We start from the raw sequence: 48,487 nt of genomic DNA, 5'->3' as shown, positions 1-48,487 counted from the left end.
TTCATATTCTTATGGCAACCGCGGCAGGTTTTATGCGCAGCATCCTTACTGCTCAGCTTCTTGCCATCCTTTTCCGCCTTGTGACAGGCACTGCATTTCTCGATCGCGCCACCAACTTTAGAGGTATGGTGACAGGTCACGCAGTCGGGCACGGCCGCCGCATGTTTTACGTGACTGAAACTAACCGGGGGCTTGCTGCCGCCCTCAGCCTTGACAATTTCGATATCGCCGGTCGGAGCCGCCGGCATTCCAAAAGCCACCATCGCCACGGCCAGAAAAGCCACCACCGCCATTAACGCAACCAATCTCTTCATAACATTTCCTCCATTGACTTGTTGACTAACTTAACTGAAAATCACTGCCACCCAAAGCATACATAATACAAAAAATGTTTCGTCTACCGGTGGCGGTATACAAAATATTAAACGCCTTGTCAAGTTCTTAACCGGACCGAAAACCAAAAAAGCAACTCGGTTAAAGGAATCGTCAAGCTCCTGTTAAGCGGCCATGGCCACCACCTGCGCCACCAGTTTATCTATACCCAGGGCAATCTCGCGCAGACCCGGACCCAGCATATAAGCCGGGGTCGTCACCAGGCGATTAACCTCGTCAACAACAATGCCATCGACCGGACAGTTCTGATGCCGAGCTCCGAAAGACTCCAGGATTTCGGCGGTCGCCAAATCATTACCGATAGTCAGCAACGGTTTAAAATCCCCCAGAGCCCGGGCCAAGACTGCCGGGGCGATGCAGATGGCACCCAACGGCTTACCCGATCGGTGAAGCTCGCGCAGCAGACGCCGCACCTCGGACTCGACCACGGTCGCGGCTCCGGCCACCGCGAAATCGCTCAGATTTTTAGCCGCGCCGAAACCGCCCGGCAGAATCAGGGCGTCAAGGTCGGCGGCCTTCACCCCAGCCAGATCCGAGATTTCCCCCCGGGCGATCCGCGCGGCTTCAACCAGAACATTGCGTTTTTCCCCCACGACCTTGCCTTGGAGATGATCAACCACATCCCGCTGCAAGATATTGGGCGCCAGGCAAAGACGCTGCGCCCCGAGCCGATCCAGGGCTAGCATAGTCAGCACCGCCTCATGAATCTCAGAACCGTCATTGACTCCGCAACCGGAAAGCAAAACCCCTATTCTAGGCATGATCCTTCCTCCCTTAAGTCTCTATCGAATTAAAATAACGACTTTCCACCCTGCTTACCCTTAAGACAAAGCCGGTTTATCGGCAAGGTACAGGGTAGCGATACCAAAAGTCAGCGCATGCAAGCGACAGGACTCGAAACCGGCAGCCCGCAGGCTGCCGGAAAATTCCTGCGGCGCAGGAAAACGAGCCACCGATTCAGGCAAGTAACGATAGGCGCTGCGCTGGGCGAACAGACCCCCAATTAAAGGCAGAATCTGAAAAAAATAAATGTTATACAGGTCCCCCAACCAGGGCACCCGGGGCTGGGAAAATTCAAGCACCGCCAGCCGCCCTTTCGGTTTAAGAACCCGAAAAAACTCCGCCAGGGCTTTCTCCCGGTCAACAACATTGCGAATGCCGAAAGCGATGCTCACCAGATCAAATTCATGCTCGGCAAAAGGCAGGTTTTCAGCCGAGGCGCAAGCCAGTTCCAGCCCGGCCCCGGCCCGTTCACTTTTAATTCGCGCCAGATCAAGCATGGCCTGGCTGAAATCAAGACCCACGATCCGGGCCCGCGGCGCCTTCTCGCGCAAGGCGAGAGAAACATCTCCGGTACCGCAGGCCACATCCAATATGGACGTCCGCTCGCCGGCTCGCACCATCCGCACCAGGGTTTCACGCCATCCCTGATCAATGCCCAGGCTCAACAGCCGATTAAGAAAATCATAGCGCGGCGCAATCTGCGAAAACATTTCCTGAATCGCCCGCCGGCGTTTTTCCGAATCGTCCGGATCGGTTATCTTTTCAACCATACCCTCAAGCTCCAGCGTCGAATTTAGTTAATGTTCAAAACTCTGCTACACAAAATCTGCGCCCGGATCATCTTCAAATCCTCCGGCGTCAGAATCATCATCCAGGGCTTGATTCGTGGCCTCCAGGTCGTCCGCAAGTTGGCTGCCCTGATCCGGAAATAAATCATCCCGGTCCGAGGATTCACCACGATCCATTTTTTCCTGAAAACTGCGCTCAATCTCCATGCCTTCCGGAAGCAGAGCCACGGAAACCAGACGCTCCTTCTCCTGATCTATGCGGAAAACCCGAACCCCCTGGGTGTTACGACCCACTACCGAAATATCGGCAACCCGATTGCGGGTAATCTTCCCGGCATCGGTGATCATCATGATCTGATCGGCATCAGTAGCCTGCAAAACCGCGACCACGTTGCCGTTTCTGTCATTGACCTTGATCGTGATGACCCCCTTACCCCCGCGGGAACGCATGGGATAATCCGCCACCGGACTGCGCTTGCCGTACCCGTTTTCCGTCACGGTCAGAACCGTCGCGGTCTGGTCGGTAAAGATTTCCAGGCCGACTACCCGATCATCGGCCGCCATCCGGCACCCGATAACACCCTGTGAAAGCCTGCCGGTGGAACGAATTTCGGAAGCCGGAAAATGAATCGCCTGCCCTTTGCTGGTTCCCAGAAAGATTGAATCCTGCTCGCGGGCGATCTTGGCGGCGATCATCTCGTCATCGGGACGTAAGGTGATACAACGAATTCCGCTGCGCCGGATACTCTCTAGGGATCCGAGCTCCAGTTTCTTGACCAGCCCGGAACGGGTCGCCATAATCACAAAGCTGTCTTCGGTGAACTCGCGCAGGGCCATCACCGCCGAAACCTGCTCCCCTTCGTCCAACTGGAGAAGATTGACCAGGGCTTTCCCCCGCGAGGTGGCCCCGCCTTCGGGCGCCTGATAAACCTTGAGACGATAGGCCCGCCCCTGATTGGTAAAAAAGGTCAGGTAATCATGGGTGGAAGCGACAAACATCTGTTGCACGAAATCACCTTCCCGGGTTTCCATGCCGAGACGGCCGCCGGCACCGCGATTATAACTGCGATAGGTGTGCAAAGGGGTCCGTTTGATATAACCATGCTGCGAAACGGTAACCACCATTTCCTCTTCTTCAATCAGATCCTCGATCTGCAGATCACTGCCGTCGTCGACGATCTCGCAGCGCCGCGGGTCGCCATAGACTTCGCGAATTTCTTCCAGCTCCTGCACGATAATTTCCAGAATCAGCGCCTCGCTGGCCAGGATTTCCCGTAACCGGGCGATCAGGGCGGTCACCTCGGCATGCTCCTGGAGAATCTTGTCCCGTTCCATCCCGGTCAGACGCTGCAGGCGCAGATCCAGAATGGCCTGAGCCTGGCGTTCACTGAAAGCAAAACGGGCCACCAGACCCTCCCTGGCCGCCTGCGGGGAAAGCGCCGCCCGGATCAGTTCGATAACCTCATCCAGGTTATCGAGAGCGTGTTTGAAACCATCCAGCAAATGAATACGCTCCAAGGCCCGGGCCAGATCATAGGCCGTCCGCCGGCGCACCACGTCCTTGCGATGTTCAAGAAAATAGATCAGCATTTCCTTGAGATTAAGAACCACCGGCCGGCGCTCAACAATCGCCAGCAGGGTAATCCCGAAGGAGGTCTGCAGACTGGTCTGTTTAAAAAGCTGATTCAGAACAATCTCACCCTGAGCATCGCGTTTAATCTCAATGACAACCCGCATCCCCTGACGGTCGGATTCGTCACGCAGATCAGAGATTCCGGTCAGCTTCTTATGACGCACCAGTTCCGCCATTTTCTCCAGCATGCGAGCTTTGTTGACCTGATAGGGAATCTCGGTGACAATAATGCGTTCCCGCCCGTTTTTAGGATCAACCTCGACCTCGGCCCGGGCCCGCAAACGAATAATTCCACGCCCGGTCATATAGGCCGAAGCAATGCCTTCGCGGCCATAGATAAAACCACCCGTCGGGAAATCCGGGCCCGGCAGTTGGGCCATCAGCTCCGGCACCGTGATCTCGGGGTTCTTAATACAGGCAATCAGGGCGCTGACCACCTCGGAAAGATTATGAGGCGGAATATTAGTCGCCATCCCCACCGCAATCCCGGTTGAGCCATTGACCAGAAGATTGGGAAAACGGGCCGGCAGAACCACGGGTTCCTGCAGCGATTCATCATAGTTATTGACAAAATCCACCGTGTCTTTGTTGATATCGGCCAGCATCTCACCGGCAAGACGCTCCATGCGGATTTCCGTGTAACGCATCGCCGCCGGAGCATCACCGTCAACCGATCCGAAGTTTCCCTGGCCGTCAACCAGCCGGTAGCGCAGGGAAAAATCCTGGGCCATACGAACGATCGTATCATAAACCGCGCTGTCGCCATGAGGATGATATTTACCGATAACATCACCGACAACCCGAGCCGATTTTTTGTAAGCTTTATTCCAGACATTGCCGAGATCATGCATGGCGTACAACACACGACGATGCACCGGCTTCAAACCGTCACGCACATCGGGAAGGGCCCGACCGATAATAACACTCATGGCATACGCGAGGTATGAGGTCTTCATCTCATCCTCGATATTAACCGGCATTGAATCCGGCAGCAGAACCTCAGTTGGTTCCATAAACATTTCCCCTTTTCATAATTACTTTAATCCCAGAACGTCCTGCATGTCGTAAAGACCGGGAACCCGACCACCAAGCCAAAGCGCCGCCCGCACCGCTCCGGCGGCGAAATTATCCCGAGAATGGGCGCGATGAATAATTTCCAGCCGTTCTCCCATGCCACCGAACATAACCGTATGTTCACCGACAATATCACCGGCCCGCAGAGTCTGCATGCCGATCTCCCGCTGAGTCCGTTCCCCGGTAAAACCTTGCCGGGCAAACACCGCGTCCCGCTGATAGTCCCGTCCCAGGGCCGCGGCCGCAATTTCTCCCAAACGAACGGCGGTGCCGCTGGGCGCGTCTTTTTTCAGGCGATGGTGGGCTTCCAGGATTTCGACATCGAAATCATCCCCCAAAATCGCCGCGACATCGGCCACTACCTTAAAAAGCACATTCACCCCGACACTCATATTGGGGGCAAAAACAATCGGCACCCGGGCCGCCGCACGGGCTACCCGCTCCCGTTCCCCAACACTCATACCGGTGGTTCCGATTACCATCGCGACTTGCCGCTCAATCGCCCATTCAAGATTCGCCAAGGTCGCCGCGGGCGCGGTAAAATCAATCATCACCTCAGCCCCACTGCCGTCGAGAGCGGCAGGACTGCCGACCAGCGGCACGTTCAGACAACCGATTCCGGCCACCTCACCCACATCCTTACCCAGCAAGGGATGCTCCGCATGTTCGAGCCCCCCGACCACACAGACTTCGGCCTGAGCTTCAAGCAAGGCCACAAGCCGCTTTCCCATTCGTCCGGCAGCCCCGGCGACAACAACTGAGCGCATCATGATTCTCCCTTACAAAACAAACATTTACAATGTTGCACAAAAAGCCTGTAACTATAGAAAAAGAGTCTAAAAATGTCAACCATTAGTTGCCCGGCGCGGCTTCAACCGCGCTTCGGCAAGGCCCTCGACCCGATCAATCAGTCGCCGCCGGAAACGCCGCCATAATAGAAACGAAAGAGAACATGCGGCGGCACACCCAGCCAATAACCAAGCAAAATCATTTGATTGACCAGGGTTACTCGCCAGAACCCGTTTCGCCGCCAGCGCCGCGCCGAGGTCAGAATTTTCTCTGGCAACAAAACCAACCGTCCCGTCGGTTTGATGCGGCGCAGAAAATCGACATCCTCAAGCAACCCTTCCGACCAAAAACCACCGACCCCGGCAAAGGTTTCAGCTCGAACAAAAAAACCCTGATCGCCATAGGGCAAACCCCAAAAGCGACTGCGCCAGTGCACCAGTTTCTCGAGCAGGCGAAAACGAACTCCGGGCTCGTCCAGAGCCAGGCTGAAAGCGCCGAGCGCGACTCCCGGCCGGGCCAGGCTCCGACAGATTTTGATAAAAGCGTTGTCTGGAATCCGGGTGTCGGCATGAAGAAACAGCAAATAGCGCCCGCGGGCGGCCGCCGCCCCCAGATTCATCTGCCTTCCCCGACCGGAAGGTCGGCAAACCAGCACCCGGCAACCTGCGGCGGCCGCCAAAGCGGCGGAGTCATCATGGCTGCCACCGTCCACGACGATGACTTCAACCGTTCCCCCAAAACGCTCCAGCCCCAAGGCTGCCAGGGTCGCGGGCAAACTGGCCGATTCATTCAGAACCGGAATCACCACACTGAGCAGAGGTTTTGCCAAACCCCGCCAGAGCTCGAGATCTTCAGGCCGATCGATATCCGGCAGGGGGGTCAGTTCCCTAACCCGCCAGCCCAACCGGGCGGCGACCTCCAGGGTCTGCCTGAGCACGGTCGCGCCGCCCCAGTCAATGCCCTGAAAAAGCGCAGCCTCGCCCCGGCGCAGACCGAGCAGACAATAACCGCCATCCCAAGCCGGTCCGACTACCAGATCAAAACCACGGGCCAGAGCCGCCGCGGCTTCCTCCAGGTAGACGGCGGACAAAGCGGGACAATCGCTGCCGATCACGATCACCGCCGGATTGGGTCCCGGCCGGGGGGCGCCGATCGCCCGCCACAAACGCAAGCCCAGATCGCCTTCCGTCTGCGGCCGAAAGCACCAGGAAAAACCCAGCCAGAGCCCCATTTCCCGAATTCCGGCTCCGGTAAAAAAGATCTCCAGGCGACGACCCGGCCCTGAATCGACAAAACGCCGGGCCTCGGCCAGAACCTGCTCGGTCATGGCCTGCTGGGCCAAAGCCGCCCCATCCGCCCCCAGCTTTGGCACCAGCCGGGTTTTGGTCCGCCCCGGAACCGGATAACGGGTAAAAAGCAGCACCGCAAGTTCAGTCATGGTCCGACTTACCGCCGGTCTGACGACAACCGGTTTCCTGCGTGAAAAAGATCAGGACCGCGCTGAGCACCAGCCAGCCCAGCATCGGCGAAAAAGCGCTCCGATAAGCGGCGAAATCATAGACTTCAACGCCATTGCGCAAAACCCCTCTCCAGTTGTAATCAAGCACCATCCCCACCACCGGCTGCAGCAGCATCGGCCCGGACATCACTCCCATATTAACCACCCCGGAGGCCGTTCCCCCCAAATGAGCCGGCACCGATTCCTTGACAAAGGCGAAACTGATAATCATGCCGCCTGAGGCCAACCCAATCAACAGCAACAGAAAAATCAAAAAAACCACGGGCAGCTCCGGCACCAGGAGCACCAGGGACCAGCTCCCGACCAGAATCAGATTGCCAGCGATATAAAAGGGTTTGCGGCGGCCAATCCGGTCCGAAAGCGCCCCGAGCAGGGGACCACCCAGAGCCCAGGCCACCAGCATGACGGAATTAAGAGTAGCCGCCCGGGCCGGGCTGAAACCATAGTGAGTAACCAGAAAGGGAACCCCCCAGAGCCCGGAAAAGGTCAGGATACAACCAACCACGCCGCCCGGAATCAGACAAAGCAACCAGGTATTACGGGATTGAAAAATCTCCTTTAAAGTCGGCAGGACAGCAACCGTTTCCTCACCCCGGGAAAGCGCCGGAGCATAACTGAGATAGCCTTTTCCGCCGGATCATCGCGCACCATAAACCAGATCACCAGGGCAACCGCCAACGTCAGCAGCGCCACGGCCAGCATGACCGGTCGCCAGCCCGCCAGATCAACCACCAAACGCAAAGGCAGACCCGCGAAAACCGCTCCGATCATGCCGAAAAAAAGCGCCATGCCGCTGGCCAGGGCAAACTGCCGGGGCGCAAACCAGTGACCGGCAAGTTTCAGCATGCCGGCAAAAGCCACCGCTACCGAGCCCCCGATCAGCAGTCGCCCGGCGGAAGCCCAGAACAGATTCGGCGCCAGGCCGAAAAGCAGGCCTCCGCAACCGGCCACCAGAGCCCCGGCGGTCAATAAGCGCCGCGGCCCGAGTCGGTCCGCCAGAATTCCGGTCGACACCTGCATCGCGACATAACTGTAAAAATAGAAAGCCGCCAGGTTGCCCAGCCCGGCGGCACCGACCGCGAAATCCCGCATCAACTCGCCGGTCATGACCGCGGGCCCCACCCGCTGATAGAATCCGATCAGATAAAAAATTGCGCCCAGCCCCCACATCGACCAGGAGAGTAACGCCGAAGGATAGCCACGCCGCAGCGTTTCCATAGAAAAACTCCAACCTCGCATTCATTAATAAAGGGCTCTGGGCTCAATTCATTCTCCGCTTGACCTGAAGAGAGGTTTGCGGCTATGGAGAGAACTTCAATCCTTTGTGACGGCTCAGCCATTTTTCAGTGTTGAGGGGGACTCGGGTGGATTTCCGTAAGGCCTCGCGAAATTTCGTCGTTTTTCCCAGCGCATGAAACCCATTAAAATTACTGGGGTTTGAGCGCGCGAGCGTGAGCTAAACCATGGTAGGGGCGCAACGAGCCCTGGAAAACAGAAATTTCAGCGTTGACAGGAGAGGGAAATCACCGTCAGCACCCGAAGCTTCATAGACACATTTTTTTCATATTAACACAGCCCCACAAACATTACCAGACAGGAGACAAAAATCCTCCTCCCATGGACTACGAGATGAATTCAACCTTCGATCGGAACTTATATCTGCGCGAGACGGCCTTCCTTGATTTCAGCGATTCCAGACTGCGAGCGCAAGCCCGCAAACTGACGGCCAATCTCGAAAAACCCGCAGACCAGGCCCGGGCCCTCTTTTTTTTCGTACGCGACCAAATCACCTATAACCCTTATACCTCGTTCAAACGGCCGGAAGATTACCGGGCCAGCGTTATTATGGCGCGCGGCGCCGGCTTCTGCATTCCCAAGGCCTCACTTTTCGCCGCCCTGCTGCGCAGCTGTGACATCCCGGCAAAATTTTATTTTGCCGATATCATAAACCATAAAGCTCCACCCAAAATTGCCGAAATCATGGGAAATTTTTTCGCTTACCACTGCTATTGCGGCGTTTTTCTGGAAAATCGCTGGGTTAAGGCGGCCCCCACTTTTAATCGCGAGCTGTTTCTCCGAATAGAAGTCGAGCCCAACGATTTCGACGGCCGGCACGACGCCCTGCTCCCGGGCACCGACCGCTTCGGACACCCTTTTGTAGAATATGTCAAGGACCGGGGCGAGGACCATGATATTCCTTTCGCTCAAATCATGACCACTTTCAGCCGCATCTACGGCCCGGAAACCATGGAAAAATGGCAAGCGAGCTCCTCACCGGCCTGCCGCTGATCGAAGCGCCGGTTTCCCGGCAGCTGATTCTGGAATCAATGCCGGGCCGGGAATCACTAGCCCGGCGCCAGTATTATGCGCATCCGCGCAACGCCTTCTGGTCGATTATGAATCAACTGCTGGAACTCCCGGAAACCGCCCCCTATAGCGCGCGTCTGGCCGCCCTGCGAAACTTTAAGGTTCCCTGTGGGATGTCCTCGCCCTCTGCCGCCGCCCGGGCAGCCTTGACCACCACATCAGGGCTCAGGACGCCAGCCCCAACCGGCTGAATGATTTCCGCCATCGCCACCCCGAACTTGCAGCTGTGGCTTTCAACGGTCGCAAGGCGCGCCAGCTTTTTACGCGCTATTGCACGCGCAGCGTCGGAAACCTCTGGGAAAATATCACCATGATAGATCTGCCGTCCACCAGTCCGGCGCATGCCGCCCTGCGGCCGCCTGCAAAAAACAAGCTCTGGGAACAACAACTGCAACCATGGCTGCTGTCCTCGGCGGCGCTGCAAAGCAACAGCGAGGGTGGTTTGCAGCCGAATTACCCTGAGAAAAACAGAACGCGGACTCACAAATGCATTCCGGACTGACGACTCACGCACCGCAAACCGGGCCGATCGGAAAAACGCGCTTTTATCAGGGGAATAACGCACTTTTTCGAAAAGGCTGGGTCGCCGTTTTGATAATCCTGCCGCTTTCCCTTCTCGGCGGCTGCGATTTTCCTCAGGAATTCAAACTTTCCGGCGAATTGACCGGCAAACCGGGAAGACTCACGGTCCTGACCCGCAATATTCCGACCGCCTATTATCTCGGACCGGATGGTGAAACCGGCTTCGAGTATGACCTGGTCAAAGCTTTCGCGGAAGACCTGGGGCTCAAACTGGAAATCAAGGTGGCCGGCTCGGCCAGCGAGCTGCTCTCCGGCATGGCCGGCGAGCAGGCGGATCTGGCGGCCGGAGGACTGACCCGAACCCCGGAAAGAGAAAAACGCTTCGTCTTCGGTCCCGACTATTTTATGGTAAGCCAGCTGGTCGTTTATCGCAGGCATGAACGCCACCCCCAAAACCTGGCCGAACTACAGAATTATGCCCTGTCGATTCCAGCCCGCAGCAGCGCCGCCGAACAACTGCGTGAGTTAAGTCAACAATGGCCTGGCTTGAACTGGCAAACGACCTATGATTACAATACCGATCAGCTGCTTGAAAAAATCTGGCGGAAAGAACTCGATTGCACCATTGCCGACTCCAATCTGCTCGCGATCAATCGGCGTTATTATCCGGAACTGGAAGCCGCCTTTACTATCGGAGAGAAACAACCTCTGGCCTGGATTATCAACCCGAAACGCCGAGCCCTGGCAAAAAAGCTGAATCACTGGATGCAGGATTTCGTCCAAAGCAACCGTTTTAAAGATCTCAAGGAACGCCACTTCGGTCATATTGAAATCTTCGATTACGTCGATATAAAAATTTTCAACCGCCGCATCAAGACCAGGCTGCCGCGATATCGTGCGCTTTTTGAAAGGTACGGCCATGAGTACCGGATTCCCTGGACTCTGCTGGCCGCCAAGGCCTATCAGGAATCACACTGGGATCCTTTGGCTCAGAGTCCGACCGGAGTCCGCGGCATCATGATGCTGACCTTGACCACGGCCGACCAGATGGGAGTTACAAACCGACTCGCGGCGGAGGAAAGTATTCGCGGCGGCGCAGCCTACCTGCGAAGCCTGCTTGACCAGATTCCGGCCGAGTTTCGGGAGGATGAGCGTGCCAACGTGGCCATGGCGGCCTACAACATCGGCATGGGCCATATTCATGATGTCCGCAGGCTCGCCCGAGCGGCCGGCGAAAACCCCAACCAGTGGTCCACCCTGGAAAAATTCCTCCCGCTTCTGCGCCAGGAGAAATATTATAAAGCCCTGAAACATGGCTATGCCCGCGGCGACGAACCCATTATGTATGTTAAAAGGATAAATAACTACCGTCATATTCTGGAAAAAAAACTGGGGCTTTATACGCCACCGGATACCGCGACCACCGGGCCGCCGCTGGCGCGGAAATAACCTGCCCCTGTCCTACCGGCTGCCGTTATCCGAATAAACAACCTGACTTTTGCCGTCAATGGCCACGGCAAAAAAATGACCGCTCGGCAAGCAAACCCGCTTTTAGTTGCACTCGCAGGCAAAAGTATTATAATATGTCATCCATCAGTCCTGTTCACATCCGGTAGCGACCCAGCGCCTTCGGAAATCCGCCTGCTCCAAAGCCCGGCGAGGCTCCGCCGCCCGATTATCAATCTCTGTCACCGCGCTTTTTCACCGCCGTTAAGACCTTTAACCTTTAAGCATCAAACACAATGGCAACCGCGGCCAAAAAACCACATTACCCTCTGGCCCTGGCCGGGATTATTCTGCTTGCGGCCGGAATCCTGATGACCGGCTGGGCGGTACGGGAAAGAGCCCGTCAATTACGCCAGGATTTTCTGCGTCAGGCGGATCAGATCTCCCAGGCCATTCCGAGCAATCTGGTAAACGCCCTGAGCGGCAGCAAGGCCGATCTTGTAAAACCTGAATATCTACGTCTGAAAAAACACTTCGCCGCCCTTAAACATCTCTACCGGAATTGCCGCTTCATCTATCTGCTGCGCAGTCGGGCCGATGGCGAAATCATTTTCCTGATCGATGACCAAGCTATCACGGCCCCGAATGTGATTCCGGCCGGCAGCCTTTACGACGACGCCCCGCCCGAATTTCGCTACGGCCTGCTCAGCGAAACCGAGTTGGTCACCGGTCCCCTCAGCGATCGCCGGGGTTCCTTTATCGCCGCCATGACCCCCTTGGCCAACACGAACAAACCGGCCACATCCCTGGTTATCGGCCTTGACGCCGACGCCTGGCGCAAATCGCTGCAGCATGCCGCCTGGATTCCGATCCTGTAAAACCTGTTGCTTGTCCTGATAATGTTCTCCGGCGCGCGGTTACTCGCCAAGCGCCGGCGCCTGGCGGCAAAAGCCTCGCCCTGGATGTTCCATCTGGAGCCGGCCATGGCGGTCGCCATCGGCCTGGTTTTAACCTTCACCGCCACCTGGCTGCTGTTTTGGCATGAAACTCGGGACCACCATCTGACCTTCACCCAACTGGCGGCCGATAAAACCGAACCTCTCAACCAGGCTCTGCGACAAGTCTGGGGGCCGGAGCTCGAATCACTGGCCCGATTCTGCCAAAAAAGCGACCAGCTCACCCCCACGGCCTTCAACGATTTCACCCTCCATCTTACTCACAACCCGAAAATTTACACCTGGCAATGGATTCCGGTGCTGGCGGCGTCCGAAAAAACTCCCTTTGAAGTTCGACAGCAAACCCTGGGTCTAACCGAGTTCAGACTCTGGCAAGCCGCCGCAACCGGATTACCGATCGCCATCACCGCTCCCGCTCTGAGGCAGGAAGATACCCGGCACATGGAACTGCTGCTGTTACAGTCAATTCCGGAAAAAGCTGCCGACGCCGGCGAAAACGGCTTTGCCGTGGCCGTTCTGAAACTGCAGACCTTTCTCGAGAGAACCATTCCGAACCCGGCCTTTCCCCTGGAGATCTCCCTGATCAACCCGGACGGCAGCTTCGAAAAACTGGCCGACACCTGGAAAGGAAAGCCGAAACCGGACGCAGGATTCACCTGGACCAGGCCTTTGCTGGTGGGCGATCAAACCCTGGCTCTGACCGTTAACGAACCCTCTGCTTTCAGAGAAGCTTCGGCCTGGAATTCTTCCACCATCGTTTTCCTGACCGGCTGCAGCCTGACCCTGATTCTGACGATCGCCATCGCCCTGATGCTGCGCCACCGACGCGAGCAGGAAAGACGGAAAGAATTTTTCACCGAACACCGTCTGGCAACCGAACGGGAGCGTCTGATCAATGTTATCAAAGGTACCAACGCCGGCACCTGGGAATGGGATATCATCAGCGGAGCCGCGGTATTCAATGAACGCTGGGCCGAGATCATCGGCTATACGCTGACGGAAATCAGCCCGGTCAGTATTAAAACCTGGGAGAATCTTATCCACCCCGACGATCTGGAACCGACCAGGATGCAGCTCGCCCGTCATTTTGCCGGGGAACTGGCTTTCTATGAATGCCGTTTTCGCATGCTCCATAAAACTGGTCACTGGGTCTGGATTCTTGACCACGGCCGCGTCACAAAATGGCATGCCGATGGCAGACCTCTGAAAATGTTCGGCATCCACCTGGACATCAACGAAATGAAAGAAGCCGAAGCCGCCTTCACCGCCATGTTCCGGGGAGAAGAGCAGAGCTGCCAGTTGCCGATGGCGACCAAGGAGGGAAAACCAATTCCGGTTGAAACCCGCGTCTGGTTCGGAAAGTGGAACCAGGCCGACTGCATTTTCAGCGTGAGCAAGGATCTCAGCGCCGAGCAGGAAGCCCAGCAACGCTTTGAACGGTTATTTCGCAACAACCCGGCCCTGATGTCCCTGTCGCGGCGGCCGGAAAGAATTTTCACGGATGTCAATGAGACCTTTATCAGAATTTTGGGTTATTCCCGCGAGGAGATTATCGGTAAAACCGCAAGCGAACTGGGGTTGTTCAGCGATGCGAAGGAGCAGGCCGATTTCAACGACTCCCTGTTAAACGGAAAACGCTTCGTTAACCACGAACTGCGCCTGCGCACGAAAAACAACCTGGTCATAAACGGTCTTTTCTCGGGTGAGGTGATCCATAATCAGGGACAGAAATATCTGCTCGGCGTCATGCTTGACATCACCCGGCGTAAAAAAGCCGAAATCGAGCTACAAAAAACCGTCGTTGAACTCGAACAAACCACGGCCCGGGCCAACCGGTTGGCTTGTGAAGCAGGTCTGGCCAACCTCGCCAAAAGCGAATTCCTGGCCAACATGAGCCATGAAATCAGAACCCCAATGAACGGGGTCATCGGCATGACCGGCCTCTTGTTGGCAACCGAACTGAATGAAACCCAGCGCCGCTATGCGGAAACCGTCCAGGCCAGCGGCACGGCGCTGCTCCGCCTGATCAACGATATTCTGGACTTTTCCAAAATCGAGGCTCATAAACTCGAGCTTGAAAATCTCGATTTTGAGCTGGACAAAGAGATTGAGGATCTGGCCTCCATCCTCGCCCTGCAGGCTCGGGGCAAAAGCCTCGAACTTCTCTGCGTTCTGGCCCCACAACTTCCGGTCAGGCTTTGCGGCGACCCGGGACGTCTCCGCCAGATTCTGACCAATCTGGTTGATAACGCCATCAAATTCACGGAAAAAGGCAAGATCGTCATTCGCGTCGGCCTGGAAAACGAAAACCGTGAACAGGCGACCTTACATTTTACCGTAAGCGACCACGGCATCGGCATTCCTGAAGATAAAATTGATCGGCTTTTCCAGTCTTTTTCCCAGGTCGCCCCCTCGACCACCAGGCGTTACGGGGGCACCGGCCTGGGGCTGGCGATTTCAAAACAGCTGGTCGAGCTGATGGGAGGTCGCATCGGCGTCAAAAGCGTTGCCGGGCAGGGTTCTGAGTTCTGGTTTACCGCCGTGTTCACCAAACAGATGAACGCCGCCGACCCACTTGCTGAGCCACCGAAGACCGAGCCCAAGACTTCAGCACCAATCGAAGACCAGCAAAAAACAAACGTCTCCGGCATGCGAACCGGCATGCGCTTACTGGTCGCCGAAGACAACCCCGTCAATCAGATGGTGGCCCTCGGGATTCTCAGGAACCTGGGTTTTCAGGCCGATGCCGTCGCTGATGGCCGCGCAGCGCTGACCGCTCTGCAAAAGACATCTTACGATCTGGTTCTGATGGATGTCCAGATGCCGGAAATGGACGGCCTGGAAGCTACCCGGCAGATCCGCTCCGGCGCCGGGGTTCTCAATCCCGCCATTCCGATAATCGCCATGACCGCCCGCGCCCAGGCTGAAGACCGCCAACAGTGCCTGCAGGCAGGGATGAACGATTATGTTTCCAAACCAGTTTCGCCGGCGGCATTGAACAGCACCCTTTCCAAATGGTTGCCCGAAAACAAAGAATCAACCTCACCGCCTTCGAAAAAAAACCAAACCGCCGCTCAGGTTGAAGCCGCAGCCCGGACTCAGACCTGGGACCACTCGGGTTTAATGGAACGGCTGCGGGATGACGAAAAACTGGCGGAGACGATCATGGCAGTTTTTTTCGCCGACCTTCCCCGGCAACTGGAAAAGCTTTCCGCCAGCCTGCAAAAGCGGGATCTCCCCGCCTGTGCCCGTCGGGCCCATACCATCGCCGGGGCGGCCGCCAATGTCGGCGGCGACGCTTGAACTGGAATTTGTCAGACTGCGCCACGAAGTCCGGGCTGTCCAGGATAAGCAGGCCAGGAAACTACCAGAGCAAGAAACCTGAAGGTACCGTGTCGCCAACCCCGCCCAGGAAAGGCAAAGGTCCCGACGACCGATAGATTTTTTTGGTTCTTGGAATTTCGTGGCGCTTCAGCTCCGGCCGCTGATCGAGTCAGGGCCGAATGAATTTACTCAATTTGGAATTGATCACATGAACGATCTGGACGGAAAATATAAAATTTTAATCGCCGACGATGATCCGACCTCACTCGCCATCCTGGCCGCCATGTTGGAAAAGGCCGGATATGACATCCTCATCGCGGTTGACGGCGGGCAAGCCTTTTGACCATGCTGCAACAACCAGAGGCTCCGCAGCTGGTCATTCTTGACTAGGTCATGCCGGTCATGGACGGCATAGAAGTGATCCGCCGCATCCGCGCCCAAGCCACACCTCTGCCTTTCTATATCATCATCCTGACCGGCAAAGGTGAAAAGGGCGATATCATCACCGGTTTGGAAGCCGGCGCCGATGATTATCTTTCCAAACCTTTTGATGCCGGCGAGCTCAAGGCCCGGCTCCGGGTCGGCCGGCGCATGCTCGATATTCAGAAAAAACCCGCGGCCCGCATTACTGAATTGAGTCAGGCCCTGCAGCATATCAAAGTCCTGCAGGGTATCCTGCCGATTTGTTCGTACTGTAAAAAAATCAGGGATGACAAAGGCTACTGGAGTCAGGTTGAAATCTATATCAGCCAGCATTCACAAGCGGATTTCAGCCATGGCATCTGCCCCGACTGCAAAAAGAAGTATTTTCCCGAATTGTGCAAATAAAGCAATTAGCGTAATTGTTATAGCGCTCTGTAAGTATCATGTGTCCTCCCTGTCGCGGGCGGGGCTTATTCCTGCTTTTGCCCGCAGATGAAGCTGTCGGTAAGTGCGGTTGCAAGACCGGTCTGCGGCGACGGTGAAAACGCTAACCTCAGATAAAAACTCTACAGGAGCCCTGAACATGCATTGTGATCGCTGCGGCGCAACTATAAGCGACGGTGAAGAAACCCTCTGCAACAGCCAGAATCTCTGCGAGGACTGTTATATGGACACCCTTTCGCCCACCCGTATCTGCGACCCCTGGGCCGTCCATCACGCCAAGTCCTGCGGCGCCGGTCAGACCGAACTGACCGCGACCCAGAAAAAAATACTCGCCATCCTGAGTCGGACCGGCGGTGCCCCCATGTCCCTGCTTGAGAATGAATTACAACTGTCGGCCCGGGAAATCGAACGGGACATAGCCGCCTTACGTCACATGGAAAAGCTTAAAGGACGTCCTGAAAACGGCGGCAAGGTCTACTGTCTGTGGGAAAGTTAAAAACCAGTCGCCAACAGCTCAGCTTTTCTCTTCCGGCTGCGGATTGAACAGGTGGACATCCTGCTGCGGAAAGGGGATGCTGATGCCTTCCTCGTCGAATTTGAGCTTAATCGCCTCAAGCATGTCGAAATACAGATTCCAATAGTCTTCGGTTCTGGTCCAAAGGCGCATGACCAGATCAACACTGCTGTCCGCCAAGGCCGCAACCGCGACAAAAGGCAGCGGTTGCGGCAAGACCCGACGGTCCGCGGCCGCGAGCTCGGCCAGCACCTTTTTCACCTTTTTCAGATTATCGCCATAACTGACTCCGATCGTCAGATCAACCCGGCGGGTAGGAAAAGCCGAGTAATTGACGATATTGCCGCCCATCATGGTCGCATTAGGCACAATCACCTTTTTATTGTCCGGGGTTTTCAGAATGGTCGTAAACACATTGATTTCATCCACCAAACCGGAAACCCCACCGCCATCAATATAGTCCCCGCCCTTAAAGGGGCGAAAGACAATCATCAGGACGCCCGCCGCAAAATTGGCGAGCGAACCCTGCAGCGCCAGACCGACGGCCAGACCGGCCGCACCGAGAACCGCGATAAAGGAGGTTGTCTGCAGACCAAGTTTGGAAAGCGCGGCGATCACGACAAAAGTCAGAATCGAAAAATAAGCCAGATTACCGACAAACGAGATAATGGTCTGATCGATTTTCTGTTTTTTGAGAACCTTTTCCATTAAACCGCAGACCATCTGAGCAGCCCAGCGACCGAGGACCACAATAACCAGGGCGGCAACCACTTTCATGCCGTAAAGCATAGCCAGATCCAGCGCCTTTTCCAGATATCTTTCCATTTTCGCCTCCTTTTCCAAGAAACCACCAAATTTTAATTAACGGTATTTCAGGTTCATTGCTCCACCCGAGCAAACGGCTCGATAAAGATTTGCGTAGCTGGAGTTTCAGCATACCTTTCGGCTCGTTCCCGAACCCGCGCGTGAATCGGGCGCAGATCTGCCACGAGCGCTTTTTCCGGACACAGACGGACACAGTTAAAACAGAGAATGCAGTTTTCTCCGAAAACCGGAAAAGGTTGCAGCGACAGCGCCGCCACCGGGCAACTGTTGACGCAGACTCCGCAACCGCTGCAGCGTTGTTCGTCGACCACGCGGGACGGCAGGATTTTGCGGGCGATCTGAAGATTAAGTTTACGCATATCCTCCCGTGCCGCCGCCGACTGATAGCGCAGAAGTTCCTGAGAGAGCACCGGCGGTCGGTCCCGCCGAAGGTTCTCCGTGACCACCCGCACCAGCTCAAGCATCATCCGCTCGGCTGCGACATCGGGCTGTCCGGCACCCACCGGATCCGCCGCCTCCCACATCAGGGAATGAAGCGCCAGAATCTTGGCCGCGCCCGCCAGCTTGTAACCGCGCGCCGCCAGAGCCTCCGCCATTTCCTCCAAAGCCAGACCACTGGTCGCGCCCCCCCAGGTAGCAAAGGGCACGGCCCAGGCATCCGGTTTGACCGGCAGGCGCGCAATAAATTCCATCACCGGGGGCAGGGCATGAGAAGAATATACCGGCGAACCGACAAAAAGCAGTCTCCGGCCCGCGGCATCTTTGATCTCCCGAAGGAAATCAGCTTCGGCGGACGGATTACAACCCAGTTCGCAAACCCCGACCGGGCCTTGCTCACGCAGGAAATTCTCCAGCACTCGACCAACTAGCCGGGTCGTTCCGGCCGGAGAACAATAAACCATGAAGATCCTAAGTGCCATTGCGATGCCTCCAAAAATCTGTTTTTATTCACGTTATTTATGGCCCTAAAGGCCGGATTGGGATTGCGGGGCTTTGCGTCCCCATCAGAATAACTTCTGCCAACCCAAAGTTCCCGAACCAAAAACCAAATCTTTTGCCGATTTTCGTTGCCGCCGGGAAAATAATATTGACAAACAAAATCTTTTATGTTCTGTTAATCCAATCCAATTTCTTACAACGCTGAAACCAACGCGTATGCTTATGCCGACTTATCGTTTAGCAGATTTCGAAGAGACTTTCCAGCGTTACGGTTTACGCCTGACCCAGCAGCGTCTGGAAATCTTTAAAACCCTGGTGAACAGCAAAGATCATCCCACGGCGGAAACCCTTTACCTCGAACTGCGAAAAAACATGCCGACGATCTCCCTGGACACAATCTATCGCAATCTCCACACCATGGAAGAACACGGCCTGATCAGCCGTGTGGTTACAGGCCAAAGCCAGGCCCGTTTTGAAGGTAACATCGAGCCCCACCACCACATGATCTGCACCGCGTGTCATAAAATCACGGATATTTCCTGGGCAACCTTTGATCAGCTGGAAATTCCGGAGCAATACCGGACCTGGGGACGGATGCTCTATAAACAAGCGACCATCACCGGAATTTGTCGGGATTGTCTTAAGACTTCCTGAAATTTTTTTACTCAGCTTTCAGTAAATTTTATTATTTAGTAATTTCTTAAGAAGTTTTGTAAAGTAAAAAACAACCCCTCGCCCCCACAAGCCTCACCCGGAAAGTCCGGCCGTGAAACGAGGCTGTCAGAATCTTTCAATCAATCAGAGAAAAGAGTGCAGGACCAAGACCGGCGCCGACCTACTGGAAAAAGCTAAATAGGATTTATTATTTTTAAATAATTTTTATTTACTTTGGCGCCATGGACAATTATAGATCGGATAAATTTAAATGGTCCGCTTTAAGGGGCCTTCTTTAACCGCAGAAAGTAACTGCAAGCCGGAGCTGTAACCGTATCATTTCTGTGACCTCCAAGTAACGACTTGCACCCTTAAAAGCCAATCACTGTCAACCATGCCACCAAGGGAAGATAAAGATCATGAAAAAAACGCGCTTCTGATTTTCAGTCTTTTTTTACCGTTTTCTGCCTGGGCAGCGCCCAGGCCGGTGACACGCTCATGGAAAACGCCCGCGACCACTTCAAACCGATTCCCGACACGCCTCCGCAGCTGGCCGGCAACCCGGCCAACCCGCCCAAGCTTGAACTGGGGGCGATGCTCTATTTTGAACCCCGACTTTCAAGCAGCGCCCTGATCAGTTGCAACACCTGTCACAATGTCGGCCTGGGCGGGGCTGATTATCAGGAAACCTCTACCGGCCATGGCTGGAAGCGGGGGCCGCGCAACGCGCCGACGGTTTTAAACTCGGTCTTCAATGTGGCTCAGTTCTGGGATGGACGGGCCAAGGACCTGGCGGAACAGGCCAAAGGTCCGGTGCAGGCCGGAGTGGAAATGAACAATACGCCGGAAAGTGTCATTAAAACCCTGAAAAGCATGCCTGAATACGTCGAGCTGTTCCAAAAAGCCTTTCCCGGCCAAACAGACCCGGTTACTTTCGATAACATGGCCAAGGCGATAGAAGTCTTCGAAGCCACCCTGCTGACTCCGGATTCGCTCTTTGACCTTTTTCTCAAAGGCAAGACCAAGGCTCTTAACGATACCGAGCGCAAAGGGCTGCAGGCTTTTCTCGACAGGGGCTGCGTCGATTGTCACAGCGGCGTCAACATGGGCGGCGACGACTGTTATGGTTTCGGCGTGATCAAAACCCCGGCCGAAAAAATCCTCGCCGGCGATAAGGGCCGTTACAGCGTAACCGCACTAGACGATGACCGGTTCGTTTTCAAATCCCCATCCCTGCGTAACATCGAGCTGACCACCCCTTATTTTCACTCCGGGGTGATCTGGTCCCTGCGGGAAGCGGTTGAAATCATGAGCACAGCTCAGCTGGATTCGGTTTTAAGCCAGGAAGAGGTCGCCCAGGTTACGGCTTTTCTGAAAACCACCACCGGCAAGCAGCCGGAAGTCAAACATCCGCTTCTGCCCGCTCCCAGGGATAACACCCCCAAACCGTACCTGGGTCAGATGGGCGAGAAAAGCGCCCATTAAGACAAATACACCGCGATCCACCCAGATTTCATAATGATCAAAAACCATCGCCCCATCCATGGAGAACGACATGACTGAGCCGAAAAAACTGACCACCAGCGCCGGCGCTCCGGTTGCCGACAACCAGAACGTTATGACCGCCGGCCGGCGGGGACCGCAACTTCTGCAGGATGTCTGGTTTCTTGAAAAACTGGCGCATTTTGACCGTGAGGTGATTCCGGAACGGCGCATGCACGCCAAAGGCTCCGGCGCCTACGGCCGTTTCACCGTCACCCACGACATCACCCGCTACGCGAAAGCCCGCATCTTTTCTGAAATCGGCAAACAAACCGAGCTCTTCGCCCGCTTCTCGACGGTTGCCGGCGAGCGCGGAGCCGCCGATGCGGAACGCGACATTCGGGGTTTTGCCCTTAAATTTTACACGGAACAGGGCAACTGGGATCTGGTCGGCAACAACACGCCGGTCTTTTTTCTGCGGGACCCGCTGAAATTTCCCGACCTCAACCACGCCGTCAAGCGCGACCCTCGCACCAATCTTCGCAGCGCCTGCAATAACTGGGATTTCTGGACCTCGCTGCCTGAAGCCCTGCATCAGGTCACAATCGTTATGAGCGACCGGGGCATTCCGGCCAGTTATCGCCACATGCACGGTTTCGGCAGTCATACCTTCAGCCTGATCAACGCCGCCAACGAACGCTACTGGGTCAAGTTTCATTTTAAAACCCAGCAGGGCATCAAGAACCTGACCGATATCGAAGCCGAGATGGTGGTCGGCAAATGCCGGGAAAGCCATCAGCGCGACCTTTATGAAAATATTGAAAATGGCGATTTTCCGCGTTGGACCATGTTCATTCAGGTGATGCCGGAAAAAGAGGCCGCGACCTGCCCCTACAACCCTTTCGACCTGACCAAGGTCTGGTTTCACGAAGACTACCCGATGATTGAGGTCGGCTATTTTGAGCTGAACCGCAATCCGGAAAATTATTTCGCCGAGGTCGAACAAGCGGCCTTCAATCCCGCCAGCATCGTACCAGGTATCGGCTTTTCACCCGACAAGATGCTTCAGGGGCGCCTGTTTTCCTATGGCGACGCCCAGCGTTATCGGCTGGGCGTCAACCATCACCTGATCCCGGTCAACGCCCCACGCTGTCCGGTCCACAGCTATCATCGCGACGGCCAGATGCGGGTTGACGGCAACCACGGCAGTACCCTGGCCTACGAACCCAACAGCTATGGCGAATGGCGGGAGCAACCGGATTACGCCGAACTTCCGTTAAGCCTGGAAGGGGCCGCCGACCACTGGAACCAGCGCGAAGACGATGATTATTATTCACAGCCGGGCAAACTCTTTCGCCTGATGAGCACGGAACAAAAGCTGGCCCTATTTGCAAATACGGCGCGCTCAATTCAGGATGCGCCGAAAATGATTCAATTGCGTCATCTCGGCAACTGCCTGAAAGCCGACCCGGCTTACGGCGCGGGCATCGCCCGCGCCCTGAACATAGAGCTCAGGGAAGTCAGATAGAAGATTTGACGAAATCCGGTGCCCGGATTGACTTTTTTTCAGCGCTTACCTATTCGAAAAATCGATATTAAAAGCCGTCACTATTTGAAATAATAATTTTATCTTGTATAATAACGGTTACAAGCCATCCGCCCCCAGGAAACAACCCGAAACCATCAAGGAGAAGTCATGTTCAGAAAAACCTGGAATCCCTACCTGGCCGGGGCTCTGGCCGGAATTCTGCTGATCTTATCGGCATTGTTCACCGGCAAATTTTTCGGCACCTCGACCACCTTTCCCCGCCTGAGCGCAGCCATCATGGAAAGCCTCGGCATCGAGACCTCGAACTATGAATACTTCACCACCAGTAACGGCAAGTATGGCGCCGGCGCCCTGCCCGACTGGCAACTGATGTTCGTCATCGGAATTTTTCTTGGAGCTCTTATCGCGGCCAGACTTTCAGGGGCGTTCAAGCTTCAGGCGGTTCCCGACATGTGGCGACATCGATTCGGCCCCGGAGCCGGCCAGCGCGGGCTGGTCGCCTTTGTCGGCGGGCTCATCGGCATGGTCGGCGCCCGTCTGGCCGGAGGCTGACCCAGCGGCCACGGGTTGAGCGGTCTGGCTCAACTTTCAATCAGCGGATTTATCGCTCTCGGCGGTTTTTTTCTGATCGGCGCTTTGGTTGCCAACCTGATTTATGGTTTTTCTGAAGGAGGGCGCTCATGACGCTGCTATCCGGCCTGATCACCGGCATTATTTTCGGCTTTCTTCTGCAGAAAGCCCAGGTTCTGAGTTACGACAAACAGGTTGGAGCCCTGCGTTTTCGCGACATGACGATTTTCAAATTCATGCTCACTTCGATCATCGTCGCCGCGATCGGCATTCATCTGCTTTACGACCTGGGCCAGATCAAGATGAGTCTCAAGGGAACCTCCATCGGAGCCCAGGTCATCGGTGGTTCATTATTTGGAATCGGCTGGGCGCTGCTCGGCTATTGTCCGGGAACCGCGGTCGGAGCAGTGGGCGAAGGACGTCTTGACGGCATCTGGGGGATTTTCGGCATGCTGGCCGGAGGCTTTGCCTACGCCCTGGTTTATCCCTTCATGAAAACCCACATCATCCCCTTGGGTAATTTCGGCAAGGTCACCCTGCCGCAGCTGCTCGGCGTCAGTCACTGGCTGGTAATCATCGTCCTCGCCGTCTTTACCCTGGCCATGTTCGTCTTTTTTGAAAAGAAAAAACTATGATGACCACGATTCAGCTTGCTTAAATTGCGCGCCATTCAGTTACAGCTTAAAGAATAACCATGGAGCACTTTGGCTCTCATTCGCATAGCGAATCCCGAAAGCAAGCTGCTCCGCCATAAGAATCAAGGAGGAAATCATGCCCGAAGAAATGGCCGTCGGCTGCGCCCGGCCCACCGGAGGACCGGTGGGCGAGGCCGAGGAAACCGTCAGACCAACAAATGAACCCAAGAGCCCCAACCCGGCAAAGGAGATCAAACCCATGCTCCAAGTAGGTCGCAAAGCCCCAGATTTCGTCGCCCCCGCATATTTAAAAGGGAAATTTGTCAACGTCAAACTCTCCGATTATCTGGGGAAATGGGTGCTGCTCTGTTTCTATCCCGGTGATTTCACTTTTGTCTGAGCCACCGAGCTTTCGGCAGTTGCCGAAAAATATGCCGCCCTGCAAAAAATGGGGGTCGAGGTTTTAACCATGAGCATCGACAGCATGTTCGTTCACAAGATGTGGGACGAAAAGGAACTCGCCTTAATGGTCGAGGGCGGCATTCCTTTTCCCATGCTTTCCGATGCCGGCGGACAGGTCGGCCGCGTTTACGGCGTTTTTGACGAGGCGGCCGGAGTCGAAAACCGGGGCCGTTTCATTATCGATCCCGACGGCATCATTCAGGGCTATGAAGTTCTGACGCCTCCGATCGGCCGCAACATTCTTGAAACCTTTCGCCAGCTTGAGGCTTTTCAGCTGATTCGGGCCAGCCGGGGCAGCGAAGCCACTCCGGCCTGCTGGAAACCCGGGAAAATAACTCTGCAACCAGGCCCCGATCTGGTCGGCAACGTCTGGAAGGTCTGGAAAACCAGTATGGCTTTTGAAGATTAAACTCATCCGACCGGGTCGAGTGCAACTCTCGACCCGGCTTTTTTTCGCACTCTGGGCCCAGCAAACATGAACGATGCAGACAACGCCATGATCACCCTGGAAAAGATTTCCAAAATCTACCCAGGCGCCGTGCCGGTCACCGCGCTCACACAAATAGATCTGGTTATCAAGCCGGGCGAGCGTTTGGCCCTGCTCGGCAAAAGCGGCTCCGGCAAATCAACCCTGCTCAACCTGCTGGCCCTGATCGACAAGCCCAGCGGCGGTCGCCTGACCATCGACGACCGCGCGGCTGAAGACTTCTCGGAAAACGACGCCACCCGCTATCGGCGACGCGACCTCGGCTTTATTTTTCAGTTTTTCAACCTTTTACCGACCTTGACCCTGAGGGAAAACATCTGCCTGCCGATGGAACTGCTCGGCCATGACGACCACGGCCTGATGATGGAACTTTGCCGTGAAGCCGGTATCTGCGACCAGCTTGACCGTTACCCGGAAGAAGTTTCCGGCGGCGAGCAGCAACGCGCCGCCGTAATTCGGGCCCTGGTCAAAAAACCCCGTCTGATTCTGGCCGACGAACCGACCGGCAACCTTGATCTCGACACCGGACTGCATATCGTTAGCCTGATGAACGAAATCTGCGACCGCTTCAACACCGCACTCGTAATGGTCACCCATAGCCGGGAAGCGGCTTCGGTCTGCAGTCGACGTCTAAAAATCATCGATGGCCGGCTGCTGCCCGATGTTTAAACTCCTCATAGCCTTTCTTCGGCACCATCGCCGGCGCCCACTGCCGACCCTGCTCTGGATTCTCGGAGTCGCTCTCGGGGTCACCATGGTTTCCGGAATCTACCTGGCCAATCAAGCCGCCCTGAATTCCTTCACCAGTGCGACCCGGGTGCTCTCAGGCCGGGCCACTCACGAAATTTCTACCGCCTCCGGCCGCCTCGACGAGAACCTTTATGTTGAGCTGGTCAAAAAACTGCCCGGCCTGAAAATAGCCCCCCTGGTGGAAGGCGAACTGAGTGTTGACGGTCAGGTTCTCAGCGTGATCGGCATTGATCCCTTTGCCGCCCGCGAGCTCAATCCCCTGATAGAAAACAAACTCAAACCTGAAGAGCTGCTGCGTTTCATCAGCGAACCGGGACTGGTCCTGGCCTCTCCGGCAGCCGCCCGCCTGGCCACGGCCGACGGCCGTCTGCGGCTTGACAACGGCGGCCGGACCGGGGGAGAACTGAACCTGCGTCTGCTCGGCACCGTCGACATGCATCAGAACCCCGAAAAGCGCGTGGTCTTCGGCGACCTTTCCTGGACCCAGGAGCTTCTTCAGGGAGCCGGCCTGCTCAAAAAACTGGAATTGATCCTGCCGGAAGCAACACCCTTACCAACCGTCTCCGCCCGACAGTTTTCCGAGGCCGAGCTCAGAAAGCTCCTGCCCGCCCATGTGCAGCTGACCACCACCGGCGATCAGGCCCGCATTCATACAGCCATGCTCGATTCCTTCAATCTCAATCTGACCGCCTTAAGCCTGCTCTCATTGTTCGTCGGCTTCTACCTGGTTTACAACACCATTCTTTTTTCCCTGCTGCAACGCCGCCGGGAAATCGGCGTTCTGCTGACCCTGGGTTTTTCACGCCACCAGCTGACCGTCGCCCTGCTGATTGAAATCAGCCTGGTCGCCGGCTTCGGTTCGCTTCTGGGTCTTGGCCTGGGTTACGTCCTGGCGGGCTATTCACTCAACATCATCAACCAGACCATCTCGGATCTTTATTTTTTCCTGCGTTCCTCCCTGCCCCGGCTGAACTTCAGTTTTTATCTGCGAGGGCTCACTATCGGCATCGGCTCCGCCTGGGCCGCCGCTTTTTTCCCCCTGCTGGAAATCCGCCGCAATTCAATCCTTTCCCTGCTTTCCCGGCGACGAGGCGAGGACCGCACCTTTCGCCGCCGCAAGCTTAACTTCGGGCTGGGCCTGCTGATTATCACAGTCTCCCTGGCCATCGCCTATCTGCCCGGGGAAACACCCCATTTCGGTTTCGCCGCGGCCTTTGGCATCTGCCTGGGTTCTTCCCTGCTGACGCCATACGGCATAGAGCGGACTTTGTCCCGGCTCGGGCCGCATTTACCCAATCTCAAATGGCGGCTGGCCGTCGGGGCGGTCCGCCGCTCCCTGAGCCGCAGCGCCCCGGCGGTCGCCGCCCTGATGGTGGCGCTCTCAATGTCACTGGCGATTTCGCTGATGATCGGATCCTTTCGCGCGACCGTCACCAACTGGTTCAACCACAGCATTCAGGGTGATTTTTACATCACCGACAGCGACCGTGATTATGATGCCAGCCTGCTTGAGCAAGAACTGGTCAGTGAACTTTCACGGCTACCCGAGGTCGTCGCCGCCAACCGCTACCGCAACCTGCGCTATCAATTCAACCAGCGTCTGATTCGCCTGACCGGAGTCGACAGCCAGGTTCTGGGCAAATACTCAAGCTACCATTTCAGCGCGCAAAACAGCCCCGATCCCTGGCTCGAAGTCAGCCGGGGCGCGGTCATGATTTCGGAAACCCTGGCCCGCAAACATCGGTTGCAACCCGGCCAACGGCTGACCTTGAATGGTCTCAACGAACGCCGTGAGTTCACGGTGACCGCCGTGTTCCGCGACTACGTCACCGAACACGGGGTAATCTTAATGGATTTCGCCAACCTGCAAGAACTGATCGGAAACGACCGCGTGAATTCCCTGGCCCTCTTTCTCGCCCCCACAAGCGACCGCCGCGATTTTACCGCCGTTTTAGAGAAAAAGATCGCTCTCTACAGTTGTAAAGTCTATGCCAATCATGATTTGAAAAAGCGGATCATGGAGATTTTCGACCGCAGTTTCGCGATTACTCTCAGCACTCGCCTGATCGCAATTTTTGTGGCTTTTTTCGGCATCATCAGCGCCCTGCTCGCGATCTATCTGGAAAACGAGCGGGAATACGGCATTCTGCGGGCGCTAGGATTAAGTCGCAAGGAGGTTTTCGGCATTGCTCTCGGCCATTCCCTGACTTTAGGTCTGCTCGCCGCCATCGGCGCCGCTCTGACCGGCCCGCTGCTGGCCTGGATTTTAATCAAGGTCATCAACCTCAAGTCCTTCGGCTGGAGTATTGATTTTTCCATCGATTTGCTACTCTATCCGGCCACAATCGCAATCACCATCCTGGCCTCCCTGGCCGCCGGTCTCTACCCGGCCTGGCGCATTGCTTCAACCCAGCCTTCATTCCAGATGCGGGAGCGCTGAACATGCCTAGGGCTTATGCTGGATTAATCCGTCGTCTGCTTTCAGCCTTGACCACGCTGCTGCTCGGCCTGACTGTCGCAGTCCCTCTCACCGCCTGGGAAAAGGCCCTGAGCCCTTATAATTTTTCCTTCCCCGAGGATCACGGCAGTCACCCTAAGTACCAGACCGAATGGTGGTATGTCACCGGCCGCCTGACGACGCCGGAAGACCGTCATTTCGGTTATCAATTCACTATTTTCCGCCAGGGAATCACGGAACAACCGAACCCGGCCGAGACCAATCCCTGGCAACTGCGCGACCTCTACATGCTCCACTGCGGGTTGACTGATCTCGAGGAAAAAAAATTCTATGCCCACCAGGACATCAGCCGGGCCGGACCGGGACTCGCCGGAGCCCGGGAAAACGGCATGGAAACCTGGCTCAAAGGCAGCCGAATAGCCTGGAGCGAAGAAAAACAGGCGCTCGAATTAAGGGCTTTGACCCCAGACTATGAACTGGTCCTCGAACTTAAACCAACCTATCCGCCGATTTTAAACGGCGACCGCGGTCTGAGCGCCAAGGGATCGAGACCGGGACAAGCTTCGCATTATTATTCCTGGCCGCGTTTAACGGGAACAGGAAAGCTGGAAATGGCGGGAAGAAGTCTGGCGGTTCACAGCCTGAGCTGGCTTGATCGGGAATTCGCCACCAACCAACTGGGCCCGGAGCAAGCCGGCTGGGACTGGTTCGCCTTCCATTTCGATGACGGCAGCGCCCTGATGCTCTATCGCATGCGTCTGAAAAAAGGCGGTCAGGATCCGACCTCAAGCGGCACCTGGATTTTCGCCGACGGACGCTCGCACCACTTGACCGCTGCGGAATTCAGCCTGATTCCGGGAAAAACCTGGCGCAGCCCAAAAAGCGGAGCCGAATATCCGCTCCATTGGCAGATCAGACTTACTGAGCCACGGCCTTTACAACTGCAGATTAAGGCCCTGCTGGCCGATCAGGAAATGCAGACCGACGTGACCACTCAAACCAACTACTGGGAGGGAGCGGTCAGCGTCACCGGCAGGGATCCGGTCGGCCGCGAAACCAACGGTCACGGCTACCTGGAAATGACCGGCTACGATCGGGCTTTGGGCGCGTTGCAGGAGCCCGCAAGATAGTCCGGAATGCTTTTGTCCACATGCCAGGCCTCACGGTCTTCGCGACCATCTTCCGCATGCCCCCATTGCCTATCGGCGTAAAATCCCTTTGACAGGGGAAAAATTATTTACTAGTTGGGGCGTTGCCGATTTTCCGACTTAATCACATCACTATGCCTTATTCATTCAATCACCAAGGGAAAAACATGCGGTTTTCAATCCGTTTAAAACTGTTTCTCTCCCACTTTCTGACGATCGCTGTGGTTTCCGGCAGCATCGGCACCTATTTTTATCAGAGCGCCTTGACGAACCTCATGCAGAGTCTGCAATCCCGCCTGAAAAACAGCGCCGCTATGATCAGTCGCGATTACCAGGTCGAGGAGCTGGATCAATTGCGTGAACCTGCCGACGCGGACCGCGAGCTTTACCGGAAACAATTGCGTAAACTCAGAGAAATAGTCGCGACCAATCCCGACATCGCTTTTATTTACATCATGCGCAAGGACGGTGACCAGGTGCGCTTCGTCATTGATTCCGGCCCTACCCCGGTGCCTCCCGGCGAAATTTACCCGGAGAAGGTCAATGAGATGCTGGAGGGTTTTATCCGCCCCGCCGTGGACAGTAAAATCTATACCGACAAATGGGGCAGCTTCCTGTCCGGATATTCCCCCTTGAAAAACGGCCAAGGCAGATTTCTGATCGGTATCGACATGCGGGCCGATGATGTCAAAAGCAAGTTTCTCTACATCCGCCTGGCCGGGCTCTTTTTTCTGTTATTGTCTTTATTCCTGTCGGCCGGCTTCAGTTTTTTCCTGGCCCGACATTTCACCGGCAAGATCAACGCGCTGATCAACCGTTGCAGTGAAATCGCGGACGAAAACCTGCATCAGACCATTCAACCCATTCTCTCCCCGACCGAAGATGAACTCGACCTGCTGGCCCTGGCCTTCGATCGCATAGCCAACAACCTGGAAGCCAGCCGACGGCAAAACCTGGAGGCCCAACAGAAACTGGTCGCCGCCAATGAGAATCTTGAACATCGCATCAACGAAAGAACCGAAAACCTGAAACAGGCCAATCAGGAACTGCGCGAGGAAATGCAACGCCGTGAGCTGGTGGAAAAAGAATTGGCGCTTACCGCCCGCACCGACTATCTGACCTCTCTCCTGAATCGCCGGGCCATGGTTCAGCGTCTGGAACAGGAGATTTATCGCTGCAAACGCAAACCGAGCGTGTTCAGCGCCCTGATGCTCGACATCGATTATTTCAAGGAGATCAACGATAGTTACGGCCATCCCGCAGGTGACCGGATACTGGTCGAGTTGGCCGATCTTTTGCGATCCAGCCTCCGCGGTACCGATGAAATCGGCCGCTGGGGCGGCGAGGAATTTCTGATTTTATTCCCGGAAACCGCTTTGCCTCAAGCCTTTGAACTCGCTTCTCGTCTCAAACAGAAACTGGCGGACCATCCCTTCACGGTCCGGGATCAGTTAGACGTTCACATCAGCGCCAGTTTCGGAATCAGCGAATTCAACGAAGAACTGCCTCTGGAAAACTTCCTCCAACAAATCGACGCTTGCCTGTATAAGGCCAAAAACGCCGGCCGTAACCAGATCTGCACCCCCGAAGACGCAAGCTTCCCTCCACTTCAAGATAACCCAAGCATCCAGATTTCAGGCTAGGCTTTGCCAAACACCGCCAGCCGGAAAAACCTGACGAAACTGACTGCGACCGTAAACAAAGAAAAAACGACGACAGCTCGCGAATCATAGTATAAACCCCACCGGTGCGCCCGCGAGATTACAAGGTAGCTGAATAATTGCCCAAAACAAACCGCTCGAAAAAACTTGACAAACTTACGGGTTTTTATTAATTAGGCTGAACTTTTAATTATCGATATATATCAATATCAACTCTAGTGAATCGCGAGGGAACATGCGCCTTGCCCCTTTCCTGATCAATCTTGCCGTCAGAAAACCGAAAACCATTACCATCACCATACTGGTGGTGACCTTGCTGTTAAGTTCGCTGATCGGCCTGGTTAAAATCGATACCGACCCGGAAAATATGCTCAGCGAGCATGAAAGGGTCAGGATCTTCCATAATCAGATAAAACAGGAATTCGACCTGCATGACGTAGTCGTTCTCGGGATTGTCAACGAAAGCGATCCGGACGGAGTTTTCAATCCCCAGACCCTGAAACGGGTAGCCCAGCTAAGCGACTTCGCCCGCACCCTGACCTGGGCCGATCCGGAAAACCCGGAAAAACAAATCGGGGTGATCAAGCGCAACCTGATTACTCCGGACAATGTCGACAGCATCGCCCAGGGCGGTCCCGGTGAAGTCCGTTTCTCCTGGCTCATGCGGGAGCCCCCCCAGAATCCGCAGGAAGCCCACGAAATTCGCCGTCTAGCCCAGGCCAACCCGCTGCTGAACGGCACCCTGGTCTCGGAAGACGGCCGCGCCATGGCGCTTTATATTCCGATCAGCAGCAAGGACCTGGCGTATCGCGTTAAAAAGGAGCTGGAGAAAAAAATTGCCGACTTCAGCGGCCCCGAAGCCTACCACATCACCGGTCTGCCGGTGGCCGAGGATACCTTCGGCGTCGAGATGTTCATCCAGATGGCGATTTCAGCTCCGCTCGCCATGCTGCTGATCTTCCTTCTGATGTTGTTTTTCTTCCGCCGCCTGAATCTGATTGTCGCCCCGATGATCATCGCCATGGTTTCCGTCCTCTGCACGATGGGGCTTTTGATCGGCAGCGGCAATACCCTGCATATCATGAGTTCGATGATTCCTATTTTTCTGATGCCGATCGCCGTGGTTGACAGCGTGCATATTCTCTCGGAGTTTTTTGATCTTTATCAGAAAAACAGAAACCGCGAAAAAACTATTCGTGCGGTCATCGACAAACTTTTCGCACCCATGCTTTACACCTCACTGACTTCCGCCGCCGGCTTCCTCTCCCTGACCATGACCCCGATTCCACCGGTGCGGGTTTTCGGCCTCTTCGTCGGCTTCGGCATTCTTCTGGCCTGGCTTCTGACCATGCTGTTCATCCCGGCCTATGTCATGCTGCTCAAAGAAGAAAGTTTGGCCGGCTTCGGCCAGTCGACCAGGACCACTCAGGCCAGCCTGACCCATCATTTTCTAGGTTGGATGAGCCGTTTCACCCTGGTCCGGGCCAAATTCATCGTCTGCGCCTGCCTTGTTCTGGTCGGGGTTGCCGCCTACGGCATCAGTCGCATCAAGATCAATGACAACCCGGTCAAATGGTTTACCAAAAGTCATCCCATTCGGGTGGCGGATCAGGTTCTCAACCACCATTTCGGCGGCACCTACGAAGCCTACCTGATCGTTGACCCGCTGGAAAACGCCGCCGCCCTCTCGGGCCCGGAATTTGTTCAAGACATCAGCGAGCGAATCAATACCGTTTTAAGCGGGCGGCCCTTTGCCGAAGAGATCGGCGAGGCTTCCCGCCAGGCCCTGACAAGCCTGGCGACGCTGCCGGCCGGCAGCAAACCGGACCGGCTCTCGCTTTTAATCCAGGAATTGCGCCAGGTCCAGGAAGAGGTCTCCGACAATGAGCTTTATGAAGCCTGGAATCCGGTGATTGAACAGCTTGAGCAGCAGGCGCAGGAACAAGAAATCTTCAAGGACCCAGAGGTCCTGGACTATCTCGAAAAACTCCAGGCGGAATTGAAAAAACATCCGCTGGTCGGCAAAAGCAACTCGGTGGCCGACGTCGTCAAGAAGGTCCATCAGGAACTCCTCTCGGGCAAGCCCGATGATTTTCGCCTGCCCGACAGCCGGGCCGCAGTCGCTCAGTGTCTGATTTCCTTTCAGAACAGTCATAAACCCGAAGACCTCTGGCATCTGGTGACCCCCGACTACCGGCGCGCTAATCTCTGGATTCAGCTCCATTCCGGGGACAACCAGGACATGGAAGCTGTGATCAGCGTAGTCAAACGTTTCATCAAAGACAATCCGCCCCCTCTGCCGCTCGACTTTCGCTGGGCCGGGCTGACCTATATCAATGTGGTCTGGCAGGATAAGATGGTGGCCGGCATGTTCAAGTCACTGTTGGGCAGTTTTGTCATCGTCCTGATCATGATGGCAATCCTCTTCCGTTCTCCGATCTGGGGCCTGATCGCAATGATTCCGCTGTCGGTGACCATCGCCTTCATTTACGGCCTGATCGGTCTGGTCGGCAAGGATTACGACATGCCGGTGGCCGTACTGTCATCGCTCACCCTGGGTCTGGCAGTCGATTTCGCGATTCACTTTCTGGAGCGTTCCCGCATGACTTTCCGCCAGTGCGGCAGTTGGACGAAAGCCGCGCACATCATGTTCGAGGAGCCGGCCCGGGCCATCTTCCGCAATATCATCGTGATCGCCGTGGGTTTCACCCCACTGCTGCTGGCGCCGTTGTTACCCTATAAAACCGTGGGTTTTTTCCTGGCTGCGATCATGCTGATTTCGGGTCTGGCGACCATCATGATCTTACCGGCCCTGCTCACCCTGGGACAGAAGTTTCTGTTTCGCAACCTCAAATAAGGAGACTCCGCATGCGTAAAGCATTCTTTATGGCCCTACTGACTATCTTTCTGCTGCAAAGCGGACCCGGCGCGCAGGCGCAGACTCCGGGCGGTGACGATCTTACAGAGGTCGACACCATCATTGCACGGGCCAACCTGGCCGCCTACTATGCCGGTCGCGACGGCCGGGCTTCCGTAAAAATGACGATCGCCGATACCCAGCAACGCGTCCGCGAGCGCGAATTTACAATGTTAAGATTTGACCAGGAAGACGGCGGTCGACAAAAATTCTATGTTTATTTCAAACAGCCCAGCGACGTTAAAGGCATGGTCTTCATGGTTCACAAGTTTATCGACCGCGATGATGACCGCTGGCTTTATCTGCCGGCCCTGGATCTGGTCCGTCGCATCGCCGCCGCCGACAAACGGACCAGCTTCGTGGGTTCGGATTTCTTTTACGAAGATGTCTCGGGCCGCAGTCCCGACGAAGACGAACATCGCCTGCTGGAAACCACAGAAAAATATTACGTCATCGAAAGTCGGCCGCGGGATCCGGCCGCGGTTGAGTTCAGTTCCTACAAAGTCTGGATTGACAAACAAACTATGATGCCGTTAAAAGCCGAATACCAGGACCATGAGAAGCGTCTCTACCGCCGGGTCGAAGCCCTCAAGCTTGAAACCATCGGCGGACATCCAACCGTGGTTGAATCCCGGGTCGAAAATCTTGCGACCGGCAGCGTGACCATCAGTCGTTTTAGTAACATAAGCTACGATATCGACCTGAAAGAGGATCTTTTCAGCGAACGTTATCTCCGCCGGCCTCCCCGAGAGATCAGGAAATAAGCCGCCAGCAGTCGGCCAGGCACCGAGCCGAAGCCGAGCCCTCAGAGGCACAGGAAAAGGCATGAAACAGAGAAAATTTTCCGCGTTCTGCGCCGGAACCCTGTTCCTGCTCTGGAGTATGACGGCCGGCGCCCTGGAACCCGCTTTTTTCCCCGTCATCAATGAGCGTCTGGAGAGGGCCGGGATTGATTATCGGGGTTTTATCGACCTGCGGGGCGGCCGGAGGCTGGTCGAGGCGGCGAACGAACAGTCGACCTCACTCGCGGAAAGCCGCCTGCAGCTTGAAATCAACGGTGATCTGGAAAGCTTTCTCTTTAAGATCAAAGGCGAACTGTTCGGCGACGCGGTCGATGATTTTGTCGGCGGCCGGCTGCGGGAGGCTTTTTTCCTGGTCAGCCCCCTGCCGTTCGCCGATCTTAAAATCGGACGGCAGATCATGACCTGGGGCACCGGCGACCTGCTCTTCATCAACGATCTTTTTCCCAAAGACTGGGAAGCCTTTTTCATCGGCCGCGATGATGAATACCTCAAGGCTCCGGCCGACGCCGTCCGCCTGGGAATTTTCCTGAAAACTCTGAACCTCGACCTCATCTACATGCCCCGTTTCAACCCTTCACGTTATATCGACGGCGACCGCCTTTCCTACTGGTCTCCACGGCTGGGACAAATTGCCGGTCGCGCAGCAAAGCTGGTCGACGATGAACGCCAGCGCTGGTTTAACGAAGATGAAATCGCCTTGCGGGCCTATCGTAATTTCAGCGGCCTCGAAGCCGCCGTCTACTTTTACGACGGTTACTGGAAAACTCCGGAGGGCATGAAACCCGACGGCCGCCTGTACTTTCCCCGACTGCGGGTTTTCGGTCTGAGTCTGCGCGGCAACCTGGGCCAGGGGTTGGCTCATTGTGAAGCCGGTTATTATGACTCCCGCGAGGACCAAAGCGGTGCTGACCCCCTGGTCCGCAACCGCGAGTGGCGCTTTCTCGCGGGCTATGAACAGGAGCTGGCGACCGACTTTACCGGCGGCCTGCAATACTATCTTGAATACATGGACGATTATGAAAACTACCGCGCCAGCCTGCCGCGCGGCGCTAAGGCCAGGGATGAGTGGCGCCATCTTCTGACCCTGCGTCTGACCAAGCTCATGCTGCAACAGAATCTCAAGTTCTCTCTCTTTATTTACTATTCGCCCAGCGACAACGATGCTCATTTACGGCCCCAGATCAGCTATAAACTGAACGACGACTGGCTGCTGATCGGCGGCGCCAACCTGTTTTACGGTCGCACCGAGCACAGTTTCTTCGGCCAGTTTGAAGAAAACCGCAATATTTACCTGGGCCTGCGCCGCAATTTCTAATCCGGAGTCGAAAGCCCCGCGACATCGACACGGCCCTTAGGTCCCCAGAGCCCGCACCTTAAGGTCTCCCGCGACTCACACAGCGCTACGCATTTCATCAGCCCCCCCACCACAAAAAAGACCCACCCCGAAAAGATCTTACGACCCCCGGGGCTTGTGTTGTTTGAGCCTTCACCTTAGGGCGACCACTTTCGCCGGCCTTGCCGAAGCCATTCTCCAGCTCAACCAAGATCCGCGTGATAGCGCTGCAGACTTTTGACTTCGCCATGTCCCTGCCGGGTCGCCGCAATACCCTTGGCGGCGGCAATGGCGGCAGCGGTTGTCGTGATATAGGGAACCTTATATTTGATCGCGGTTTTGCGAATATAGGAATCGTCAACCGCACCCAGCTTACCGCTCGGCGTATTGACCACCAGATGAACCTCGTTGTTGGTTATCGCATCGACGATATTGGGACGACCTTCGTGACGCTTGAGAATCAACTCGCTCTCGATTCCGTTCTCCTTGAGAAACTGGGCCGTTCCCCGAGTCGCCTTAATAACAAAACCGAGCTCGGTAAAACGGGAGGCGACTTCGAGAGCTCCCTGGCGATCCCGGGGTGAGACCGTCAGCAGCAGACAACCCTGCAGCGGCAGCGCCTGGCCGGTGGCTTCCTGAGCCTTGAAAAAGGCCAGGCCATAGTTATCCGCCAGGCCCAGAACCTCACCGGTGGAACGCATCTCCGGCCCGAGCAACGGATCAACCTCCGGAAACATATTAAAGGGGAAAACCGCCTCTTTGACCCCAAAATGGGTAATCGGCCGCCGTTTTAAATCCAGTTCGCCAAGTTTACGCCCCAAGATAACCTCGGTCGCGATTCTGGCCAGCGAAATATTACAGACCTTGCTGACCAGCGGCACCGTCCGGCTGGCCCGGGGATTGGCTTCGAGAATATAAACCCGATCATCGGCGATGGCGTACTGAATATTCATGAGACCGACAACCTGCATTTCCAAGGCGATCTTACGGGTATATTCTTCAATCGTGTCGATATGACGCAAGGGGATATTGATCGGGGGAATGACGCAGGCCGAATCCCCGGAATGCACTCCGGCCAGTTCAATATGCTCCATCACCGCCGGAACAAAAGCGTTTTCTCCGTCGGCGATGGCGTCGGCTTCAACCTCAATCGCGTTTTCCAGAAATTTATCGATCAGAATCGGTTTTTCCGGGCTGATCTCGACGGCTTTTTCAACATACTCCCGCAGCATCTCCTGGTCATGAACCACTTCCATGGCACGTCCGCCGAGCACGTATGAAGGACGGACAATCAAAGGATAACCGATTCTTTCGGCAATCTTAAGGGCCTCGTCAAGGTTTTGGGCCATACCGGCCTCGGGTTGAGGAATGCCGAGTTTTTTCATGACCCGGTTAAACTGGTCGCGATCCTCGGCCAGATCGATGGTTTCCGGAGAGGTGCCCAGGACATTGACTCCGGCCGCTTTGAGTTCGGCGGCCAGGTTCAACGGCGTCTGCCCGCCGAACTGACAGATCACTCCCTGCGGACGCTCTTTCGCGTAGATGGCGAGCACGTCCTCGACCGTCAGCGGCTCAAAATAGAGCCTGTCGGAAGTGTCGTAATCGGTGGAGACCGTTTCCGGGTTACAGTTGACCATGATCGTCTCGTAGCCAGCGTCGCGCAGGGCAAAGGCGGCATGCACGCAACAATAGTCAAATTCGATGCCCTGACCGATTCGGTTGGGCCCGCCGCCGAGGATCATGATCTTCAGCCGGTCGCTGACCTTAACCTGATCGACGGCGTTGTAGGTGGAAAAATAGTAGGCCGCATTTTCAACGCCGCTGACCGGCACCGGTTCCCAGGCTTCGGCCACACCGAGCTCAAGACGTTTCCGCCGAATCAGCGTCTCCGGCAACCGGAGAATCAAAGCCAGGTATTTATCGGCGAAACCATCCTTCTTGGCCTGCCGCAAAAGCTCATCCGGCGGCAGAACACCGCGATAAACCAGCAATTTTTCCTCAAGTTCAACCAACTCACGCATCTGCTCCAGAAACCAGGCCTTGATATGGGTGCGCTGCGCCAGGGTCTCGATATCCGCGCCTTTACGCAAGGCCTCGTACAGGATAAACTGTCTTTCACTGCTCGGCTCATGCAACATTTCCAGCAATTCATCCAGGCTTTTCGCATTGAAATTACGGGCGAAACCCAAGCCGGAACGCCCGTTCTCCAGTGAGCGAATCGCCTTCTGCAAGGCTTCCTTGTAATTCTTGCCGATACTCATGACCTCGCCGACAGCCCGCATCTGCGTGCCGAGACGGTCTTCCACCCCCTTGAATTTCTCGAAAGCCCAGCGCGCGAATTTAACCACGACATAATCGCCGCAGGGGCTGTATTTTTCCAGGCTGCCGAGACGCCAGTAGGGAATCTCATCCAGGGTCAGACCACAGGCCAGCATGGCCGAAATCAGGGCGATTGGAAAACCGGTGGCCTTGGAAGCCAGGGCCGAGGAACGCGAGGTTCGGGGATTGATCTCGATCACGACCACGCGGCCGCTTTGCGGGTCGTGGGTGAACTGAACGTTGGTGCCGCCGATCACTTCAATCGCATCGACTATCCGGTAGGAGTATTCCTGAAGCCGCGCCTGTAACTCCGGCGCGATGGTCAACATCGGCGCGGTACAGAAGGAATCTCCGGTATGCACCCCCATGGCGTCCACATTTTCAATAAAACAAACCGTAATCTTCTGACCTTTGGCGTCGCGGACCACCTCAAGCTCCAGTTCTTCCCAACCCAGAACCGACTCCTCGATCAGAATCTGACTGACCGGACTCGCGGCCAGGCCGCGGGCGGCGATCAACTGAAACTCATCCTTGTTATAAGCAAAGCCACCGCCGGTGCCTCCCATCGTATAGGCCGGACGAATCACCACCGGAAAACCCATTTCGCCGACAATCGCTTCCGCCTCTTTCAGATTACCGGCAACCTCGCTGCGGGCCACTTCGAGCCCGATCCGGGCCATGGTCCGTTTGAATTCCTGACGATCCTCACCCCGTTCAATCGCATCAATATTAACCCCGATCACTTGCACTCCGTACTTTGCCAGGACCCCTTGACGGGCCAGCGCAAAAGACAGATTCAAACCGGTCTGCCCGCCCAGATTCGGCAGCAGGGCGTCCGGCCGTTCCTTGGCAATAATTTCACTTAAGATTTTCGTGTTCAAAGGCTCGATATAAGTCACATCGGCAACCGCCGGATCAGTCATGATCGTCGCCGGATTGGAGTTGACCAGCACGATCTCATAGCCCAGACCTTTCAGGGCTTTACAGGCCTGGGTTCCGGAATAGTCAAACTCACAGGCCTGACCGATAATTATCGGGCCGGAGCCGATAATCAGAATTTTCTTGATATCATCTCTTTTAGGCATGATGTCTCCCGCAAACGTTGAAATTGGATTGATAACCGCCGAAACAGCTTCCTGCATAAGGATAAAGTCGGCTTTTGTCAATATTTTCCCACCGGCCCGCAAACCTCGTGAAACCGAACTCGAATAAAAACACATGGGTTTTGGCCGCTTGCATTATTTTTTTTTTCCGGTTAAAGAAGCTGATCGGAGCGGCACCGAAGCCAGCGCCAGGGTTTGAGAAATTCATCCCTGAACAGCATGACTCACCTTGGTTCGTGAAGACGCCTATAAAAAATTGCCGGAACCAGCTGCCGGGTTGATAAGCCGAAGATCCGCGTCATTAGCTGTCGGTTCCGGAACCTTTCCGCGCCGCTCCTTGACGAGGCTAAAGGACATGAAGAGATATACGGAAATATGGGACCCGCGTTTCAAGTCCTTGCTGAAAAAACATGATTTCACCAGCTTCGCCCACAGCCAAGGCACCATCTACGGTCTCTGGCCGGATTACAGCCTCGTCTACTTCAATCCGGGCTGGTATGAATTTGCAGAAAAAAATGGCTGCGCCCCAACCATCCTTAAGAGATGGGAGCTCGGCAGTAATCTGATGGACGCGGTCATCGCCGAGCCGCAACCTTTTTACCAGAATCATTGCAGAGGCGAAAAGCCCCGCCACTCCGGAGGAGGCCTTTCGGTCTGCAAATAACGATTTTGCATCAGTTCAGTTTCAGTTTTTTTTCAAAGCGAAAGTGAACCGTATCCGGCACAAACGGGGCCACACCAAAGCCCCCCGCGGGAAAAGCTGATTTTATGCGATCCCTGGTTATAATTCCAGCTTACAACGAGGCCGGCAATATCGGCGCGGTCGTGGATTCGTTGGCCGAGCTTAACCAGGAGCTTGAAATCCTGGTGGTCAACGACGGCTCCGCCGATGACACAGGAAACCAGGCTCGCCGTAACGGACAAGCCACGGTTCTTGATCTGGCCTGCAATCTTGGTATCGGGGGCGCGGTGCAAACCGGCTTCATCTACGCTTTGCGCAAGCAGTTTGAGAGCGCGATCAAATTTGACGGCGACGGCCAGCATCTGGCCACGGAGATTGAATCACTGCTCCGGCCTTTGCGGGAGAATCGGGCCGACGTCGTGATCGGCTCCCGTTTTCATGCCGCTGGAGGCTACAAATCAACCTTCAGCCGCCGGTTGGGGATTCGCCTGCTGGCCCGGATAAATTCCCTGCTTCTGGGTCGGCCGATGCTTGACAGCACCTCGGGTTTTCGCGCCTACAACCGCAAGGCGATTGAGTTTCTGGCTCAGCACTATCCGGCTATAGATTACCCTGAACCGGAAGAGGTTGTTCTGCTGGCCCGTAACGGCTTCAGGGTCATGGAAACGGCGGTGACCATGGCTCCGCGGCAAACCGGAACCTCTTCCATCGGCCTGGGGCGATCTTTTCATTACATGGCCAAGGTTCTTTTGGCGATTCTGATCAGCTGCCTGCGCCCCGCCGGCGGCGGAAAACAGGATTCGGCCGCTCGCCGCTTGAGGATCGAGAGATAATGATTTTTGATCGTCTTTTATTTGTGGCCTCCCTGGCCAGTCTGGCCTTTATCCTGCTGGTTGGAGAATTGATTCGCCGGCGGCGGCTGGATGCGGGCTACGCCCTGCTCTGGCTGGGCTGGGGCGGCTGTTTTCTGTTTTTTTCGGTCTGGCGCAAAGCCCTCGACCTGCTGGCCGGCATGCTTGGCATTTACTACCCACCGGCGGCCCTGCTGCTGATCCTGATTCTCGGGCTGCTGCTGGTCATGATGCAGTTTTCCGTGGTCGTCTCCCGGCAAAGGCAACAGATCAAGGCTCTGACCCAGCGTCTGGCCCTATGGGAAAACGAGCAGGAAGATGCGCTTGCCGCACCGCGACCGCCGCATGACGACAGATAAAGGCCCGCCCCTGGTAACCGTGGTTACGCCGGTGCTGAACGGCGCCCGTTTCATTCGCCGCACCATCCGCAGCGTGCTGGAACAAAAAGGAAATTTCATCCTTGAATATATCATCTGTGACGGCGGTTCGACGGATGCGACACTCAGCATCGTTAAGGAATTCGGCGACCACTGCCGACTTATACAACTGCCGGGTGGCGGACCGCAGGAAGCGATAAATTTCGCGCTGGCGCAGGCCCGGGGCGCGATTGCCGGCTGGCTGGGGGCCGATGACTTGTTGGCGGCCGGGGCCCTGGATCTGGTGGTTAAAGCCTTTGGCGAACACCCCGAAAACGATTGGCTCTACGGCCGCTGCCGCATTATCGATGAGTGCGGGCAGGAAATCCGGCGCTGGATAACCGTGTACAAAAATCTTCTCGGTCGCCGTTTTTCGCGCCGGCGACTGCAGGCGGAAAACTTCATCAATCAGCCGGCGACCTTCTGGCGCATGACCTTATGGCGGCGCTGCGGCGGTCTTAACCGACGCTATCAAGCCGCTTTTGATTATGATCTGTGGCTGCGTTTCGCCGCCTGCGGACCCCCTCTGGTTCTATTTGATTACCTGGCCTCTTTTCGTCGCCATTCCGCTTCCATCAGCGAACGGGGCTATGCCGGGCAATTTGCTGAAGAACTGTCGATCAGTAAAAGGGAAGCCTCGCCCCTGGTTTACCAGCTGCATCGTTTCAACGCTTACAAGATCGTCACCATCTACCACTGTCTGGCCAAGCTGTCCCAGTTGAAAAATAAACTCCTGGCCGGTCGGCCCTGAAACCATGCCCTCCGCTTCCGCTTACAAAAGTTTCAGCCGCGGTGCCGCGCTTGCTCTCACGGGCGTGATTGCGGCCGGAATCATCAGTTATCTGACCCGCCGGATTCTGGCCCGGGAACTCAGCCCCGAGGAATATGGCTTTTTCTACGGAGCCTTCTCATTCGTCAGTCTGGGGCTGGCGGTGGTCGATCTGGGGCTGGCCAAGACCGGCACCGTGCTGATGGCCAAATACGCCGCGCGCGGGGACCGGCAAACCGTCAATCTCTTTTTCTCGATTGTATTTATCATCAAGCTTTCAAGCAGTGTGCTGGTGGGCATCCTGGTCTGGTTCTGGAGCCCCATCCTGGTGCAGAATTATTTCTCTTTCCCGGGCGGATTGCCGACCATGCGCTGCCTGGCCCTCTTTATTCCCTTGCAGACCCTGGGCGGCCTGGCGATCGGAAGTCTTGAGGCGATGCAGGACTTCGGTACCCGCACCCTGCTTCAGACCATCTATTACGCGATTGTTCTGGCCCTGGTTTTTATCCTGACCAAGCGTTTCAACACCCTGGCCCCGGCCCTGGCGTATTGCGCCGGGGCGATCTTTCTCTTGACGGGCATCATCCATCTGGCCCGCCGCCACAATTTACGGGTGATCTGGAAACGTCGCGCCTGGGGCAAGGCCTGGCCAGAGACCTGGGTTTACGCACGCTGGCTGACCTTGTCGGTTGTCGCTTTGGGAACCATGAACTATATTGATACCTTGATGCTGACCTGGCTGAGCGATCTGCCCAGTGTCGCCGGTTATCAGGTGGCCCTCCCCCTGGCCCAGATTGGCCGCAGCCTGATCTTTTTGCCGGTCGTCTTCATGCCGATCGCCGCCGGTCTCTGGCAGCGAAATCAGTTGCATCAGCTCCGGGAAAGCTGTAGTTTCATTACCTTGTTGATGTCTTTTTGCTCGGGGGCGGCTTTTCTGCTGTTGCTGCCCGAGGCGGGAAATCTGATGGCCCTGCTTTTCCACGAACGTTATCGCTGGGCCGCTTCCAGTCTGGTGGCGCTGGGCAGCGGCATGCCGCTGCTGGTGCTGGCTGAATTTTACCTAAATACCATCTGCGGCATGGAACAACCACGGGTCGCGGCCGGCGCCGCGCTGCTCGGCCTGCTCGTCAATATCTTTGCCAACCTGATTTTCATTCCCCGGTTCGGAGCCTTGGGGGCCGCTTTGGCAACCCTGCTGTCGTATTTTCTGGTCGCGCTGGGGGCCTGGTTTTATCTGTTGCGGAAACTGGCTTTCCGTCTACCATGGAGGCCTTTGCTGAGCCTGATACTGTGTCCCTTGCCATTGGCCCTGCTCTTTGATCTTAAGGTTGCCCCGAAGGGCTCCGCCGCTTGGATGAAATGTTTATCGGCCTGGTTTTTATATGGCGCCATCGGTCTTTTCTGGCTGGGCGCCACACTGGTTTCCCGGCGCTCCCAGAAAAATAACTGACCCCTGAACAGGGCATCGTCCGCGTAAAGAAAGCACCCGGTCCGCCTTTACCGCCGGCCGGGAAGCCCGACGTTGGTTTTCGGCGTTTTATCGCCTTCAATCCAAGTTCTCTTTTTACGAGTGTTTTAAAAATGTCGAACCGTCACTCCGCCCCCGAAAACAAAAGGCCTGTTTTCATATCGGCCTGCCTCGTGGTCTTCCACGAGGAACGTCTGATCCGGCGCTGTCTGAAGAGTATTCGAAGCCTCTGCGATGAAATCATTGTCATTCATGACGGCCCCTGCTCCGATCAGACCCTGGCCATCGCGCTGGAATTCGGAGCGACCGCGCAGGAGGGCGAACGCCGGGGAGCCCCTGAATTTCATCGCGCCGCCGCCTTTGCCCGGGCGCGGGGGGAATGGATACTCCAGCTTGACGCGGATGAATTTTTAAGTGCTACGGCCATCTTTTATCTTCGCAACCGCCTGCGCCGAACCGGCCAAGACAACGGCTTTTCCCTGCGCTGGCCGATCTGGAACGGCCGGCGCTACCTGACTGCCGAATGGCCTTACAAACCCTGCATCTTTCGCAAAGCGGCAATGCATTATGTCGGTTTTCCGCACAGTGAGGTAACGGTCGACGGAGGCATACGGCCGCTTCCGGTCCGTCTGGAACATCAGCCGGAATACAATAATCTAAGTTTTTCAACCTACATGAAAAAACATCGGAAATGGGTTGCCGTCCATGCCGACAACCTGACGCGGGAACTGACGGAACTGCCGTCGTTTCGGCCCCAGCAAGACGGCGGCAGGTGGCCGACCCACATGGAGGTTATTCGGCGATACGGCAAAATGGCGCTTCCCCTCAATGCCGTAATTCTCTTTCTGGGTACGATATTCCTTGCGGGAGGCTGGCGAAACCCCTGCTCCGCGCTGCTGGTTTACAAGCAAAATCTTTTTTATTATTCGGAACTTGCCTGGCTCTACGGTAGAAACCGGCGCCGGAGAACTGTCCGATGAAGCACGATCAGCTTCAGAATAAACGGGTCCTGATCCTTTTTCCCCACCTGGTGATTCCCGGTGGCGCCCTGATTTATACCCTGCGGCTCGCCGAGCAACTCCAACAACGCGGAGCTGAGGTCGCCATTTTAACCCTCCGCCATGAGCCACGGCAGATTCAGATTTCCGCCGCCATCGAAGTCATCGCTCACCCCCACGGCCCGCTGACTTCAAGTCTTTCTTTCTGGCTGAGCTGGCCTGTATGGCAGCATTGGATAGTTCGAAAGATCAGAAACTGGAACCCGGATCTTCTAATTTCCCAGGTTTTCCCTTCCAATTGGTGGGGATGGCTGGCAAAGCGCGTGCTGCCGCAAATCCCCCTGCTCTGGGTCTGCCATGAACCGAGCGCGTTTATTCATTCCGAAATCTGGATTCGGGTTTTACAGCCGGTCTGGAAAAGCCGACTGGCGCTCAGCCTGCGTCCTTTTCTGGCGCACGCCGACCGGCGGCTGTCAAAATACGGGGATGCGGTCGTAGCCAACAGCCGCTTCACGGCCGAACAGGTCAAGCGGGTCTACGACTTGAAGGTAGCGGCGATCGCCAATCCGGGGGTCATCTTGGATGATTTTCCCGGGCGCCGAGCCGCCAGATCGAATTTGCTGCTGACGGTGGCGCATCTGTCCGGTTTCAAACGCATCGATTTTCTTTTACAGGTTTTCGCCGGCATCCTTGAAAGACAGCCGCATCTACGCCTGGCGATTGTCGGCGACGGGGAAAAGATGACCGCGCTGAAACAATTCGCTACCACTTTGCAGATCGCCGGACAGGTTGATTTTCATGGCCGTTTGCACCACTCGGAGATTGTCCGACTCTACACCGGCGCCGCGCTTTATATGCATGGCGGGGTCGAGGAAGCTTTCGGCATGGCCTTGATCGAAGCCCTGGCCGGCGGCTGTCCGGTTCTGGCGCACGCCAGCGGCGGTCCTCTGGAAATTGTCACCCCGGACACAGGCCGTTTGATGCCTAACCTTGACCCCATGGCGTGGAGTAAAGCCGCCATCGCCCTGCTGGAGCAGGACGACGCCCAAACGGCGCTGTTGTGTCGAAAAAGAGCCGCCGATTTTTCCTGGAAGCAAACAGGTGACCGCATAGCCTCGGTTTGCCATCAACTGATAACCCTTTTCAACTCAAAAACAAACCCATGATGGTCTCGTTTGTCATTCCCAGCCGCAACCAGGCCGGTTTTATCGAACGCTGCCTTGACAGCTGTCTGGCCCTGGACTCCCATGAGCGTGAGGTGATTGTCATGGATGGCGCCTCGACCGACAAGACCCAAAGCCTCCTGTCTGCATACGGTTCCCGCATCCAGTGGCTTTCCGAGCCCGACCGGGGTCAATCCGACGCCGTCAATAAAGGCATAGCCAAGGCTCGAGGAGAGATCATCGCCTGGATCAACTCCGATGACTATTATCCTGATCACCGCTTGCTAAGCCATATCATGGAGAAATTCTGCCGGGAGCCTACGCTTGACATTATCCATGGCGATGGCAACCTGGTCGACAGTAAAGGTGCGGTCATCAGACGTTTCCGCAGTTCAGAGATGACTTCGTCCAGGGAGATGCTGCTTCGCGCCGGCATCGGCATCTGTCAACCAGCCCTCTTTTTCAGACGGCGGTTGTTTCTTGAGGCCGGCGGCCTGAACATTCATCTGCACTGGGCCATGGATCTTGATTTATGGCTGCGCCTGTTTCCGCTGGCGCGAAAGGTGTCTTATTTAAATGAGGTGCTGGCCTGCGCAACCTGTCATCCGCAGGCCAAATCCATCGCCGGCATGTGGCCTCACATTCATGAAATTTGTGCCGTGCTCAGAAAATATCAGGGACAACATTCATGGACTGTGGCTGAAAGGCTGAAACTGTGGCGGGGGAAAACTGCGCTTTATCTCTACGGGCTCGCGGTCAGATTGCACCTGAAAAAGGTCATCTGAAACAATCCCGGCATGAGGGGTCAAGAAGTACGCCGCCGAAACACTCGTCCGTCCTTGACCGGGTATGGCAGCGTAACAACGCCGGTGGCGTGGTTACAAGTTTATCAGTAATAGCGTTGCCAAAGACTGTGAAGTGTCGCCAGCAGGACAGCTCCGACATACAAGCCGGGCCCGTACCTGACCAACAATGCGGCGACAACATGCCGGGGGCTTATCAAGGAATGAGAGTTGCGAAAGAGCAACAGAAGAGGCAACGCCGCCGGAATGAAATAGCGACCCTGCAAACCGCCGATAACGGCGTTGCCGACCGGGGTCGCGGTCAGGTAAAGCGCCAGCAGGATGGCCCCGCAGATCAGGATCGAGATTGTGGCGAGCAGGGCTTTTTCAAACCAGACCTCTCTGCCGACAGAACGGCAGCTCAGGGCTCCGACAACCAGGGCAAGAGGATAACTGAAATAAATCCAAGCCGGCAGGCTGGTGTCAAGCCATCCCAGGAGACCAACAAAGGATTCGAGAACGTGACGCCCCTGAGTCTGCAGAGTCCGACCCAGAATCGTGAACACGGTCTGAGGATAATCCCGCAGAAACTGCAGTTGCCGGGAGTGATCAAGCAGGGGCAGCAAGCTGTCTTTGAGCTGGAAACTGGTGTAGTCAAAGGGAACTGGGCTCGCGGTCAGGGGAGGAGCTGAATTTTGCAGCCGGCTCCAGATAAAAAAAGCGGCGCCGGCCAGTCCCAGGCTGACCAAAAACAGGTATAAACGACCGCGATTCTGAAAAAAACAGGTCCGGGGGGAAAAAAACAGCAGCAGCAGCGGACAATAAACGGGTTTCCCCAGAGCCAGCAGGGTTAAGGCGACCGGCGCGATGAACCAGGTTCGAAACTTGATCGACGCCGTTTCCTGAACCGCCAGTTCGAGCAGAACCGCAGTCAGCAGCAGGACCGCGGCGATGGTGATCCCGTCAATGGAAAGCGAAGGAGCCAGAAACAGGCTCATCGGCATCAGCCCCAGAAGAAAGAAGATCAGCTTTCCGGTCGGGACGATTTTCAGGGCCCCGTAAACCAGCCCGAGATAAAGCAGCAGATTGGCGAGACGACCGAGGTACATCAACCATAAGGGGGAAAGCGAGAACCGGCTGCCGACCGCCAGGGTCAGAGCGCTCGGCAGATAGAGAAGGGGCGCATAGCCGGCGGCGCTGGTATTGATGAAAACCTTCGGTTGCCCCGGCAGGTGCAGCGGCAAAGCCAGCATTTTTTTGAGCATGCCGGAATCCTGCTTGTTTTCAGGATGAAAAGGCAGGTTCTGATTCACCATTCGGGTGGTGTAAGGAACACTGACCGGAACCATGCCGCCGCGGCCCTGCAGATATTTAAGCGGAGCCTGTTTTTTTTCCGCTTCACTGAAAGCATAGGGGCGGGCGACAAACTGGCCGGAAGCAATCATCATCGCGCGAAAGAAATGATCATGCTCATCCGGAACCTGAAAAGGCGGGGTCAAAAAAAGCATGCTCAGACCGAAGAAAGCGCCGAGCAGAAGAAAAAGACGCGGATAACCGAGTTCGTTGACAGGCGGTTCCGGTTCGGACTTCTTTCCTTTTTTCATGAACCCCCAGCTTATGGCTTGCCGCTTAACCGCAAACCACGATTTCCACTGCCGCGGAACCATCAGAGGTATACCCGACGACCCTTGGCGCCGACACCTTACCTTACGCGGACGCGGCCTCAACCCGATTCCGACCATTGCCTTTAGCTCGATAGAGTGCCGCATCCGCTCGTTCGACAACGGTTTCGGGATCAGCGCCGGCCTGCCCCGCGGCCACTCCCAGACTGATGGTAACCTGCCCGAGACGACTTCCGTCTCGGCCGCGTCGCAGCTCGCGCGATGCCACTATCTGTCGTAGATGCTCTGCGACGGCCAGCCCCGCATCCAGGTTCTGGTCCTTTAAAATAACCGCAAATTCCTCTCCCCCATAACGAGCGACAAAACCTTTGGCAGGCAATTCCGCCGCGACCAACTGAGCGACATTTCTGATCACCAGATCACCGACCCGATGACCATAATTATCGTTAAACTGTTTGAAATGATCGATGTCAAACATGATCATGACAAACCGTTCTTCACGTTTGCAACTGCGACAGACTTCCTGAAGATATTTTTCAAAACTGTGACGATTATTGATTCCGGTCAAGGAATCGGTCCCGGCTTTTTTCTCGACCTCAACCAGGCGGGTCTCCAGCTGACGAATATTCTCGGTCGCCTGATCAAGATGAAGCTGCAAGGTTGCGG

At 55.8% G+C, this 48,487-nt stretch carries 38 protein-coding genes and 3 pseudogenes; 29 read left to right on the top strand and 12 right to left on the bottom strand.

The genetic code is table 11. The annotated features are described in order from the left end of the window. The 7 genes and pseudogenes from ENN66_03425 to ENN66_03395 form a co-directional block, all read right to left on the bottom strand. Nucleotides 1-314 (bottom strand): hypothetical protein (locus tag ENN66_03425; protein ID HDS15656.1); only part of this gene is annotated, 314 nt, incomplete at its 3' end. A 183-nt stretch (nucleotides 315-497) separates the two neighbouring features. Further along, nucleotides 498-1,154, bottom strand: coding sequence for an isoprenoid biosynthesis glyoxalase ElbB (elbB, locus tag ENN66_03420; GenBank protein ID HDS15655.1), 657 nt, complete (start codon nucleotides 1,152-1,154; stop codon nucleotides 498-500). 60 nt (nucleotides 1,155-1,214) lie between these two features. After that, nucleotides 1,215-1,946 (bottom strand): bifunctional demethylmenaquinone methyltransferase/2-methoxy-6-polyprenyl-1,4-benzoquinol methylase UbiE, encoded by a 732-nt coding sequence (ubiE, locus tag ENN66_03415; GenBank protein ID HDS15654.1) that lies wholly within the window; start codon nucleotides 1,944-1,946, stop codon nucleotides 1,215-1,217. Nucleotides 1,947-1,991: 45 nt separating this feature from the next. Beyond that, complete coding sequence (gyrA, locus tag ENN66_03410) at nucleotides 1,992-4,577, bottom strand: DNA gyrase subunit A (GenBank protein ID HDS15653.1); 2,586 nt, start codon at nucleotides 4,575-4,577, stop codon at nucleotides 1,992-1,994. Nucleotides 4,578-4,631: 54 nt separating this feature from the next. Next, nucleotides 4,632-5,438 carry a 4-hydroxy-tetrahydrodipicolinate reductase gene (locus ENN66_03405; GenBank protein HDS15652.1) on the bottom strand — a complete coding sequence of 269 codons (807 nt, stop codon included), beginning with the start codon at nucleotides 5,436-5,438 and terminating at the stop codon, nucleotides 4,632-4,634. Between the two features lie 140 nt (nucleotides 5,439-5,578). Beyond that, nucleotides 5,579-6,325, bottom strand: a complete 747-nt coding sequence (locus ENN66_03400) for a glycosyltransferase (protein ID HDS15651.1) — start codon at nucleotides 6,323-6,325, stop codon at nucleotides 5,579-5,581. Nucleotides 6,326-6,890: 565 nt separating this feature from the next. After that, nucleotides 6,891-8,197: pseudogene (locus ENN66_03395) on the bottom strand (MFS transporter). Nucleotides 8,198-8,596: 399 nt separating this feature from the next. Here ENN66_03395 and ENN66_03390 point away from each other — a divergent pair. The 8 genes and pseudogenes from ENN66_03390 (at nucleotide 8,597) to ENN66_03355 (ending at nucleotide 16,957) form a co-directional block, all read left to right on the top strand. Beyond that, nucleotides 8,597-9,268 carry a transglutaminase family protein gene (locus ENN66_03390; protein ID HDS15650.1) on the top strand — a complete coding sequence of 224 codons (672 nt, stop codon included), beginning with the start codon at nucleotides 8,597-8,599 and terminating at the stop codon, nucleotides 9,266-9,268. Then, nucleotides 9,235-9,698, top strand: a pseudogene (locus tag ENN66_03385) (DNA-deoxyinosine glycosylase). The gene ENN66_03390 and the pseudogene ENN66_03385 overlap by 34 nt, the downstream one beginning before the upstream one ends. Before the next feature lie 134 nt (nucleotides 9,699-9,832). Continuing rightward, nucleotides 9,833-11,317 (top strand): membrane-bound lytic murein transglycosylase MltF, encoded by a 1,485-nt coding sequence (gene mltF / locus ENN66_03380; protein HDS15649.1) that lies wholly within the window; start codon nucleotides 9,833-9,835, stop codon nucleotides 11,315-11,317. Between the two features lie 293 nt (nucleotides 11,318-11,610). After that, nucleotides 11,611-12,192, top strand: coding sequence for a hypothetical protein (locus ENN66_03375; GenBank protein ID HDS15648.1), 582 nt, complete (start codon nucleotides 11,611-11,613; stop codon nucleotides 12,190-12,192). 6 nt (nucleotides 12,193-12,198) lie between these two features. Next, the gene (locus ENN66_03370; GenBank protein ID HDS15647.1) at nucleotides 12,199-15,573 is read left to right on the top strand and encodes a response regulator; all 3,375 of its coding nucleotides are present in this window, start codon (nucleotides 12,199-12,201) and stop codon (nucleotides 15,571-15,573) included. A gap of 229 nt (nucleotides 15,574-15,802) precedes the next feature. After that, nucleotides 15,803-15,937, top strand: coding sequence for a response regulator (locus ENN66_03365; GenBank protein HDS15646.1), 135 nt, complete (start codon nucleotides 15,803-15,805; stop codon nucleotides 15,935-15,937). Nucleotides 15,938-15,987: 50 nt separating this feature from the next. Next, a complete protein-coding gene (locus tag ENN66_03360) occupies nucleotides 15,988-16,422 on the top strand; it encodes a response regulator transcription factor (GenBank protein HDS15645.1) in 435 nt (144 codons plus the stop codon). Nucleotides 16,423-16,600: 178 nt separating this feature from the next. Then, on the top strand, nucleotides 16,601-16,957 hold the full coding sequence (locus ENN66_03355) for a hypothetical protein (protein ID HDS15644.1): 357 nt from the start codon (nucleotides 16,601-16,603) through the stop codon (nucleotides 16,955-16,957). A gap of 18 nt (nucleotides 16,958-16,975) precedes the next feature. On the opposite strand, the gene ENN66_03350 is transcribed toward ENN66_03355, so the two are convergent. Continuing rightward, the gene (locus ENN66_03350) at nucleotides 16,976-17,800 is read right to left on the bottom strand and encodes a mechanosensitive ion channel (protein ID HDS15643.1); all 825 of its coding nucleotides are present in this window, start codon (nucleotides 17,798-17,800) and stop codon (nucleotides 16,976-16,978) included. 53 nt (nucleotides 17,801-17,853) lie between these two features. Next, nucleotides 17,854-18,720: a 4Fe-4S dicluster domain-containing protein gene (locus ENN66_03345; GenBank protein ID HDS15642.1), complete on the bottom strand. Its 867-nt coding sequence runs from the start codon at nucleotides 18,718-18,720 to the stop codon at nucleotides 17,854-17,856. 235 nt (nucleotides 18,721-18,955) lie between these two features. On the opposite strand from ENN66_03345, the gene ENN66_03340 reads away from it, so the two are divergent. The 13 genes and pseudogenes from ENN66_03340 (at nucleotide 18,956) to ENN66_03280 (ending at nucleotide 35,630) form a co-directional block, all read left to right on the top strand. Then, a complete protein-coding gene (locus tag ENN66_03340) occupies nucleotides 18,956-19,393 on the top strand; it encodes a transcriptional repressor (GenBank protein ID HDS15641.1) in 438 nt (145 codons plus the stop codon). 498 nt (nucleotides 19,394-19,891) lie between these two features. Then, nucleotides 19,892-20,878: a cytochrome-c peroxidase gene (locus ENN66_03335; protein ID HDS15640.1), complete on the top strand. Its 987-nt coding sequence runs from the start codon at nucleotides 19,892-19,894 to the stop codon at nucleotides 20,876-20,878. A 70-nt stretch (nucleotides 20,879-20,948) separates the two neighbouring features. Then, complete coding sequence (locus tag ENN66_03330) at nucleotides 20,949-22,403, top strand: catalase (protein ID HDS15639.1); 1,455 nt, start codon at nucleotides 20,949-20,951, stop codon at nucleotides 22,401-22,403. Between the two features lie 168 nt (nucleotides 22,404-22,571). Then, nucleotides 22,572-23,108: pseudogene (locus ENN66_03325) on the top strand (YeeE/YedE family protein). Then, entirely contained in the window at nucleotides 23,105-23,629 is a 525-nt protein-coding gene (locus tag ENN66_03320) for a YeeE/YedE family protein (GenBank protein HDS15638.1), read from the top strand. Before ENN66_03325 ends, ENN66_03320 begins: the two are co-directional and overlap by 4 nt. A gap of 136 nt (nucleotides 23,630-23,765) precedes the next feature. Continuing rightward, on the top strand, nucleotides 23,766-24,500 hold the full coding sequence (locus tag ENN66_03315) for a peroxiredoxin (GenBank protein HDS15637.1): 735 nt from the start codon (nucleotides 23,766-23,768) through the stop codon (nucleotides 24,498-24,500). Nucleotides 24,501-24,566: 66 nt separating this feature from the next. Next, nucleotides 24,567-25,247 (top strand): ABC transporter ATP-binding protein, encoded by a 681-nt coding sequence (locus tag ENN66_03310; GenBank protein ID HDS15636.1) that lies wholly within the window; start codon nucleotides 24,567-24,569, stop codon nucleotides 25,245-25,247. Then, a complete protein-coding gene (locus ENN66_03305) occupies nucleotides 25,222-27,768 on the top strand; it encodes an FtsX-like permease family protein (protein HDS15635.1) in 2,547 nt (848 codons plus the stop codon). Before ENN66_03310 ends, ENN66_03305 begins: the two co-directional genes overlap by 26 nt. 2 nt (nucleotides 27,769-27,770) lie before the next feature. Further along, complete coding sequence (locus ENN66_03300) at nucleotides 27,771-28,916, top strand: carotenoid 1,2-hydratase (protein ID HDS15634.1); 1,146 nt, start codon at nucleotides 27,771-27,773, stop codon at nucleotides 28,914-28,916. Between the two features lie 152 nt (nucleotides 28,917-29,068). After that, nucleotides 29,069-30,577, top strand: coding sequence for a diguanylate cyclase (locus ENN66_03295; protein ID HDS15633.1), 1,509 nt, complete (start codon nucleotides 29,069-29,071; stop codon nucleotides 30,575-30,577). Nucleotides 30,578-30,830: 253 nt separating this feature from the next. Beyond that, a complete protein-coding gene (locus ENN66_03290) occupies nucleotides 30,831-33,452 on the top strand; it encodes an RND transporter (GenBank protein ID HDS15632.1) in 2,622 nt (873 codons plus the stop codon). Between the two features lie 11 nt (nucleotides 33,453-33,463). Continuing rightward, nucleotides 33,464-34,276 carry an outer membrane lipoprotein-sorting protein gene (locus ENN66_03285; protein HDS15631.1) on the top strand — a complete coding sequence of 271 codons (813 nt, stop codon included), beginning with the start codon at nucleotides 33,464-33,466 and terminating at the stop codon, nucleotides 34,274-34,276. A gap of 61 nt (nucleotides 34,277-34,337) precedes the next feature. Beyond that, nucleotides 34,338-35,630 (top strand): hypothetical protein, encoded by a 1,293-nt coding sequence (locus ENN66_03280; GenBank protein HDS15630.1) that lies wholly within the window; start codon nucleotides 34,338-34,340, stop codon nucleotides 35,628-35,630. 221 nt (nucleotides 35,631-35,851) lie between these two features. Here ENN66_03280 and carB read toward each other — a convergent pair whose 3' ends face one another. After that, nucleotides 35,852-39,052, bottom strand: coding sequence for a carbamoyl-phosphate synthase large subunit (gene carB / locus ENN66_03275; protein HDS15629.1), 3,201 nt, complete (start codon nucleotides 39,050-39,052; stop codon nucleotides 35,852-35,854). A 373-nt stretch (nucleotides 39,053-39,425) separates the two neighbouring features. Here carB and ENN66_03270 point away from each other — a divergent pair, with 373 nt between their 5' ends. The 8 genes from ENN66_03270 to ENN66_03235 all read left to right on the top strand — a co-directional run bounded on the left by ENN66_03270 (nucleotide 39,426) and on the right by ENN66_03235 (nucleotide 46,202). Continuing rightward, the gene (locus tag ENN66_03270; protein ID HDS15628.1) at nucleotides 39,426-39,734 is read left to right on the top strand and encodes a hypothetical protein; all 309 of its coding nucleotides are present in this window, start codon (nucleotides 39,426-39,428) and stop codon (nucleotides 39,732-39,734) included. A 104-nt stretch (nucleotides 39,735-39,838) separates the two neighbouring features. Continuing rightward, complete coding sequence (locus ENN66_03265; GenBank protein ID HDS15627.1) at nucleotides 39,839-40,585, top strand: glycosyltransferase family 2 protein; 747 nt, start codon at nucleotides 39,839-39,841, stop codon at nucleotides 40,583-40,585. After that, a complete protein-coding gene (locus ENN66_03260; GenBank protein HDS15626.1) occupies nucleotides 40,585-40,962 on the top strand; it encodes a DUF2304 domain-containing protein in 378 nt (125 codons plus the stop codon). The genes ENN66_03265 and ENN66_03260 overlap by 1 nt, the downstream gene beginning before the upstream one ends. Beyond that, complete coding sequence (locus ENN66_03255; GenBank protein HDS15625.1) at nucleotides 40,922-41,770, top strand: glycosyltransferase; 849 nt, start codon at nucleotides 40,922-40,924, stop codon at nucleotides 41,768-41,770. The genes ENN66_03260 and ENN66_03255 overlap by 41 nt, the downstream gene beginning before the upstream one ends. A gap of 4 nt (nucleotides 41,771-41,774) precedes the next feature. After that, nucleotides 41,775-43,238 (top strand): hypothetical protein, encoded by a 1,464-nt coding sequence (locus ENN66_03250; GenBank protein ID HDS15624.1) that lies wholly within the window; start codon nucleotides 41,775-41,777, stop codon nucleotides 43,236-43,238. A 131-nt stretch (nucleotides 43,239-43,369) separates the two neighbouring features. Beyond that, nucleotides 43,370-44,236 (top strand): glycosyltransferase, encoded by an 867-nt coding sequence (locus ENN66_03245; GenBank protein ID HDS15623.1) that lies wholly within the window; start codon nucleotides 43,370-43,372, stop codon nucleotides 44,234-44,236. Next, nucleotides 44,233-45,420 (top strand): glycosyltransferase family 1 protein, encoded by a 1,188-nt coding sequence (locus ENN66_03240; protein ID HDS15622.1) that lies wholly within the window; start codon nucleotides 44,233-44,235, stop codon nucleotides 45,418-45,420. The genes ENN66_03245 and ENN66_03240 overlap by 4 nt, the downstream gene beginning before the upstream one ends. After that, entirely contained in the window at nucleotides 45,417-46,202 is a 786-nt protein-coding gene (locus ENN66_03235) for a glycosyltransferase (protein ID HDS15621.1), read from the top strand. Before ENN66_03240 ends, ENN66_03235 begins: the two co-directional genes overlap by 4 nt. A 104-nt stretch (nucleotides 46,203-46,306) precedes the next feature. Here the strand turns inward: ENN66_03235 and ENN66_03230 are convergent, their stop codons facing one another. Together ENN66_03230 and ENN66_03225 are read right to left on the bottom strand one after the other, a co-directional pair. Then, nucleotides 46,307-47,968: a DUF2142 domain-containing protein gene (locus ENN66_03230; GenBank protein HDS15620.1), complete on the bottom strand. Its 1,662-nt coding sequence runs from the start codon at nucleotides 47,966-47,968 to the stop codon at nucleotides 46,307-46,309. Continuing rightward, nucleotides 47,907-48,487: GGDEF domain-containing protein (locus tag ENN66_03225; GenBank protein ID HDS15619.1), on the bottom strand; the 581-nt coding region annotated here is incomplete at its 5' end. The genes ENN66_03230 and ENN66_03225, both read right to left, overlap by 62 nt.

The organism is Pseudomonadota bacterium (assembly GCA_011049115.1).
GTDB lineage: Bacteria > Desulfobacterota > Anaeroferrophillalia > Anaeroferrophillales > Tharpellaceae > DSCM01.
The sequence above is the reverse complement of the archived record's forward strand: the minus strand, read 5'-3'. Positions and strand labels throughout refer to the sequence as shown.

What these genes read in the sequence shown, in the direction of transcription:
- elbB (HDS15655.1), bottom strand. Translation starts at nt 1,154, where the DNA reads ATGCCTAGAATAGGGGTTTTGCTTTCCGGTTGCGGAGTCAATGACGGT.
- ubiE (HDS15654.1), bottom strand. Translation starts at nt 1,946, where the DNA reads ATGGTTGAAAAGATAACCGATCCGGACGATTCGGAAAAACGCCGGCGG.
- gyrA (HDS15653.1), bottom strand. Translation starts at nt 4,577, where the DNA reads ATGCCGGTTAATATCGAGGATGAGATGAAGACCTCATACCTCGCGTAT.
- ENN66_03405 (HDS15652.1), bottom strand. Translation starts at nt 5,438, where the DNA reads ATGCGCTCAGTTGTTGTCGCCGGGGCTGCCGGACGAATGGGAAAGCGG.
- ENN66_03390 (HDS15650.1), top strand. Translation starts at nt 8,597, where the DNA reads ATGGACTACGAGATGAATTCAACCTTCGATCGGAACTTATATCTGCGC.
- mltF (HDS15649.1), top strand. Translation starts at nt 9,833, where the DNA reads ATGCATTCCGGACTGACGACTCACGCACCGCAAACCGGGCCGATCGGA.
- ENN66_03375 (HDS15648.1), top strand. Translation starts at nt 11,611, where the DNA reads ATGGCAACCGCGGCCAAAAAACCACATTACCCTCTGGCCCTGGCCGGG.
- ENN66_03365 (HDS15646.1), top strand. Translation starts at nt 15,803, where the DNA reads ATGAACGATCTGGACGGAAAATATAAAATTTTAATCGCCGACGATGAT.
- ENN66_03360 (HDS15645.1), top strand. Translation starts at nt 15,988, where the DNA reads ATGCCGGTCATGGACGGCATAGAAGTGATCCGCCGCATCCGCGCCCAA.
- ENN66_03355 (HDS15644.1), top strand. Translation starts at nt 16,601, where the DNA reads ATGCATTGTGATCGCTGCGGCGCAACTATAAGCGACGGTGAAGAAACC.
- ENN66_03350 (HDS15643.1), bottom strand. Translation starts at nt 17,800, where the DNA reads ATGGAAAGATATCTGGAAAAGGCGCTGGATCTGGCTATGCTTTACGGC.
- ENN66_03345 (HDS15642.1), bottom strand. Translation starts at nt 18,720, where the DNA reads ATGGCACTTAGGATCTTCATGGTTTATTGTTCTCCGGCCGGAACGACC.
- ENN66_03340 (HDS15641.1), top strand. Translation starts at nt 18,956, where the DNA reads ATGCTTATGCCGACTTATCGTTTAGCAGATTTCGAAGAGACTTTCCAG.
- ENN66_03335 (HDS15640.1), top strand. Translation starts at nt 19,892, where the DNA reads ATGGAAAACGCCCGCGACCACTTCAAACCGATTCCCGACACGCCTCCG.
- ENN66_03330 (HDS15639.1), top strand. Translation starts at nt 20,949, where the DNA reads ATGACTGAGCCGAAAAAACTGACCACCAGCGCCGGCGCTCCGGTTGCC.
- ENN66_03320 (HDS15638.1), top strand. Translation starts at nt 23,105, where the DNA reads ATGACGCTGCTATCCGGCCTGATCACCGGCATTATTTTCGGCTTTCTT.
- ENN66_03310 (HDS15636.1), top strand. Translation starts at nt 24,567, where the DNA reads ATGAACGATGCAGACAACGCCATGATCACCCTGGAAAAGATTTCCAAA.
- ENN66_03305 (HDS15635.1), top strand. Translation starts at nt 25,222, where the DNA reads ATGGCCGGCTGCTGCCCGATGTTTAAACTCCTCATAGCCTTTCTTCGG.
- ENN66_03300 (HDS15634.1), top strand. Translation starts at nt 27,771, where the DNA reads ATGCCTAGGGCTTATGCTGGATTAATCCGTCGTCTGCTTTCAGCCTTG.
- ENN66_03295 (HDS15633.1), top strand. Translation starts at nt 29,069, where the DNA reads ATGCCTTATTCATTCAATCACCAAGGGAAAAACATGCGGTTTTCAATC.
- ENN66_03290 (HDS15632.1), top strand. Translation starts at nt 30,831, where the DNA reads ATGCGCCTTGCCCCTTTCCTGATCAATCTTGCCGTCAGAAAACCGAAA.
- ENN66_03285 (HDS15631.1), top strand. Translation starts at nt 33,464, where the DNA reads ATGCGTAAAGCATTCTTTATGGCCCTACTGACTATCTTTCTGCTGCAA.
- ENN66_03280 (HDS15630.1), top strand. Translation starts at nt 34,338, where the DNA reads ATGAAACAGAGAAAATTTTCCGCGTTCTGCGCCGGAACCCTGTTCCTG.
- carB (HDS15629.1), bottom strand. Translation starts at nt 39,052, where the DNA reads ATGCCTAAAAGAGATGATATCAAGAAAATTCTGATTATCGGCTCCGGC.
- ENN66_03270 (HDS15628.1), top strand. Translation starts at nt 39,426, where the DNA reads ATGAAGAGATATACGGAAATATGGGACCCGCGTTTCAAGTCCTTGCTG.
- ENN66_03265 (HDS15627.1), top strand. Translation starts at nt 39,839, where the DNA reads ATGCGATCCCTGGTTATAATTCCAGCTTACAACGAGGCCGGCAATATC.
- ENN66_03260 (HDS15626.1), top strand. Translation starts at nt 40,585, where the DNA reads ATGATTTTTGATCGTCTTTTATTTGTGGCCTCCCTGGCCAGTCTGGCC.
- ENN66_03255 (HDS15625.1), top strand. Translation starts at nt 40,922, where the DNA reads ATGCGCTTGCCGCACCGCGACCGCCGCATGACGACAGATAAAGGCCCG.
- ENN66_03250 (HDS15624.1), top strand. Translation starts at nt 41,775, where the DNA reads ATGCCCTCCGCTTCCGCTTACAAAAGTTTCAGCCGCGGTGCCGCGCTT.
- ENN66_03245 (HDS15623.1), top strand. Translation starts at nt 43,370, where the DNA reads ATGTCGAACCGTCACTCCGCCCCCGAAAACAAAAGGCCTGTTTTCATA.
- ENN66_03240 (HDS15622.1), top strand. Translation starts at nt 44,233, where the DNA reads ATGAAGCACGATCAGCTTCAGAATAAACGGGTCCTGATCCTTTTTCCC.
- ENN66_03235 (HDS15621.1), top strand. Translation starts at nt 45,417, where the DNA reads ATGATGGTCTCGTTTGTCATTCCCAGCCGCAACCAGGCCGGTTTTATC.
- ENN66_03230 (HDS15620.1), bottom strand. Translation starts at nt 47,968, where the DNA reads ATGCGGCACTCTATCGAGCTAAAGGCAATGGTCGGAATCGGGTTGAGG.